This window comes from Vreelandella alkaliphila (genome assembly GCF_016107625.1).
Classification (GTDB): domain Bacteria; phylum Pseudomonadota; class Gammaproteobacteria; order Pseudomonadales; family Halomonadaceae; genus Vreelandella; species Vreelandella alkaliphila.
Genome location: NZ_JABASV010000005.1, coordinates 1 through 57,671, shown reverse-complemented (window position 1 = coordinate 57,671; position 57,671 = coordinate 1). Strand labels below are relative to the sequence as shown.

Annotated in this window: 52 protein-coding genes (1 of these 52 running past the window's edge); 20 read left to right on the top strand and 32 right to left on the bottom strand. The window is 51.9% G+C overall.

The annotated features are described in order from the left end of the window. Together JFC11_RS09040 and JFC11_RS09035 are read right to left on the bottom strand one after the other, a co-directional pair. Positions 1 to 422 carry the 5' portion of a hypothetical protein gene (locus tag JFC11_RS09040; protein ID WP_038478911.1) on the bottom strand. 226 nt of this gene lie to the left of the window's left edge, so only the first 422 of its 648 coding nucleotides appear in the window; it begins with the start codon at positions 420 to 422; its stop codon lies beyond the left edge, outside the window. A 361-nt stretch (positions 423 to 783) separates the two neighbouring features. Next, positions 784 to 2,058, bottom strand: coding sequence for an O-acetylhomoserine aminocarboxypropyltransferase/cysteine synthase family protein (locus JFC11_RS09035; protein WP_198349326.1), 1,275 nt, complete (start codon positions 2,056 to 2,058; stop codon positions 784 to 786). A gap of 248 nt (positions 2,059 to 2,306) precedes the next feature. Here JFC11_RS09035 and JFC11_RS09030 point away from each other — a divergent pair, with 248 nt between their 5' ends. The 4 genes from JFC11_RS09030 (at position 2,307) to JFC11_RS09015 (ending at position 5,836) form a co-directional block, all read left to right on the top strand. Next, on the top strand, positions 2,307 to 3,068 hold the full coding sequence (locus JFC11_RS09030; protein WP_038478917.1) for a M48 family metalloprotease: 762 nt from the start codon (positions 2,307 to 2,309) through the stop codon (positions 3,066 to 3,068). 389 nt (positions 3,069 to 3,457) lie between these two features. Then, positions 3,458 to 3,634 carry a hypothetical protein gene (locus JFC11_RS09025; protein WP_167541169.1) on the top strand — a complete coding sequence of 59 codons (177 nt, stop codon included), beginning with the start codon at positions 3,458 to 3,460 and terminating at the stop codon, positions 3,632 to 3,634. A 270-nt stretch (positions 3,635 to 3,904) separates the two neighbouring features. Further along, positions 3,905 to 4,699, top strand: coding sequence for an IclR family transcriptional regulator domain-containing protein (locus JFC11_RS09020; protein ID WP_038478921.1), 795 nt, complete (start codon positions 3,905 to 3,907; stop codon positions 4,697 to 4,699). 333 nt (positions 4,700 to 5,032) lie between these two features. Further along, on the top strand, positions 5,033 to 5,836 hold the full coding sequence (locus tag JFC11_RS09015) for an SDR family NAD(P)-dependent oxidoreductase (protein ID WP_038478924.1): 804 nt from the start codon (positions 5,033 to 5,035) through the stop codon (positions 5,834 to 5,836). 130 nt (positions 5,837 to 5,966) lie between these two features. Here JFC11_RS09015 and JFC11_RS09010 read toward each other — a convergent pair whose 3' ends face one another. The 14 genes from JFC11_RS09010 to JFC11_RS08945 all read right to left on the bottom strand — a co-directional run bounded on the left by JFC11_RS09010 (position 5,967) and on the right by JFC11_RS08945 (position 19,856). Further along, on the bottom strand, positions 5,967 to 7,748 hold the full coding sequence (locus tag JFC11_RS09010) for an ABC transporter substrate-binding protein (protein WP_198349325.1): 1,782 nt from the start codon (positions 7,746 to 7,748) through the stop codon (positions 5,967 to 5,969). A gap of 89 nt (positions 7,749 to 7,837) precedes the next feature. Then, positions 7,838 to 8,575 (bottom strand): sulfite exporter TauE/SafE family protein, encoded by a 738-nt coding sequence (locus JFC11_RS09005; protein WP_198349323.1) that lies wholly within the window; start codon positions 8,573 to 8,575, stop codon positions 7,838 to 7,840. A gap of 153 nt (positions 8,576 to 8,728) precedes the next feature. Further along, positions 8,729 to 9,319 (bottom strand): malonic semialdehyde reductase, encoded by a 591-nt coding sequence (locus JFC11_RS09000; protein WP_198349321.1) that lies wholly within the window; start codon positions 9,317 to 9,319, stop codon positions 8,729 to 8,731. Between the two features lie 56 nt (positions 9,320 to 9,375). After that, complete coding sequence (locus tag JFC11_RS08995) at positions 9,376 to 10,239, bottom strand: intradiol ring-cleavage dioxygenase (protein WP_038478936.1); 864 nt, start codon at positions 10,237 to 10,239, stop codon at positions 9,376 to 9,378. 1 nt (position 10,240) lies between these two features. Then, positions 10,241 to 11,161 (bottom strand): NAD(P)-dependent oxidoreductase, encoded by a 921-nt coding sequence (locus JFC11_RS08990; protein WP_038478939.1) that lies wholly within the window; start codon positions 11,159 to 11,161, stop codon positions 10,241 to 10,243. Further along, on the bottom strand, positions 11,162 to 12,544 hold the full coding sequence (locus JFC11_RS08985; protein ID WP_198349320.1) for an amidohydrolase family protein: 1,383 nt from the start codon (positions 12,542 to 12,544) through the stop codon (positions 11,162 to 11,164). It abuts the gene before it with no gap. Further along, complete coding sequence (locus JFC11_RS08980) at positions 12,541 to 13,620, bottom strand: maleylacetate reductase (RefSeq protein ID WP_198349318.1); 1,080 nt, start codon at positions 13,618 to 13,620, stop codon at positions 12,541 to 12,543. The genes JFC11_RS08985 and JFC11_RS08980 overlap by 4 nt, the downstream gene beginning before the upstream one ends. A gap of 72 nt (positions 13,621 to 13,692) precedes the next feature. After that, positions 13,693 to 15,234 carry a sugar ABC transporter ATP-binding protein gene (locus JFC11_RS08975; RefSeq protein ID WP_038478945.1) on the bottom strand — a complete coding sequence of 514 codons (1,542 nt, stop codon included), beginning with the start codon at positions 15,232 to 15,234 and terminating at the stop codon, positions 13,693 to 13,695. After that, on the bottom strand, positions 15,231 to 16,190 hold the full coding sequence (locus tag JFC11_RS08970; RefSeq protein ID WP_038478948.1) for an ABC transporter permease: 960 nt from the start codon (positions 16,188 to 16,190) through the stop codon (positions 15,231 to 15,233). The genes JFC11_RS08975 and JFC11_RS08970 overlap by 4 nt, the downstream gene beginning before the upstream one ends. Before the next feature lie 16 nt (positions 16,191 to 16,206). After that, positions 16,207 to 17,217 (bottom strand): ABC transporter permease, encoded by a 1,011-nt coding sequence (locus JFC11_RS08965; protein WP_038478951.1) that lies wholly within the window; start codon positions 17,215 to 17,217, stop codon positions 16,207 to 16,209. 157 nt (positions 17,218 to 17,374) lie between these two features. Then, positions 17,375 to 18,313 (bottom strand): sugar ABC transporter substrate-binding protein, encoded by a 939-nt coding sequence (locus JFC11_RS08960; protein WP_038478954.1) that lies wholly within the window; start codon positions 18,311 to 18,313, stop codon positions 17,375 to 17,377. A gap of 314 nt (positions 18,314 to 18,627) precedes the next feature. Next, the gene (locus JFC11_RS08955) at positions 18,628 to 18,804 is read right to left on the bottom strand and encodes a hypothetical protein (protein WP_009723019.1); all 177 of its coding nucleotides are present in this window, start codon (positions 18,802 to 18,804) and stop codon (positions 18,628 to 18,630) included. 102 nt (positions 18,805 to 18,906) lie between these two features. After that, entirely contained in the window at positions 18,907 to 19,317 is a 411-nt protein-coding gene (gene uraH, locus JFC11_RS08950) for a hydroxyisourate hydrolase (protein ID WP_038478956.1), read from the bottom strand. A 47-nt stretch (positions 19,318 to 19,364) separates the two neighbouring features. Then, on the bottom strand, positions 19,365 to 19,856 hold the full coding sequence (locus JFC11_RS08945) for a GlcG/HbpS family heme-binding protein (RefSeq protein WP_038478958.1): 492 nt from the start codon (positions 19,854 to 19,856) through the stop codon (positions 19,365 to 19,367). Between the two features lie 135 nt (positions 19,857 to 19,991). Between JFC11_RS08945 and JFC11_RS08940 the strand changes: the two genes are divergently transcribed. The 3 genes from JFC11_RS08940 (at position 19,992) to JFC11_RS08930 (ending at position 23,378) form a co-directional block, all read left to right on the top strand. Continuing rightward, entirely contained in the window at positions 19,992 to 20,663 is a 672-nt protein-coding gene (locus JFC11_RS08940) for a heavy metal response regulator transcription factor (RefSeq protein WP_198349316.1), read from the top strand. After that, complete coding sequence (locus JFC11_RS08935; protein ID WP_038478965.1) at positions 20,663 to 22,036, top strand: heavy metal sensor histidine kinase; 1,374 nt, start codon at positions 20,663 to 20,665, stop codon at positions 22,034 to 22,036. The genes JFC11_RS08940 and JFC11_RS08935 overlap by 1 nt, the downstream gene beginning before the upstream one ends. A gap of 184 nt (positions 22,037 to 22,220) precedes the next feature. After that, positions 22,221 to 23,378 carry a linear amide C-N hydrolase gene (locus JFC11_RS08930; RefSeq protein ID WP_231657904.1) on the top strand — a complete coding sequence of 386 codons (1,158 nt, stop codon included), beginning with the start codon at positions 22,221 to 22,223 and terminating at the stop codon, positions 23,376 to 23,378. Positions 23,379 to 23,534: 156 nt separating this feature from the next. Here the strand turns inward: JFC11_RS08930 and JFC11_RS08925 are convergent, their stop codons facing one another. The 3 genes from JFC11_RS08925 to ccoG all read right to left on the bottom strand — a co-directional run bounded on the left by JFC11_RS08925 (position 23,535) and on the right by ccoG (position 27,911). After that, entirely contained in the window at positions 23,535 to 24,350 is an 816-nt protein-coding gene (locus JFC11_RS08925) for an alpha/beta fold hydrolase (protein WP_198349314.1), read from the bottom strand. 47 nt (positions 24,351 to 24,397) lie between these two features. Further along, positions 24,398 to 26,137 carry a sensor domain-containing protein gene (locus JFC11_RS08920; protein ID WP_198349312.1) on the bottom strand — a complete coding sequence of 580 codons (1,740 nt, stop codon included), beginning with the start codon at positions 26,135 to 26,137 and terminating at the stop codon, positions 24,398 to 24,400. A 313-nt stretch (positions 26,138 to 26,450) separates the two neighbouring features. Beyond that, entirely contained in the window at positions 26,451 to 27,911 is a 1,461-nt protein-coding gene (ccoG, locus tag JFC11_RS08915; RefSeq protein WP_198349310.1) for a cytochrome c oxidase accessory protein CcoG, read from the bottom strand. A 309-nt stretch (positions 27,912 to 28,220) separates the two neighbouring features. Here ccoG and mapR point away from each other — a divergent pair, with 309 nt between their 5' ends. From mapR to gltS, 6 genes are all read left to right on the top strand, one after another. Beyond that, entirely contained in the window at positions 28,221 to 29,630 is a 1,410-nt protein-coding gene (mapR, locus tag JFC11_RS08910; RefSeq protein WP_089040994.1) for a GntR family transcriptional regulator MpaR, read from the top strand. Between the two features lie 112 nt (positions 29,631 to 29,742). After that, positions 29,743 to 29,865 carry a DUF2474 family protein gene (locus JFC11_RS08905; protein WP_084183612.1) on the top strand — a complete coding sequence of 41 codons (123 nt, stop codon included), beginning with the start codon at positions 29,743 to 29,745 and terminating at the stop codon, positions 29,863 to 29,865. A 102-nt stretch (positions 29,866 to 29,967) separates the two neighbouring features. Further along, entirely contained in the window at positions 29,968 to 30,819 is an 852-nt protein-coding gene (locus JFC11_RS08900; protein ID WP_198349308.1) for a sensor domain-containing protein, read from the top strand. A gap of 210 nt (positions 30,820 to 31,029) precedes the next feature. Further along, a complete protein-coding gene (locus JFC11_RS08895; RefSeq protein ID WP_198349306.1) occupies positions 31,030 to 31,740 on the top strand; it encodes an IclR family transcriptional regulator in 711 nt (236 codons plus the stop codon). Positions 31,741 to 31,766: 26 nt separating this feature from the next. Then, entirely contained in the window at positions 31,767 to 32,687 is a 921-nt protein-coding gene (hutG, locus tag JFC11_RS08890; RefSeq protein ID WP_198349501.1) for a formimidoylglutamase, read from the top strand. Positions 32,688 to 32,765: 78 nt separating this feature from the next. Next, positions 32,766 to 33,971, top strand: a complete 1,206-nt coding sequence (gltS, locus tag JFC11_RS08885) for a sodium/glutamate symporter (protein WP_198349304.1) — start codon at positions 32,766 to 32,768, stop codon at positions 33,969 to 33,971. Between the two features lie 33 nt (positions 33,972 to 34,004). On the opposite strand, the gene JFC11_RS19085 is transcribed toward gltS, so the two are convergent. Then, the gene (locus JFC11_RS19085) at positions 34,005 to 34,136 is read right to left on the bottom strand and encodes a hypothetical protein (RefSeq protein WP_269438877.1); all 132 of its coding nucleotides are present in this window, start codon (positions 34,134 to 34,136) and stop codon (positions 34,005 to 34,007) included. 34 nt (positions 34,137 to 34,170) lie between these two features. After that, the gene (locus tag JFC11_RS08880; RefSeq protein ID WP_198349302.1) at positions 34,171 to 35,487 is read right to left on the bottom strand and encodes an MFS transporter; all 1,317 of its coding nucleotides are present in this window, start codon (positions 35,485 to 35,487) and stop codon (positions 34,171 to 34,173) included. Positions 35,488 to 35,852: 365 nt separating this feature from the next. Here JFC11_RS08880 and JFC11_RS08875 point away from each other — a divergent pair, with 365 nt between their 5' ends. Together JFC11_RS08875 and JFC11_RS08870 are read left to right on the top strand one after the other, a co-directional pair. Further along, complete coding sequence (locus JFC11_RS08875) at positions 35,853 to 37,007, top strand: M20 metallopeptidase family protein (RefSeq protein WP_095603604.1); 1,155 nt, start codon at positions 35,853 to 35,855, stop codon at positions 37,005 to 37,007. A 60-nt stretch (positions 37,008 to 37,067) separates the two neighbouring features. Further along, on the top strand, positions 37,068 to 38,573 hold the full coding sequence (locus JFC11_RS08870) for an AbgT family transporter (RefSeq protein ID WP_095603603.1): 1,506 nt from the start codon (positions 37,068 to 37,070) through the stop codon (positions 38,571 to 38,573). Between the two features lie 12 nt (positions 38,574 to 38,585). Here the strand turns inward: JFC11_RS08870 and JFC11_RS08865 are convergent, their stop codons facing one another. After that, a complete protein-coding gene (locus JFC11_RS08865) occupies positions 38,586 to 39,482 on the bottom strand; it encodes a LysR family transcriptional regulator (protein ID WP_038478990.1) in 897 nt (298 codons plus the stop codon). A gap of 330 nt (positions 39,483 to 39,812) precedes the next feature. On the opposite strand from JFC11_RS08865, the gene JFC11_RS08860 reads away from it, so the two are divergent. After that, entirely contained in the window at positions 39,813 to 40,223 is a 411-nt protein-coding gene (locus JFC11_RS08860) for a GNAT family N-acetyltransferase (protein ID WP_038486363.1), read from the top strand. Between the two features lie 135 nt (positions 40,224 to 40,358). Here JFC11_RS08860 and JFC11_RS08855 read toward each other — a convergent pair whose 3' ends face one another. From JFC11_RS08855 to JFC11_RS08825, 7 genes are all read right to left on the bottom strand, one after another. Continuing rightward, complete coding sequence (locus JFC11_RS08855; RefSeq protein ID WP_038478993.1) at positions 40,359 to 40,565, bottom strand: cold-shock protein; 207 nt, start codon at positions 40,563 to 40,565, stop codon at positions 40,359 to 40,361. Between the two features lie 352 nt (positions 40,566 to 40,917). Continuing rightward, positions 40,918 to 41,445, bottom strand: a complete 528-nt coding sequence (locus JFC11_RS08850; RefSeq protein ID WP_198349300.1) for a hypothetical protein — start codon at positions 41,443 to 41,445, stop codon at positions 40,918 to 40,920. Between the two features lie 23 nt (positions 41,446 to 41,468). Then, positions 41,469 to 42,308, bottom strand: a complete 840-nt coding sequence (locus JFC11_RS08845) for a hypothetical protein (RefSeq protein WP_198349299.1) — start codon at positions 42,306 to 42,308, stop codon at positions 41,469 to 41,471. Next, positions 42,309 to 43,241 (bottom strand): hypothetical protein, encoded by a 933-nt coding sequence (locus JFC11_RS08840; RefSeq protein ID WP_198349297.1) that lies wholly within the window; start codon positions 43,239 to 43,241, stop codon positions 42,309 to 42,311. Next, entirely contained in the window at positions 43,238 to 46,123 is a 2,886-nt protein-coding gene (locus JFC11_RS08835) for a DUF1761 domain-containing protein (protein WP_198349296.1), read from the bottom strand. Before JFC11_RS08835 ends, JFC11_RS08840 begins: the two co-directional genes overlap by 4 nt. Next, positions 46,123 to 46,449 carry a hypothetical protein gene (locus tag JFC11_RS08830; protein ID WP_198349294.1) on the bottom strand — a complete coding sequence of 109 codons (327 nt, stop codon included), beginning with the start codon at positions 46,447 to 46,449 and terminating at the stop codon, positions 46,123 to 46,125. Before JFC11_RS08830 ends, JFC11_RS08835 begins: the two co-directional genes overlap by 1 nt. Before the next feature lie 269 nt (positions 46,450 to 46,718). Continuing rightward, positions 46,719 to 49,823 carry a bifunctional diguanylate cyclase/phosphodiesterase gene (locus tag JFC11_RS08825; RefSeq protein WP_198349292.1) on the bottom strand — a complete coding sequence of 1,035 codons (3,105 nt, stop codon included), beginning with the start codon at positions 49,821 to 49,823 and terminating at the stop codon, positions 46,719 to 46,721. Between the two features lie 479 nt (positions 49,824 to 50,302). Between JFC11_RS08825 and JFC11_RS08820 the strand changes: the two genes are divergently transcribed. Beyond that, positions 50,303 to 50,449, top strand: a complete 147-nt coding sequence (locus JFC11_RS08820) for a PAS domain S-box protein (protein WP_231657893.1) — start codon at positions 50,303 to 50,305, stop codon at positions 50,447 to 50,449. Between the two features lie 158 nt (positions 50,450 to 50,607). Here JFC11_RS08820 and JFC11_RS08815 read toward each other — a convergent pair whose 3' ends face one another. Further along, entirely contained in the window at positions 50,608 to 51,495 is an 888-nt protein-coding gene (locus JFC11_RS08815; RefSeq protein WP_038478998.1) for a LysR family transcriptional regulator, read from the bottom strand. A gap of 124 nt (positions 51,496 to 51,619) precedes the next feature. Here JFC11_RS08815 and amaB point away from each other — a divergent pair, with 124 nt between their 5' ends. The 3 genes from amaB (at position 51,620) to amaA (ending at position 55,987) form a co-directional block, all read left to right on the top strand. Then, positions 51,620 to 53,113 (top strand): L-piperidine-6-carboxylate dehydrogenase, encoded by a 1,494-nt coding sequence (amaB, locus tag JFC11_RS08810; RefSeq protein ID WP_198349290.1) that lies wholly within the window; start codon positions 51,620 to 51,622, stop codon positions 53,111 to 53,113. A 68-nt stretch (positions 53,114 to 53,181) separates the two neighbouring features. After that, on the top strand, positions 53,182 to 54,639 hold the full coding sequence (gene nhaC, locus JFC11_RS08805) for a Na+/H+ antiporter NhaC (RefSeq protein WP_038479004.1): 1,458 nt from the start codon (positions 53,182 to 53,184) through the stop codon (positions 54,637 to 54,639). Between the two features lie 55 nt (positions 54,640 to 54,694). Further along, positions 54,695 to 55,987: an L-pipecolate oxidase gene (amaA, locus tag JFC11_RS08800; RefSeq protein ID WP_198349289.1), complete on the top strand. Its 1,293-nt coding sequence runs from the start codon at positions 54,695 to 54,697 to the stop codon at positions 55,985 to 55,987. 63 nt (positions 55,988 to 56,050) lie between these two features. Here amaA and hglS read toward each other — a convergent pair whose 3' ends face one another. Then, a complete protein-coding gene (gene hglS / locus JFC11_RS08795; protein WP_120386185.1) occupies positions 56,051 to 57,412 on the bottom strand; it encodes a 2-oxoadipate dioxygenase/decarboxylase HglS in 1,362 nt (453 codons plus the stop codon). Next, a partial coding sequence (locus JFC11_RS08790; protein WP_198349288.1) for a (Fe-S)-binding protein occupies positions 57,409 to 57,671 on the bottom strand: 263 nt, incomplete at its 5' end. The genes JFC11_RS08790 and hglS, both read right to left, overlap by 4 nt.

Below are 57,671 nucleotides of genomic sequence, written 5' to 3'. Positions count from 1 at the left end.
TTGTTAAACATTGCCCCCATGCTTTGTATCAGAGGACTATCAAGCATCATGCTAGCGGTCATCTGACCATCGCCGTCATCTTGTTGATAAGCGCGCTCAAGCGACGTACCACCAACGCCAAACATGGCGGCAGCTCCCCCTCCTGCGCCGCCTGAGGTCGCTTCATGTGCCGTCCAACCCTCCGGTGCGTCAGGGAAGGTTTGGGCAATCAGGCCTGACATCATCTTGCGCATATCTTCAATAGCAAATTCCAACTCGGTAATTGCCGCGCCGTACTCTTGCTCTTGATAGAGTTCAAGACCTAGTTCGATCTGTTCAACAACCTCATCCGCTAATACGCTTTGTGCGGCAGGAAAAAGTAGTACGCTAGCCACTACCGCCGCCTTTAGACGATGAGTCGACAAGATGTGATTCAACTCCATGACAGTTTCCTCTTTGATAGGTCTTGTTAGTTATTGTGATCCCACTCTATGGGAAAGCGCCTGCATCGCTGCTATCGCTTATGGAATTAGCTTTATGGTGCTAGCTTTAGTTTTGATAGCATTAGCAATACCGTCAAATTTAAAGTGATATCTAACGTTGAGACATGCCTAACATCAGCCCCTACCCGTTTGTTTGAACCGGATCGAAGCCTCTAACGTCATGCACTTAGCCGAAGGGGCGCGCAAAAAAAGTAGCGATTAAAAGCTGCGTTACTCAACGTAATAACGCTAGGCGATCAAGTAGTTAACTATTTATCACCTAGCGTTAGAAAACGCGGACAGCATCCGAATTAGAGGCGCGTTACTCTTGAGAAGCCGCTAGCGCTTGATCAATATCTGCTAGCAGGTCGTCGATATGCTCAATGCCAATCGACAAGCGCACCATATCCGGTGTAACACCTGCGGCCTTTAACTCCTGCTCATTTAACTGGCGGTGGGTAGTAGATGCTGGAATCGAAGAGCAGCTCTTGGCATCGCCGATATTAACCAAACGCAAAATCAGCGACAGGGCATCGTAGAAGCGCTCACCTGCGGCCTGGCCGCCCTCAATGCCAAAGCTAAGAATTCCCGAGGCATGGCCATTCATATAATGCTTGGCCAGCGCATGGTCAGGGTGATTTTCCAAACCTGCATAGTGCACCCAGGTGACCAACGGATGGTTTTCCAAATGCTTGGCAACGGCTAACGCATTGGCACAAATGCGTTCAATACGCAGTGACAGCGTTTCCAGCCCCTGAAGCAGGTTCCAGGCCGCTTGAGCCGAAAGCGCTGCGCCCATGTTGCGTAGCGGTACCACGCGAGCACGGGCAATAAAGGCGGCGTCGCCCACATCGCGGGTATAGCTAACGCCGTGATAGGAGATGTCTGGCTCGTTAAGCAGCGGGAAACGGCTGGCATTTTCCGCCCAGGGGAATGTGCCTGAATCAACAATCACGCCGCCCACCGTAGTCCCGTGGCCACCGATATATTTCGTGGCCGAGTGAACGACAATATCCGCTCCGTGCTCAATGGGCCGACACAAGAACGGCGTTGCAGTGGTGTTATCAACAATCACCGGTACCCCATGGCGATGTGCCGCGTCAGCTAGCTTTTGCAGGTCCACCACGCCACCGGATGGATTACCGATGCTCTCGCAAAACACCGCTTTGGTACGCTCATCAATTAACGCTTCGATGCCGTCGATATCATCTTTATCGGCAAACCTGACTTGAATACCTTGGCGTGGCAAGGTGTGGGCAAACAAGTTGTAAGTGCCGCCATACAGCTCGCTAATCGAAACGATATTATCGCCTGCTTCAGCGATGGTTTGGATCGCATAAGTAATCGCAGCCATCCCAGACGCCACCGCCAATCCTGCAATGCCGCCTTCTAGCGCAGCCACCCGCTGCTCCAGCACCGAGCAGGTTGGGTTCATAATACGCGAGTAAATATTCCCTTCCACTTTCAGATCAAATAGATCCGCCGCGTGCTGGGCGCTATCAAATGAAAACGACGTGGTCTGGTGGATCGGCACGGCAACTGCGTTTTGTGAATCAGGCGCATAGCCATGGTGGAGGGCAATGGTTTCAGGCTTCATAAGAACGGCTCGCTAGTTGATGAAGGATCACCCTTGATCCTAAACAAGCGCCACTCTGAAGGCCAACGTCGTTTAGTCGAGAGTTAATAAACCTGATGTGCTACATGTTGCACTTGTTCATGAAGATAGCCCTCAATCCGCTGTTTGAAGTATAGAGCCACATAGCGGCATACAGTATAGTTAGCGCGCTTTTATAAGCGCCATGTTGAATTCACAACGTCTATTATTTATCGACAAAGGAACTGGCGATGCAAACAACGCCCTTAGTACGCTCTACATTCTGCACCTTAGGTTTAGCTGCCGTACTCACTCTCAGCGGCTGTCAATCAGGTGCAGACATGGGCGGTATGCTCTCCGCTGGCACCGGCCTAGTAGGCGCTGTCACCATGAGTGACGAACAGATGCAACAACTAGGTGATCAAACGATTGCCCAGCTTGATGCCGAAAACCAGCTTGTCGCCAGTGACAGTCAATATGCCGAGCGGCTGGCAAGCCTGACCCAGGGTTGGGAAAATATCGACGGAAACGATCTTGAGTTCAATGTCTATCAGTTGGATGACATCAACGCTTTTGCGGTACCCAACGGCTCTATCCGGCTGCATACCGGCCTAATGGACGCAATGACAGACGATGAAGTACGTTACGTTATCGCTCATGAGATTGGCCACGTGGCGCTGGGACACTCCAAGCGTGCTTTCCAAGTTGCTTACGCAGCATCGGCTGCACGTGAAGCCGCCGCTGCCAGCGGAAGTGCTACTGCTGCGGCACTGTCCAGCTCTGAACTTGGTGAGCTGGGCGAAAAGCTGGTGAATGCTCAGTTTTCCCAACGCCAGGAAAATGAAGCTGATGACTACGCTGTTGAGTTGATGCAGCAGTACAACCTGAATGCAGAAGCCTCTTTGACTGCGCTACGCAAATTGGAAGCAGCATACGGCAACAACAGCAGCTTCTTCTCCAGCCACCCCGCTCCGGGTGAACGAGCCGAGCGCCTTGAAGCTACGCTAAACTAAGCGCAGCGTACTGCTCCACCACGTATTACTTCACCGTTCACTACTTCATTGCCTTGCCAAGTAAGCGCCTCTCGGTCTTGCTTGGCAAACGCATTGCCCTGTTCGCAACCATTTGCCCCTACCACCCGCTACCTAACGCAAAGCTGTTGTTTGACCTCACGGGAGTCGCGTGACGTTTCACTCGTCACACCTCGTTTTTATGCGTTAGTGACCAATCCTAGTCCCCGACGCCGCCCCTCAACAACCATTCTAAATAATAGAATGGTTCGAGTACTTTTAATCAATTTAATAATTATGTTAGCCTGCTTACAATATCTCTCGTCGTCCATATAGCGATGAACAGTCATCGCAAATGTAGAGACGTTTTATTTAACGTGAGGTTAAAAGTTATGAAGTTAATCAATACAGTAGCAGCAGCCGCCCTAATTTTATTCTCAGGTGTAGCACTTGCCGAGCGCGGCTCTGGTGAAGCCAATCAGATCGCCTACCCTGATTCATCAGCACAACACCAAACCGACGCGAGCACGTTCAGTGCTTCTGAGTTACCGATTAGAAATTCGAAGTAATCAGCAACCTTCCTAAGTCAGGAATTTGCTAATGGGTGGGCCTTTTGGTCCACCCTTTTTCATAGATGGAAAGAGCGGTATATGAGCGCTGATGCCCCCTCCATAGACGAAAATACTCGCTAGCGATCTCTTAAGACTTGCCTCTAGGCCTTTATGAAGCTTCCACAAGTCAACTCCGATTTACCGCTGAGCAACGCCTCTTGTTGTTCGCCATTCGAACAAAATGTTATTTTCTCGCCTCGTACCTACATTGACGCAGCCGAGACACTCATGAGTAATGCCCTACCAGAAGATGCTTTAAAACCGACGGATCGTGATTTTGTTGCCGCGCTGGCCAGCGGGCTGGAAGTCGTGATGGCGTTTGATGAGACGCACACGCGGATGACACTCAGCGAAGTCGCCGAGCGTACAGGAATGAACCGCGCGAAAGCACGGCGATTTTTACTGACGCTCCACGCCCTTGGCTATGTGCGCAAACAGCAACGCTACTTCGAGCTAACCCCCAAAGTGCTGCAGCTAGGCTACTCCTATTTAGCGTCTAATAATTACCGAGGCGTCATTCAGCAGTATCTGGAGGATATTACCCGCCAGTGTGGTGAATCTTCATCGCTTGGGGTACTCGATGGCGACGACGTTATCTATCTGGCCCGCTCAGCTGCACCGCACCGCTTGATGGCGATCACGCTTTCCGTCGGCACTCGCCTACCGGCGGCATACACATCCATGGGTCGAGTGCTACTTGCCCAACTGCCGGATAGCGAGTTGGATAGCTACCTAAGTCAGCTCACCTTGACGCGCTATACCGACAAAACCATTACCGATAGCGCATCACTAAAAGCGGCGATTCAGCAAGCACGGGAACAGGGTTATGCGATTACCGATCAAGAGCTGGATTCCGGCCTGCGCTCGATTGCTGTACCCGTGTTTGATACCCATGGAAAACTGATCGGCGCGATGAATATCAGTACCAATGCCGCCCGTGTGGATATGCCTACGCTGTTGGAAACGTATCGACCGTTATTGTTGGAAAAAGCACAGCTCATTCGCCAGTCGGTAAGTGTGTAACCCCTTTAAATTATTGAGTTTGTTCAAGCTATGCTCAAACGACGAGTCCTCTACTCCTACGGGAGTCTGGGCGGACTTGTCTATTGGCTACCGCCTAATAGCGCTTGCGTTCCTGTAGAAACGTCCAATCTGGTCATATTAGCGACAGGCCAACCTGTCATTGCCCGTATGACCTGCCGAGAATATGCCAACACAAGGAAACAAAATCTGTCATTCGCAGTGATGAGTAAACGACGGATGTCCTTGTTAACGCAGACTCCCTACGCTTAACAACAAAGGCTATTTACTGTGGTGGCGTGGAGTGGCCCACAACAAAACTTACAAGGTAACCTCATGGACAACACTCGACTCAAAGGTAAAAACTGCCTCATTACAGGCGCAGCTCGCGGCATGGGCGCTGCCGTAGCCGAACACTATGCTGCCCAAGGGGCAAAGGTTTGCGTAGCAGATATCAATATTGAAGGGTGCGAAGAAGTCGCGGCACGTATCAAAGCAAACGGCGGCGATGCTATTGCAGTCAAACTTAACGTTACCGACCGCGCTGAAGTACAGGCCGCCGTAAAAGCCACCGTTGCTGCCTTTGGCAGCCTGAATGTCATGGTCAACAACGCGGGCATCAACAAGCCATTGATGTTCCTTGATATCACTGAGGAAAACTGGCATCAGATAATGGATGTTAACGCGCTGGGCTGCTTACTTGGCATGCAGGAAGCCGCCAAGCAGATGATTGACCAGGGCAAAGAAAACGGTCCTTATAAAATTATTAACGTTGGCTCAATTCTGTCTCGCCAAGCCTTTGACGACGTTGTGCCCTACTCATGCAGCAAACATGCTGTGCTGGCCATGATTAACGGCGGTGCCAAGGCACTGGTCGACCACAATATTACGGTCAATGGTTATGGCCCTGGCGTCGTGCGCACTGAACTGTGGGAGCAGCTTGATAAAGACTTGGTCAGTATCGGAAAATTCGATAAGCAGGGCCAGTCGATGGACGAACTTGCTGAGAAAATGATCCTAATGAAGCGCTACTCCTACCCGGAAGATGTGGTCGGCACCGCCTCTTTCCTGGCCAGCGCTGAATCTGATTACATGACCGGTCAGTTGCTGATGATTGATGGTGGCATGATCATGCAGTAAGTCAGTCTCCGCCCCATGCCTGCGATTCAGACATGGGGCTAGTTACCTCACAACGGGCTCCCCCCTTCGGGAGTGCTTTTTTATCTTTGTGGTTTTCGTCCGTGTGATCCGTGAGTGTCCGTGGTCGGCCTCAATAATGCCCCTTTTCGCGCATCACCTTATCGGCACGCTCTTGAGCAATAGAGAGTGCTTTCTTGATAGAGCGCCGTCCATCCAGTACTTCAAATATCTCGTTTCCCGCAATGCTGATGACCTCCGTTACCCCAGGCACGGGCGGGCGTGGCCATGCCTGTAAAATATCCTTCTTTGCCATATCATCGACAATCTTAATCAGCGGCGATAATGCCGACACTTCAGGGTCCTGACTAACACTGAAACGAGGCGTTACCAAGCTACCGTTCATGATATAAAGCTTGGACATATTGGCTGATGTCAGGTGTCTTAGCGCTGTCCATACCGCCTCAACACGCTCTGGTGCTAAGTTCGAGGGAATAGCGAGGGCATAACCACCAATCGGCGTAATGGCGCGACCATGATTTCCAACCGGATGGGGCAGATAGCCAGTATTGCCATATGCAGGAGAGTGTCGATCTAACTCAAACAACGGGGCGAGTAACGTATAACAGTAGGCCATACAGGCCTCGCCCGATGCGTACGACTGAGCACGTTCGTACCAGGACATACTAAGAATGTTCGGCGGTGAATATTTCAAAATATCCAGCATATATTCACAGGCCCTATAAGCAGCATCTGACTGAAACATTGGGCGCAATTGCTCGCCCGCGGCTTGCTGAAAGTCATAACCGCCCTTGCCGTTGGGGAGGTTAAGCAGCGGCTGACCGAACTTTGCCATTAAAAAACTAAACGTATGACCAAGGGGCGTGCCTCTTGCCGCATTCCAGGCAATGCCATAACGCCCTTTGGCTGGGTCATGTAACTGCCTAGCGACTTTAACCAGTGCTTCTGTGGTGGTGGGCGGCGTTAACTGCGCTGTCTCGAAAACATCCTGACGATAACAAAGTAATTCCGGTGTGGTTTGAACAGGGATACCGTACTGGCTACCCGTATACCCTGAGCTCTGAATCGCCATGGGGTGGAAATCAGAAAGATCGTAATTATCGCGTTTAATTAGCGTATCGAGAGGCATGAGAATCCCTCTTGCCGCTAATTCACCAAACCAGGGCAGGTCACAGGCCACGACGTCATAGCGCGACTTCGCCAAACGGGCATTATCGAGGATCTCATCTAGCAGATTATCGATTGACCGTGCTTTGTTGCGAATTTCTAGGCCAAAGATTGACTCTAACTGACGCTTAAGATTGTGCATGGCCATAAACGTGGGGTCAGCGTGGGCTAACACGCGTAACCCGCCCTTCAGTTCAAGCCGTGCAGACAGGACTGCTGGTGTTGATATCACCCGCTCTGAAGACGACGCCCCTAAGAAGATCTTACTGGCCGTTTCCGATGAGGGGTCGATTCCGAACAATGGGCCGAGGAGCCCTTTAATTCGCTCAGCGTAGCTTTCCCACTCCTGAATCATTTGAGAAGAAGGATGCAGCGAAACTGTTTTACCCGACTTGGTTCGTGGGCGTGAGATAAGAAGACCTCGCTGCATAATGCTGTTAATACCGCGCTTTGCCGTCCCATAAGTCAACCCAGACGCATCGGCCAGCGACGTTGGGGTGGTTAATCGACCTGCAAGATGGTTGCGCATGACGTGCAACAACATACGCATTTCGCGATAGCCGAGCGCCATGGAGAGCGTGCCTTCAGTTTCATCTTCAAATTTTTCAATGAAGTCGATAAAGCGAGCGAACTCTGTATTAGAAATTTTCGAGGAGGGCATTTGCGACAGCTTATCGTAAGGCCCCTCTGGATTAGCCTCATTTATCTCAGCAAGACCGTCTCTCATGACAACCCCCAAGCATGGTAAAGCCATAAGACTAACAAAGTAGTGATAAGTGCTTTTAACGATCAGCCGTTGTTTAAAGCATTCAAACGTCAGTTGATACCATTCATGATTAACCGGATGCCCAGTAAGATCAGTAGACAAAGAATGACACGGAAAAACACTTCACCATCAATACGTTTCTGAATCATCAACCCTAACCTGACCCCCAACCAAGCCACTGGCATCAGTAATAGCGCTATCGTCAGGTTATCGATATTTACCAAGCCAAGCAGAGTATAGGGAACCAGTTTTACCAGATTGGTAATCGCCAGAAAGACAACGGCTGTGCCTAGAAATTGCTGTTTCGTCAGCTGGCATTGCAACAAGTAAAAATTCAGCGGCGGGCCGCCCGCATGGGCAATAAAGCTGGTAAACCCTGCTATCCCACCACACAGTCGTCCAACCCAGCTAGGCATCAACTTGCCACGTAGCGGCTTGAATAGCCCCCATAGACCAAACAGCACTGAGAAAATCCCCAGCACGAGTTTCAGGAGCGCTTCATCAAACCAGCCATAGGTTAAATAACCTACTCCAACACCTAATATCGCAGGTGGAAACATCAGCCACAATAAACGATCAACCCGCTGTCGCCACCACGCTTTTAGGCTAAAGATATCCATCACTATTAGCAGCGGTAGCATCACTGCCACCGCAAATGTTGGGCTCGCTTTTAGCGAGATTAACGGCACGGCAACCACCCCCACACCACCGGCAAAGCCTGACTTGGAAATACCTGTCAGCAGCACGGCGACCACCATCAAAATAACAAAAACCCAATCAACACCCATGACACACCTCATCAGTCTTCGAGCAGCAAACGGCTATTCGCAGATGAAAAAAGGGGCCATGACATGCACAGCCCCTTTTGCTCGGGTAATTTACCCCTACAAACTGCCCAGATGCTTTATCTGTCGGGTTTAAAGTACCTGCTATCGTACTTGTTATAGCACCTGGCACACTTCATCGAAGGAGAAGCGATCACCACGGGGGAACAATGCGCTGGCATCGCCATAGCCTAAGTTACATAGGAAGTTGCTCTTCACTTTGCCGTCCGGGAAGAACTCTTCATCCACAGCCGCGTTGTTGAAGCCGGACATCGGGCCAGCATCCAGGCCGAGTGCGCGAGCAGCCATGATCAGATAGCCACCCTGAATCGAGCTGTTGCGGAAGGCGGTGGAGTGAATGAAGTCCGATTTGCCTTCGAACAGTGATTTAGCATCTTTGTTGTGGGCAAACATGCGCGGCAAATGCTCATAAAACTCGGTATCAAAACCAATCACAGCCACCACTGGGGCTTTCATGGTCTTCTCCTGGTTGCCCGGCAGCAGCGCTGGCTTCAAGCGCTCCTTGGCTTCGTCAGTGGTCAGGAAAATAATCCGCGACGGCTGACAGTTCATCGACGTAGGGCCAAAGTGCATCAAGTTATACAGTTCACGCAGGGTGTCTTCACTTACCTCACGGTCCTGCCAAACGTTGTGAGTACGTGCTTCAGTAAACAGTGTTGCGATAGCTTTTTGATCAATCGTTGTCATGTCATTTCCTCTTTCGGTTTAACCAGCTCAGTTCGAGCCGGGCGTTCAGGGTAAGCTCAGGCCGTCTTTAAGCCGAAGTTGTAATGAAAGTAGCGGTAAGGGGTTTCCATCTGCCGACCATCGGGCCCCTGACCCGCTGGCTGCTGCGCAAACTCTTTGACCAGTGAATCTTTCACGCCAAAGACCGCATCCGAATCGAGGTAGGGATCATTCTCAGCGAAGATTTGCGTGACCAAGGTTTCGTACCCCGGCGCCATCAACATGAAATGCACATGGGCCGGGCGATAAGGATGACGCCCCGTGATTTCGAGCATTTTGCCGACCGGCCCATCGGTCGGAATCGGATAGGGTGAAGGCGTGACCGTCCAGAAGGCATAACGCCCCTGGTCGTCGGTGTGAAAGCGCGCGCGTAACGAGGCGCTTTCAAGCTCAGGCTTCTGGACGTCATAAAAGCCTTCACTATCCGACTGCCAGACATCAATGGTGACATTCGCCAGCGGCTTGCCCTGGTCATCGTGGACATAGCCCTCGACAAATAAGGGCTCCCCTTCAACGCCCCAGTTAATGGCGTCGCCTTGGCTCGCCTGGGGAGGATCTGCCACGTAGAAAGGCCCCAGCACGGTGCTTTCGGTAATTTTGGGGTCGCTTGATGCGTGGTTAATGGCATCCACCAGCATCGTCACGCCGAGGGTGTCAGACAGCAGAATGAATTCCTGGCGTTCGTCATCGCACATTTGTCCTGCACGGGTGAGAAACTCAATTGCCTGGGTCCACTCTTTCTCGGTGGGCTTCACCTCGCGCAAATACGCATGCAGATGTTTTACCAAGCCATTGAGCAAGGTTTTGAGCCGTTCGTCCTCACAGCTTGAAAATTCATTAATCACTGCCTGGGTAATATTGTCGGTGGTCAGGTTACGCATCTTACTGCCCTCCCTGCTGTGCAGGCGTTGGCTCACCCAGCCCGGAAAGGCGTTCGGTGTGATGTACGGTAGCGATATAGTCATCATCGCCATGCCCGGTGGCGATCAGCGCGGTATAGGCTTCACGCATTTGCGCGGCCAGCGGCGTCGACACCCCGGAGCCATGGGCACAGTTCAGGATCAGGTCAAGATCCTTGGCCATCTGGGCGGCGGAAAACGTCGAGGTGAAATCGCGCTGTGAAAGCGGCGGCACCTTGTACTTCACCATGGGGGAGCCCACTGCGCTGTCAGAAATCAGCTCCAACATGGCGTCCCATTCAATGTTGCCTTTACGCGCCAGCGTCAAGGCTTCGCTCAGCATGCCGGCACTCACCGCAATCATCAGGTTGATAGCCAGCTTGGCGACCCGAGCCTGCTCTTCATCGCCTAGCCAATACTGCGCCTTGGTAAAGGCGTCAAACACCGGTTTCGCCGTTTCCAATGCATCGCGTGGGCCAGACACCATCGCCGACAGCGTGCCAGCCTCTGCTGCCACCGGGTTGCCTGACACCGGGCTGCGCAGATAGGCAATGCCTTGGGCTTTGGCTGCTTCAGCTACCCGCGCTGAGGCTTCCACACTGACCGTGCTGGTTTCGATCAGGATGCTACCGGGTGCCATATGGCGGACCAGATCGCTGGGTTCAAGGCACAGGCTGATCAAGGCGCGGTCATCAGGAATCGAGACAAACACCAGATCACAGTCCGCCACGGCGCTGGTAAGCGATTGATGCGGGGTAATGCCTATGTCTTCGGCGAGCGCCAGACGCTGCGCTGAAAGATCAAAGCCTTGAACGGCCGTCCCTGCCTGAATAATCCGGGCGGCCATCGGCAAGCCCAGCTTGCCCAGGCCAACCCAAGCGACCTTGGAGGATGAATGGGACATTTAATGTGCCTCCTGTGTGGATTGAGCTTCACGCTCCAGCAGCTCGGCGTGAATGCGATGGCCTGAAGCGGCAAGCTCGGCAATACCCGGTTGGATATTCATCAACAGACGACCGCCACGTTTTTTGAACTGCCCGGCCACCATGACACTGTCGACGTTGGCAAGGCTTGTTTGCATAACGACCGTAGAAACGGGATCGTTAACTGGCTGCATATTGAGCTGGTTGCTATCCAACAGCACCAAGTCAGCCTGTTTGCCTGGGGTCAGGCTGCCAATGCGGTCATCAAGCCCCAGGGCTTTTGCTCCATCCAGGGTGATCCAGCCCAGCGCTTCCCGAGTGGTAATGGTCGAAGTATCGGGGATCTTGCCCAGCTCTCGGCGAGAGGCATCGTTATCCAGGGCGCGCTGCATCCCTAGAGCGGCTCGGGCTACGCTGAACATATCGCCGGAAAGCACGGACTCAAGATCTACCCCCAATGAGACTACGCCGCCGTGCTGGCGCACCAGTCCAGTCACCGGAAAGCCATGCCCCTGGGTCATCTCGTTTTCCGGTGCTACTGAAAAGGTCACGCCGCTGGCGCAGAACCTAGCCATCTGGCCATCATCCAGGCTCTGGCCATGCACAATGTTGATATCCGACCCCAGCAGACCACGAGCTTCCACTTCGTCCCAGGCGCCGGGCGACACGGCTTCGCCACCGCCCTGATGCATGGATGCCACCAAGCCAAACTCTTTGGCCAGGGAAAAGTCCTGCAGAGTGACATCCAGGGTGGAGTAATGCGGCCCCAGAATCGCCATCCCCAAAGTGACCAGGCCATCAGGATTAGACAGCTCCCCGCCAAGCAGACGCTCTATTTCATGGCGCGGGTGGGGAATTTCACTAAAGTGCGGTTGACCGGGCTTGGGGTCCGGCTTGGGCGAGCCGTGCATGAACAGCGCCCGAATACCGGATTCCTTCAACCCGCGCACAGCGGCATCGGTATGCTCAGGGGTCGGATTGTTATGGCACCAGTCACCCAGAGTGGTGGTGCCGCAATTAAGCTGGTTGATGGCGCCCATGCGGGTCGCAATGTAGATATCGTCCGGCGTGAACAGGGCCGCCAGCCCGCGGTGCACGTGACGAAAATATTCCAGCAGCGTCCAGTTGGCAGCTACGCCGCGCAGACCGGTCTGCCAGGTGTGCATGTGGGCATTCACCAGGCCGGGAATCAGGATACCGCCGCCACAGTCAATGACCTCGGCGTCCTGGGTTCTGGGGTCAGCCGTCAGATCATGACCCACGGCAGCAATGCGCTCGCCCTCAATCAGCACCTGGCCGTCGCTGAGTTCGCCTAACTGCGGGTCCATGGTGACAATGCTGGCGTTGATCAACAGGGTTTTCATTGCTCACCCCCGTTATCTGCCTGTGGCCGACGCCCGGATTGGGCATCGGTCAACAAACGACGAATGCCATTCGCTTCCACGTCGCGTGGATTCCAGTACGGGTTACGGGTAGCAATCTCAGTGGCACGTTCAACGTCTTCCACGCTAAACCCGAGTTCAGAGAGCGCGCTTGGCGCCCCGACGGCACGTCCCAGGTCATACAAACCAGTGGCGGCATCGTCGCAGCCCAACGCACGGCAGATACGCGCCATGGCCTGCGGCGCGGCCGGGGCGTTGTAGGCCACCGCATAAGGCAACACGATGGTGTGCGTTTCTGCATGGGGAAGATTGAAAGAGCCGCCCAGGGTATGGCACAGCTTGTGGTGTAGCGACATGCCTACCGAGCCCAAACAGGCGCCACACAGCCAAGCGCCGTAAAGTGCATCGGCACGTGCGTCGACGTTGGACAGATCATTGGCGATAACCGGCAGGCTTCGCGCCAGAGCAGCAATGCCTTCTTCGGCCATCAGTGCAATCACTGGGTTGCCATCGCGGGCATAAAGCGCTTCCACCGCATGGGCGATGGCGTTAATACCACTGGTGCCCGACATACCAGCTGGCAGCGTCAGGGTCAGGTCAACGTCGTAAATCACCGTTTCCGGCAGCACGTCTAGGGTACGCTGGGTGGTTTTCTCACCGTCACGGGTTTCACCCAGGATCGGCGTCATTTCCGACCCGGCATAGGTGGTGGGAATAGCAATCTGGGCTAACCTTGTGCGCAGCGCTATCGCCTTGCCCAAGCCAATGGTAGAGCCACCGCCAATGGCGATGGTGCAATCCACGTCCAGTTCCTTGACGACCCGCATGGCATCATCCGTGATATCTACCGGGGTGTGCATGGCAGCCTGGGCATAGACACCGACGCCTTTATCACCCAACTGCTGCAAGACATCCTGGGCCTGCTGGTGCTGCTGGGGCGTGGCCAGAACCAAGGCACGTGAACAGCCGAGATGAGCAAGCTCTTCACTTAGACGTGACAGGGTTCCTCGGCCAAACACCACGCGGGATGGTAAGCCATTATAAACAAAGGGTTGCATGGAACATTCCTTATACGTTTGAAGTGGTCTGTATGTGCTCTTTGCAGTGCACATCAGTCGCAACACAGCGAGCTAGCTCGCCTGTGCCTGCCTGCCCATGCCGGTAATCGCCTGAACCAGTTCGTCCTCACTGACGTTATCGCCATCAAATTCAGCGGTCACACGGCCGTCGTACATAGCGATAATGCGGTTACTCAACCCCAGCACTTCCGGCATCTCGGAAGAGATCACCAGCACCGCATAGCCGGATTTAGCCAAGTCTTTCACCAGGGTGTGAATTTCCGACTTGGAACCTACATCAATGCCTCGGGTGGGCTCATCAAGAATCAATAGCTTCGGATGGGTATGCAGCCATTTGCCGATAACAATCTTCTGCTGGTTACCGCCACTTAAATTGCCTACCTTCTGGCGCCAACTGGGGGTTTTGATTTTCATTGCTTGGTGATATTTGTCGTAAACTTCGCGCTCTTTAGAACTGGTCATAAAGCCCATTGACGACACGCTAGACAGGCTTGCCAGGGTCATGTTGTCTCGGCAGTTCATGCCCAGAATCAGCCCTTGGTCTTTGCGGTCTTCCGGGACTAACGCAACGCCACTGGCGACTGCATCATGGGCGCTGCGAAAGTTGACAACCTCACCATCCAGTATCACTTCCCCAGCGGAAGGTGTTCGCAAACCAAAGATGGTTTCTGCCACTTCAGAGCGCCCTGCTCCAACGAGACCATACATGCCAACAATCTCGCCCTTGCGCACGTTAAAGCTGACGTTCTCAAACACCCGCTTCACTGAGAGGTTACGCACTTCCAGCAGGTTGTTGCCAAAATCACTGGGCTTACTGGCATGATCAAGCTCCAAACTGCGACCGATCATCATGCGGGTGATTTCGTCTTCGTTGGTATCTGCGGTATTGACCGTGCCGGTGTATTCGCCATCGCGTAGTACTGAAATGCGGTGGGAAAGATGGAAAATCTCATCCATGCGGTGAGAGATATAGACGATCCCCACGCCCTGCTCACATAGCGAGTTGATCACGTCGTAAAGCACTGGTTTTTCATGGTCGGTGAGCGACGCCGTCGGCTCATCAAACACCACGACGCGTGGGGTAAACGCCAGCGCTCGACCAATCTCCACCATCTGTTTTTTAGCAATCGATAGCGACCCAACCAAGTCATCGTGCTGAAAACCGCACTTGAGCGTCTCAAGAATCTTATTGGTATCCTCGCGCAGCTTACGCCAGTCAACACGGTTGAACGGCTTTCTTGGCAGGCTGCCCAGAAAGATGTTTTCGGCCACCGTCATTTCCGGTACCAGCGACTGCTCCTGATGGATCAGAACGACCCCTGCACGCTTAGCATGCTTAGGGTTTTCAAAGGCCATCTCCTCACCACCAAGAGTAATCTTGCCTTCATTGGCTTGATGCTTACCGGCCAGCACCTTCATCAAGGTTGATTTACCCGCGCCATTCTCCCCAAGCAAGGCGTGTACCTCGCCGGGACGGACATCGAAATCAACATTGTTGAGTGCCACAACACCAGGAAAGCGCTTGGTGATGCCTTTAAGCTCAAGTATTGGCGCAGCATCGATCGGCTGGCGTGATTGGTTGGGAGCATTCATATCCGCACCTCCTTGGCCGAGGGCGCATTAAGTTTCTTATCAATGATCAGTACTGAAATAAGGATCGCACCGAGGATCACCAGCACGTAGAAGGCAGGCACCTGCATCAGGTTCATGCCATTACGCAGAATACCAATCGCCAGTACGCCGCCCAGGGTTCCTACTATGCTGCCGTAGCCACCGGTCAGCTTGGTGCCGCCCAGCACAACCGCGGTAATCACCCAAAGCTCATAGTCACGCCCCAGGTTTGGCGTTGCTGCGCCCATCTGGCTGGCCAGCAATACACCTGCCAAGGCAGCAAAGAAGCCCACAATAATAAAATTGATCATCATGTGGCGTCCCAGGCGGATGCCCGCATCGATGGAGGCTTCAGGGTTGCCGCCAACGGCAAAAGTATTGCGGCCATGGCCGGTACGGGTCAGCACCAAGTGCATAATTAACGCGCAGGCTAGGAAAATAATCGCCAAGACAGGAAACGGCCCAATCGTGCTGGTACCAAAGTCTGCAAACGCAAAGTTCATGGCAAAGAAGGACTGCTCATCGGTGTACAGAAAGATCAGGCCACGCACACCAAGCATGGCACCTAGCGTGACGATGAAAGCGTTGACACCGGTTTTCCACACCACAAAACCATTCAGGGCGCCCAGCAAAATTCCTGAACCCAAGGCCGCTAGAATCGCCAGTGTCATGCTCACTTCCTGCAAACCCACCGCTAACGATGCAGCAAGCCCCAATATTGCTCCCACCGACAGATCGATGTTGCCGTTGATCATCACGAAGGTCATGCCTAGCGCAACTAGGCCAATCGTTGAGGTCTGCACCAGAATATTGGTGATGTTGCCAAACGACAGGAAGTACTCCGACATAAAGCTGAAGAAAATAAAGAGCGCGATAACAAACACCCAGATAGGCTGGATACTCGTCCTGCCACGGAAGAATCCTTTAATAAACGACATACTGTTTTCCTCCGTGCTATGAGTGGGTCGTGAACAAGCGCTTACGCTTGTTAGCGAGATCCAGCCATACGGCTAGGATGATAATCACCCAGGTCACAATCCACTGGATGTAATAGGGGTAGCCCATCAGCAGCAGGCCATTCTGGATAAAGCCCAGGATCAACACGCCAATCACGGTTTTCCAAATACTGCCCGCACCGCCGAGCAAACTGGTTCCGCCAAGAATGATGCCGGCCAGTACCAGCAGCTCGTAGCCCTGGCCTACGTTGTTTTGCGAGCCCATTACCCGTGAGCCAAGTACCAGGGCGGCACAGGCCACACAAAAAGCTGAAATTAGATAGGTGCTGAACACACACCAGTTTTTACGAATACCGGAATAAACCGCCGCCATCGGGTTGCCACCGACCGCAAAGATGCGCCGACCGTACCCGGTGTAGGACATCACTACCTGCATTACGATGGCCAGTAGCCCAAACATCAGAATGGGAACCGCAATACCACCGACATAGCCGCGTCCAAAGAAGGCAAACCAGGTGCCTTGCTGATCGGCGATATCAACGTTCTGACCGCCGCTGTAAATCAGCACGAAGCCTTGAATAGCCGACAACATCGCCAGGGTCACAATCAGTGAATTGAGACGCAGAAAACCAATCAAAAACCCGTTCACAGCACCGATCATCAAGGTCAGCACGAACATCAACAAAATAGCGTTGGTGGGGCCAATCTTGTCGTGTAGGTCAACCACCAGAACAGTGGAAAATGACAGCATCGAGCCAACGGAAAGATCCAAGTTGCCACCGATAATCACCACGGTGACACCGACGGCGATGATGCCAATGATTGACGCCTGACGTACCACGGTCATGATGTTGGACTGAGAGAGGAACTGCTCAGAAAAGAACGAAAAAACAAACATACTGAGCAGGAAAAAAATGAGTATTCCTTGTGCCGATAGAAAACTCAGCATACCAGCCTTGCTGAGCTTTCCCGTCAGCAACCTAGGTTTTGATTGCTCTGCGGAAGCCATGCTATTCACCTATATAAAATCACCCCGGAAGACACCGATTAGCACGACGTTTGTTCTCACGCTAACCATGCCTCCGACGCAGAAAACCTGCCTTTAGGGTCACGCCGTGTCAGTGTTAGTGGGCAACACCTGCGGCACCAAACCGTTCGCTCTACCTTTAGAAAACCGGGCGGTCGAACTCTTCAAGGTTTTCAGCAGTGATTTTTGGCGTTTCGAAGAAATTCATTTTCGGGATATCTTCGCCAGCCAATACATCCAGAGCCGTTTTTAGGGCAGCCTCCGCATCATCAACAGGTGACTGATAGATGGAACCGTAGTATTCACCCCGCTCAATAGCGTCGTAGCCGACAGCGAAGTTAGTAGCACCAATGAAAATAATCTCATCAGCACGTCCAGCGCCATTGGCAGCATTTAAAGCGCCGACGCCCATGTTGTCATCGCCGGAATAAACACCATCAATACGGTCATATTTGGTCAGGAAGTCTTCCATCACCCGCTGGGCTCGCTCACGGTTCCAGTTACCCGGCTGAGTTTCCATTAGCTCAACGCCTGGACAAGCTTCTGCAAGACGCTCCTCAAAACCACCGGCACGCTCCATCGCGGTGGTATAGCCCGGCTGACCAGAAATCTGCACGATTTGACCTTCACCGCCCAAGGCATCACACATCATCTCGGCAGATGAAATACCCTGCTGAACATTGTCCGGCCCAGAAAAGGCAGCGATGAACTCAAGACCCGCTTCAGCAATTTTAGAGTTAGTAACCACCACCGGAATGCCGGCGTTATGCGCTTGGCGAATCGCAGGAATGACCGCTTGGCCGTTGGTTGGCCAAATAATGATGGCATCAACACGCTGCTGAATAAGATCCTGCATCTGGCCAATCTGACGTGCGACATCGCCACCGGCATCCAGCACGACAATATCTACGTTGCCAGCGCGCTCTGCAGCGGCTTCAAAGGCGCTTTCATAGGTTGTTTGGTAACTATCGACACCGACGTTGTTTTGGGTAATGCCAATGCGGTAGGTAGTTTCGGCTTGAGCCGTCGTGATCGACATCATAATGACCGACACGGCAATAGCGGTTTTCTTGAACATTGCGTTACTCCTGACGTTTTTTAGTAATTGTTTTTTAGCCTGCAGGCTATGCAAGCCTGGGTTTGGAGCTTACTGCTGAGCTTTGTTCCAGCACAACGTGACCGAAGTATAGAAATGACCAAACTGGTTATTTTGTTTTGTTACTTGAACACGACGATATGCAGGTCATTCATCAGCAAGGTCTTAGCAGAAAGAAAAGGAAGGAAAGGAAGGAAAGGAGAAAGATTACTGAACAGAACGACAACGGCCTCTATCACAGAGGCCGCTGGGCATACACCTACTCTAAACGTTTAATAAAACCACGCCATAGCGGCTTAACGATTTCGGTCAGGCAGATCAGCCAAGGCATTGTGCCCAATAGCACCGCTGTGCTGCTGGGACGTTGATTCTGGGTAAGCGATTTGATTATCTTCACCCGAACCGCGCTCCGCTAATGCAACACCAGAAACCAGTGCAAGAGCGATGGCAGCGACGATATTAATTACTTTCATTATTCATTCTCACTCGTTTTAATTGGTTAACTAATAAATTGAGTTATTAATAAATAGAGCGGTTAATAACTAGAACAACTCATCAATGATTGCTCAGTGACCTTAATTCCCACGGTACGTTGAGTAGCCGTAGGGGCTAAGCAGTAGCGGTATGTGGTAGTGCTGATCGGCCTCTTCCACTACGAAAGGTACTGGCACATTGGGGAAAAACGTAGCGGTGTCATGCGCTTCAAACCATTCACCGGTTTCAAACGTGACACGGTAAGTGCCTGGCAAGAACGCTTCATCAGTGGGGTAAAGGGCTGATACACGGCCTGCATCGTCGGTAGTTGCCGTTGCCATCAATTCCCAGCCCGTATCGGTATGACGCTCAAGTTCCACATCAACGCCAGGAGATGGCTGGCCGTTCTGAATATTGAGGACATGAACACTCAGCGGGTTATCAGCCGCCAGTGCTGTGGCAGCAACACTGCTAAGAGCAATACCAGCAAAAAAAGCAGACAATAGTTTCATAACAACATCCTTTTAGTGTGATGGGAGTAAAGCGGTGTTTGTGGGATTTACTGGGGTATCACGCTGTCGATAGCCGTTAGGGCACAGCCTTCGTCAATAGCAGAACCACCCGCCCCAGCAACACCAAGGGCACCAATCAGTTCACCTTCGATTCGGAGCGGCACACCTCCCCCCAACAGCAGCAATTCATCCAACGTGTTTAGGTTTGCCGACTCAGGGTCTTGGCGAGCATGTTCAGATAACGCGCGACTAGTACTGCCCGTCGACAATGATGTAAATGCTTTGCGTTGGGCGGCCAACGTGTTGTGGGGGCCGATGTTGTCATCGCGTTGCAAAGCAACCAGATTGCCACCACGATCTACTGCAGCGACCACCGCAGTGCGGCCATCGGCATGACACGCTTCCAAGGTGGCATTCACTAAGCGATTAGCCAGATCTAGCGACAGTGTCTGCTGCTGGAGCGGCCCGGTATCGGCAAGTACGCTACCGGCCAACAAGACAGCGCCAAGCAGAGGCAGGCGAGCACGTCGTGATGTCATGAAAGTCTCCTTATCAAGTGATGGCATCATCCTGACAGCTCGACCTCGTCAAACACCTGACGGCAGCATTACAGATTTGTAATGTGAAAAAGCGTCCGATCCGGCTACTCTGTGTCGATTTCGCGGGGTGACTGTATGCGTATCCTGATAGTAGAAGACGAGCAAAAAACCGCTGATTACCTGAGCAGAGGGCTTGGTGAATCGGGCTATGCTGTTGAGGTAGTTCGCGATGGATATGATGCACAGCACTACATTGAAGAGTACGAATTCGACTTGATCATTCTTGATGTCATGCTGCCCGGCCTTGACGGCTGGCAGTTACTACAAATGGTCCGCCAGCGAAGCCAAGTACCGGTGCTTTTTCTGACCGCGCGCGATGCCGTAGAGTATCGCGTCAAGGGGCTGGAACTGGGCGCAGACGATTACTTAGTAAAGCCCTTCTCGTTTGTCGAACTATTAGCCCGAGTACGTACGCTGTTACGCCGCAGCCCGCCTCGCGAGAGAGAGCATTTTCGCGTAGCCGATTTAGCAATGGATGTTTTGCGCCGCCGAGTCACCCGCCAAGGCGAACGACTTGCACTCACCAACAAAGAATTTGCGCTTTTAGAGCTGTTTCTCGACCGGGAAGGCGAAGTGCTATCACGTACCTATATTGCTTCTCGGGTTTGGCAGATGAACTTTGACAGCGACACCAACGTCGTTGAAGTAGCTGTACGGCGACTTCGCGCTAAAGTCGACGACCCCTTTCCCACTAAACTAATCCACACCGAGCGTGGCATGGGCTATGTGCTTGAGGATCGTTCCTAATGCCAGCATTAAACTCTCTAGCAACGCGCCTATCGTTACTTTTTGCCCTTGTCAGCACACTACTGCTGGGAAGTATCGGCACCTATCTCTACCATTCGTTAACCCGTGAAATAGCATGGCGTGATGACCAAATGCTGCATGGACGCCTGGAACGTATGGAGGCGCTGCTTGACGATAGCGAAAGCATCGCGATGCTTCACCAGCGCCCTCAGCTCTATGCCAACATGCTAGGCAATCGCGACAGCCTGCTGTGGGTACTTGATAGTGAAGGAAAAGTTCTCATTGAGGTTAATCCCAGCAATGTGCCCGTGCCAGAACTGCCAATGACGCCATCCGTTCGCTTTAGTGATATGCCTGAATCGATCCAGGCGAGACTGGCGTGGCACACTCTTGAGCAAGATGGCCAGCCATTAACTCTGGTCGCAGGCAAGCTGCTAAATGAGCGAAATCAGATGCTCGCTGCCTATCGGCTCAAACTATGGGTGGCATTAGTGACTGGAGCATTACTGGCTTTTTTGCTTGGCTGGGGCGTCAGCCGACAGGGGCTTCAACCGCTGCGCCGCCTGGCTGAGCAGACCAACCGCATTGACATTCGCCAATTGGATCGACGCTTGAACGTGGCTGGGGAAACGGAAGAGATCAACCGTCTTAGCCAAGGCCTGAACCGTATGCTGGGTCGATTAGAGGAAGGATTCTCCCAACTCTCTCGCCACTCAGCCGACATGGCTCATGAGTTGCGCACCCCCTTAACCAATTTATTAGGGCAAACACAACATACGTTGCGCCGGGAAAGAAGTAATTTGGAATATCGCCAGGTACTTGAATCGAATATCGAAGAGTATGAGCGCCTATCAAGAATGATCGACAGCCTGCTATTCCTAGCCCGTACTGAAAGCCCATCAAGTGATATTCCCAAGGAGCGCGTCGATATCAGGGAGCTAGTCACCCAGCTATGTGATTACTTCGAGGGCATGGCGGAAGACGACAACCGCACATTGATAAATCACACTAGTGGTAGCGTACTTGCCAACTGCGATCTATTGCGCACGGCATTAGCCAATCTAATCGCTAATGCCCTACGCCATGGACGTTCAGGAACACCTATCCGCATTTATACCAAAAACGTTGAAAACCAAATTGAGTTACACATTCATAATCATGGGCCTGTCATCTCACCAGACGATCTGCCAAGAGTGTTTGAACGGTTCTATCGCTGCGATCCAGCGCGAAGCGGAGTGGCAGGCTCAGGCGGCTTAGGCCTAGCCATTGTTCGCTCAATTGCTCAGTGGCATAAAGGTGACGTGCGGGTCGAAAGCGATGCCGAAAAAGGCACTACCTTTACGCTCTTACTCAGCATTAACGACACGCACTGATACGGTTACGACTCTCTTACTTAACACACTAACTTATTTTTTGTTATCACCTAGCATTATCTAAAAAACAAATAACAACTATCAGCCTCACAAAAACTAACGTTTTCTTAAGTTAATTTTTAATAAATTACGCTATAGTTTACTGTAACGTATGTTAATTCTTAATGATTTTGTGAGGAAATATATGATGCTACGCCTTTCTAAACCTCGTTTAGCGCCGCTATGTATCGCCGTTGCCAGTATCGCCATAGCACCCACCGTATCCGCTTGCACTTCCCTTCTCTATAGCGACGCAAATGATCACTATTATGCGGGCCGCACCATGGAGTTGCCCATGGAGTTACCTTACAAGGTATCTTACTTTCCTGAAGGCACTACCTTTGGTTCGCAAGCTGACAAACATCATGCACTAGACTTTACTGGTCAAAACGCATTTGTAGCGATTAGCGTACCTGACCCAGTCTCAGGAGACGTAAAAGTAGCGGAAGGGCTTAATGACAAAGGCCTAACATTCAGCGTGCTGGCATTCGCGAGTACCGAAGGTCCCGTAGATATGGTCGACAACACACAAGCAGTGCTAGCCGCTATCGACTTAGGCGCCTGGACGCTTTCTCAGTTTGATACAGTCGACGAAGTCAAACAGGCATTAGAAGAACAACCTGTATTAGTCACTTCATTACTACCCCATGGGTTACTAAAAACACCGTTCCATTACACCCTGCATGACGCTACGGGTAATTCAATTGTGATCGAGTTTGCTAACGGCGAACAAAATATTATTGATAACCCGCTAGGTGTTATGACGAATGGGCCAGAATTTTCCTGGCATATGACTAACCTGAACAACTACACATTTTTAAGCAACATTGATCAATCAAAATTGGAGCTTAATGGGGTAACACTCGCCCAACCTGATTCAGGCATCGCCACTGCTGGGCTCCCCGCCTCAAACACATCGGTTGGCCGCTTTGTACGCGCCGTTTACTATTCTCAGTTTGCCGAAAAAGCGGAAGATGCTGATAATGCAATCACCACGCTGGCGCACGTCATGAATAATTTTGACCGTCCGCGCGGCATTACTATCGACAACCGTTTCCATGATTCTATTGAAAACATTGCGGCCCCAGGCGTTAACAATAATCGCGTCTACACGTCTGAGTACACCTCCTGGACGTCATTGATTGACCTCCAGCAGCGGCACTTCCACATACGCTCTTACGACAGCCTTAACTATATTCATTTCGATTTAGATGAGCTAACTGATATTGATGAAATACGGCACGTCGAACTTAAAGATGTTGTCCATGGCCCACAAGATGCCACCGCATCCTTACGCCAATAAGCAATTCTCTGAAGAACTTGATTCGATAAAATACTTTTATAAACAACACACTAGGTAATAAAACATACTAAGCCGTTATGCGAACCGTCCAGGGCAAGAGCTAGCACCTCTTGCCCTACAAGCTCTAACTAACCTACGACACGGTCTACTCACACGTTAACGCCTACCCTCTAACCAGGCGTTAATTTCCCGAGCGACAAGCTCTGGATGCGTCATGTGGATACAGTGCCCCTCGCTTGCCATAACACGCAGTGTGCTATGAGGCATTTGCACATGGATATAACGCCCTACTTCCGGGCTAGCAAGGGAGTCTACTTCGCTTTGAAGCAATAGCGCCGCGTGTTTCGCTTGAGGTAGTAAATGTCTGTAATCCGAAAAGAAGGTAGCTCGCGCAAAGGTTTTCGCCACTAACGGGTCGGTTGAACAGAAACTGCTGGAGAGCTCTCCAATTAACGCATGAGACGTCCCAGACCCCATAATCAGTGGTGCCAGATAATTAGCCCATCCGATATAATTTCGATCCATTAAGCCAATAAGTTCTTCCAGATCACTACGCTCAAAGCCACCGTAATAGTTGGGTGGCATATTGAGAAAGCAAGGCGAGGGACAAATCATAATATGACTAGCGAATCGCTCGGGGCTGGCAATGGCCGCTAAGAGGCCAATGTTGCAACTAACAGAATGCCCAACAAAATGCACTTCGCTCAAATTGAGAGCATCACAAATATCGGTAACATCACGAGCATAACCTTCCAGCGTATTATAGCGTGACTCGCTGAAGGCAGAAATTGTTGATTGACCTGATCCTACATAGTCAAACAAGACCAGCGTGTAGTGCTCTTCAAGCTGGGGGATAAGGTACTGCCACATATGTTGGTCACAGCCAAAACCGTGAGCGAGCATCAGGGTTTTATTGCCTGACCCAACAACGGTTACATTATTTCGAGCTATGACTCGCTCTTTTGTTAACACGTTTGCTTTGCTCCCTTAGCTTAACGGTTTTATATACCAAAAATTAACTATCGATGACGTTTGAATTGCTTCTTAAAAGCGTGCTGATGCCACTCTTCAACCCAGGGTTTGAAGGCATGAGCAGGCATTGGACGGGCAATAAAATATCCTTGCCCACATTCGCAGCCAAGCTCAATAAGCTGTTGGCTATGTTGAAGCGTTTCAACACCTTCAGCGACCAAATCACATTCGAATGCGCCGGCAAAACCAATAACACCTTTAAGAATCGCTAAATCTCCAGCGCTAGACAGCATATTTTGAACGAAACTACGATCAATTTTTAGTGTATCAACTGATAGGTCTCTAAGATGGCTTAAAGAGGAGTACCCGGTACCAAAGTCATCTAACGAGATACGGATTCCCATCATTCGGCAAGCATTGAGCACCGAGTAAACATGGCTAACATCCTCAATAGTGCTTGTTTCCAAAACCTCAAGCTCAAGTCGCTGTTTTGGCAAACCAGGAAAGTCAGCAAGTATGTGGCTTAAATCGCAGAGAAACTGGGAATGCTGTAAGTGATACCCATCGATATTGACACTGACATGTAAATCCAGTCCTTGCTGAAGCCACTCCTGAAGCTGGCAAAGTGCGCTAGTGATAACCCATCTCCCCAGCTCCACGCCAGTCGACGTATTATTCAGCACAGGCAAAAAAGTGGCGGGTTCTTTTAATCCGTCGCTGGGATGGTTCCAGCGTATGAGCGCTTCAGCTCCAATCACCCTCCCCGTGAGCATATTAATTTTGGGCTGGAAATAAAGCTCAAACTGATTAGCGCCCATCGCAGCTCTAATAGCATTTAACTCTGATTGTTTGCCTTTTTGGACTTGTTCATTACCCACATTAAATAAACAAATCTGATTTTTTCCTGACAGCTTTGCTTGATACATCGCCTGATCGGCTTGACGAATCAATTGGTCAGGCTCTACCTCTTTCGATTGCGGATAGAGGGTAACGCCTATACTGGCAGAGAGCTTTAACAGCACCGAATCTATATCAAAGGGTTCTGAAAGTTTATTAATAAGTCGAGAAAGTGACTCTTCAACTAAACCGGCACTAAAGCGTCCATTCAAAAAAACAACAAACTCATCGCCACCAAAACGAGCAATCAAATCGTCGCTTCTTAAATTAGTAGCCAAGCGCTTGGCTACTAATTGAAGAATTCTATCGCCCATATGGTGACCATAGAGATCATTCACCTCTTTAAAGCCATCAAGATCAACAAACGCAAGCGCGAACGCCATATCATTTTTCTGTAAATCAATGATTTTCTGATCAAGGTGCTTGGTCAAAGCCGCGCGGTTAGGTAAACCGGTCAATTGATCGGTATCTGATAAAGTGCGTAGCAAAGAGATCTTCTGCTCAAGAAGCTTTTTAGTCTCCGTCAACTCCTGAAATAACTGGTCAGATCGGCTAGAACTACTGACACTCCAGAAAATACGCTCATTGGCACTATCATCGCAAAGCACATTCACCACGATTGGTAGGGTACTTGTAGAACGAGTCACCATTGAAAGCCGTATTTCGTCGCACTGCTTTTCCCGAACTAAAATAGGCACTATATAAGTGTCATACATAATCTGTGACGCTTTGCTCAATAAAATGAACAGATCGGCGCCTAATAAATCACGCGTTGAATAACCGTGATACTGCTCAAGATAGCGATTACTATAGAGAATCCGACGCTTATAGTCAGTAACCATGCACCCTATTGGGAAATCATCAAGCGAAAATAAGTTGGATGTCACCATGCTCTACCTTGAAATATACCGCAATGATTCATGCGTAAGCGTTTTTTACATTTACATATGATCTCTGATAATTAGAAAATTTGCTATTTTTATAACGTAACCAATTGATGTCATATAAAAAAACATCAATATAAAGAACTCTGCAAGTGGTACCGCCCGCTATATCCTACGCTTGTAAGTTGCGCAGTAAAAAAGTGAAGCGCACTAACGAAAATATGAAGAAAACACTAACAACAACCGATGCTGCCCACTAGATTTTTCTAGAAGGCAGCATAGCTAGTCAACGTCATCATCTTGACCAAGAAAAAGACGGTTATCTCGACGGCCCCAGGAAACGCGTTTCACTCACACGCGTTACCGATGGTTCTTCCAGCGATGTAAAGCGCAGCTCAATGGAGTGGCTGGGTTGAGTCAAAACACCCTCATCGGCGCTGAGAGCAACCCGTAAGCGGCGAGTCTCGTTAGCCTCTACGTCAATGGTTTCCATGCCTTGTAAGCGCAGCCCTGGCAAGCCGGATGCCGTTAACACATAGCGGTGAGGATCGGTATCTTGATTGCGCAGCGTTACGTTGTAGTAGTTGACGATGCGTCCACTTTCAGTACCTTCAAACAACGCTTGGCGATCTCGCGCAACATCTACATCGATGGGCACACGGGTGTTTAAGAAGCCAACGAGCAGCACCACCATAGAGAGCAGCGCCACAGCATAGGCGATCAGTTGAGGGCGCCAGAAACGGGTGTCTTTACCCTCCAACGCGCGCTCCGTGGTATACCGCACAAGGCCAAGCGGTTTATTAATCCGTGCCATGACGCTGTCACAGGCATCAATACACGCGGCGCAGCCAATGCATTCGTACTGCAGTCCATCACGAATATCGATACCTGTTGGGCACACCTGAACACACAGCTCACAATCGATGCAGTCACCAACACTGGATGCCTCAGCACCCTTTTGATGATGATTACGACGAGGTTCACCACGCGCAGCATCATAAGAAACAATCAGTGTATTGGCGTCGAACATTGCCGACTGAAAACGCGAGTAAGGACACATATGGAGGCATACTTGGTGGCGTAGCCAACCCGCATTCAGGTACGTAAAAACCGTGAAGAAGCCGATCCAAAATAGCGCCCAGGGATGCGCATTCAAGCTGACAAAATCTACCACCAACGCTCTAATCGGCGTGAAGTAACCGACAAAGGCGATCCCCGTTGCCAGCGCGATTAGCAACCAAGCCGTATGCTTAGCGATTTTGCGCCAAAGCGTGTCAAAGGTACGTGATGCGTTATCACGACGTATGCGACGGTGCCGTGGCCCTTCCAAGCGATGCTCAAACCAGATAAACAGAAAGGTCCAAACGCTTTGCGGGCAGCTATAGCCACACCACACGCGCCCCGCCGCTACCGTGATCAAAAACAGGCCAAACGCGCACAACACCAAGATCCAGGTGAGCAAGATAAAGTCTTGTGGATAAAACGTCGCCGCAAAAATATGGAACTCTTGCGCAGCAAGATCAAACCACACCAGCGGCCGCCCCCCCCAATTAATCCATGGCAAGCCAAAATACAGCGCCATTAACAACCAGTTTGAGCAGCGCCGGATGCGCTGAAAAAAACCACCAATTTCTCGCACATAAATATGTCCAAGCTGGGGTGGCTTATTATTGGACGGGTTGCTACTAAAAGGCTGGTGGCGGGAATCATTAGATGCAGGCGAGTGGTGTTCAACCGCTGCCTCAGTGGTTAGGTTTTGCAATGGAATGCGTTGCGTCATACCGATATCCAGAAAAGAGGGAATGGAGGTCATACGGTCGAGGGGCGTCGCCGATTATTAACCACCACTATCCCCACTACGCTGACTAACAAACAGGCGCAGTTTTAGAGAAATATTGCGTATCAGTTGAGCCTAAACAGCTTATAAAGCTACCTTCTGATATGCTTTTTATTAATGGATTTGAGCCTGTTTTAAATTTCCCACATCCGTCACAGTGGCATTTCCCTCTAGCAGAGAGTTTCACCTGTGCCACCTAAAACTGTGATGGAGTATCCTGGTGCTATCCTCAACGCACCGACGGTTTATCCCATGAAACGTTACGAACAATTTGCCGATGAGATAGCCACGCTGATTCGTCAGGGCGTGCTTGGTCCTGGGGAGCGAATTCCGTCGGTTCGCCAGGCCAGTCGTCACCATGGGATCAGCCCATCCACGGTGTTTCAGGCGTACTACTTACTCGAAAACCGCGGTCTCATCACGGCACGAGCACGCTCAGGCTATTTTGTTCGTGAACATGCTCGGCGCTTGCTGGGCGAGCCACGTGTGACGTTGCAGCCCACCGACCCCGCGGAAGTAGAAGTCAGTGAGCTAGTGTTCTCGGTGCTCGACTCACTGCAGGATGATCGAACGGTGCCTTTTGGGTCAGCTTTCCCAAGCCCTGAGCTTTTCCCACTTTCGCGGCTGAGCACCAGCATGACACGTGGTCTGCGCGAGCTTTCTCCTCAGCAGGTAGTGGCCGACATGACCACCGGGCATGTCGACCTGTGCCGACAAATCGCTCTCCGCTATATGCTGGGAGGCATTCAGCTTCCAATGGAAGAGCTGGTGATTACTAATGGCGCGATGGAAGCGCTCAACTTAGCCCTGCAATGCGTGACCCAACCTGGCGATTTGGTGGCGGTTGAGTCCCCGGCGTTTTATGCCAGCCTGCAAGTATTGGAGCGACTAAAACTGCGTGCAGTGGAGATTCCAGTGCATCCACGCGAGGGTATCGACCTTGATGTGCTAGCAGAGCGATTGGCGTCGCTACCTATCAAAGCCTGCTGGTTTATGAGCCATCTGCAAAACCCGCTCGGCGCCAGCCTAAGCAATGAACGAAAGCAGACCCTTTATCAACTATTAAAGCAGCACCAAGTCCCCATGCTAGAGGATGATGTGTATGCCGAGCTGTACTTTGGCAGCACACCGCCTACCCCAGTGAAAGCGTTTGATGATGAGGGGCTAGTCATTCACTGCAGCTCTTTCTCGAAATGTTTGGCGCCTGGCTATCGCGTTGGCTGGGTAGCGGGAGGGCGCTACGCCGAAGCTATTTCACGACTGAAGTTAATGACGACTATTTCGCCTTCCATTCCCGCACAGGCAGCCATTGCCGACTATTTACAGCACGGCGGCTATGACCGTCACTTACGTAAGCTCCGCCACGCTCTAGAAGCCCAACAAGGTAGTATGCTGGCGTCTGCAGATCGCTACTTTCCCACCCAAACACGTATCACTCGGCCTGATGGCGGCTACTTTTTATGGGTAGAGTTTCCTGAAAAAGTTGATTCACTACGCTTATTCAACATGGCGCTCGACCATGGTGTTAGCTTGGCGCCAGGCCCCATTTTTTCCGCAACTCAGCAGTTCCGGCATTGCGTACGCTTAAGCTATGGCCACCCGTGGACAGCACGCAGCGAGCGGGGCATGGAAACCCTAGGACAGCTATTAACTCTGTTTTAAATCCCTGCCGCTCTGTAGCTCACCCCTCTTCCTAACTGATATGGTTTTTTGGTTAAAAACTAAGCCTGCCATGAAGAACATCTACTAATAAAGTAATCTAGCAAATAGCCAGATAGAACCACTCGCTAGGCGCTTAGGCTGGTTAATGATCATTTGGTTTTCGAGTGTTGGTGTTCTATTACTGCTTTCACTGGGAATTAAGCTCATGATGGGGCTAGTGGGCTTAACCAGCTAAAAGACTTACGTTGTCTGGTCAACGTATTAGACATTGGGTCATAGGTTATGATCGCTCTTTGGCAACTTGCCTGCCATTGAACAATGTTAACCGGATTAGCCTATGCCAATTGACCTGCAAGCGCTCTATCCCAAACTAGTGCATCTGATGCTGGACACGGTCTTCGTGGTCGATAAAGACCATCAGATCCTGTTTGTGAGTGATGCCTGCGAGTCACTGCTTGGTTACCGTGCTGATGAACTGACCGGCACTTTAATCACCCATTACATGCATCCTGACGATCTCGCGCTCACGCAAGCTTCCATTGTGCGGGTCATGAGCGGTCAACAACACATCGATTTCCGCAACCGCTACCTCCGCAAGGATGGCAGCACTGTGCACATTCTATGGTCTGCTCGCTGGTATGAAGACGAAGAAGTTCGCATCGGCGTTGCTCGAGACGTAACAGCCCTAATACAAGCCGAAGAAGAATTACGCTTCCTTGCCCATCACGATCCACTAACAAAGCTGACGAATAGATCACTCTTCTATGATCGGCTCGTTTCAGGCTTGGGCGCGGCTCATCGCCACCAGAGCGGCCTTGCGCTGCTGTTTCTGGATATTAATGACTTCAAGCTGATTAACGATACCTATGGACATGCCATAGGAGATGAAGTGCTCTGTACAGTGGCTCGGCGACTGGAAAGCTGTCTACGTCAAACAGACACGGCCGCGCGCATGGGCGGTGATGAATTTACTATTCTACTGACGGGCATCCAATCAATGGAGGCCGTTACACACAAGGTAAATCAGATTCTCGCCATCATGGCCGAGCCGCTGGGCGCAGAATTTGGAGCGATCAACATGCCGTCTTGCAGTATTGGTACAGCCTGTTATCCCGCCGATGGGGACGATGCGGATACGCTGCTCTGGCATGCTGATAGCGCGATGTACAGAGTGAAAATGCATCGGTAAAGCACAACCATTGCGTTAGGCGTTTTAAAAAATCCGACGTTGCTGATGCCGCTGGAACATCGCGTTACCCCTTGCTATTTCACGCCGACAATACCCCGCCTTCCCATATCAAGACTAAAGTCTAAGAATTTTAATTATCAAAAATTGATAACTTTTTTTTCTTTTATCTATTTTGCTGCGTATCGTTTATCAAAATTTGAGGTAATTGCGATGGGGCCATCCGACCGGATGCTAGCGCTACTGTGCTGCCTAGCAAATCAAGGGGAAGCAATGACGGTGAAGTCGCTGGCCGAGCTGACCGCTCAGCCAGTCTCGACCGCATATCGCCACCTGCGCCAACTTTTGGCCTGGGGCCTAGTCAGCGAACGCGAGGGCGGCACCTATGCGCCGGGCCCTCAGGCGGTGCGTCTGCACCAAGGTTTCGAACACCACAACGAGCTGCTTCGCTGGGCTCGCCCAGTGCTGACCGAATTGACTGAGACCACTCAGGAGAGCTCGGCGCTACTGGTGGCGGTGCGTGACCACGCCCTTTGCGTAGAGATGATCGATAGTCCACAGCCGCTGCGCTGCTGCTACCACCGGGGCCAGGTGCAACCGCTACTCAAGGGCGCCAGCGCTCGGGCGCTGCTGGCCTGGATGAGCGATGAAGAGCGCCAGATGGCGCTGATGCTTCGCTCGGAGGCGGAGCGGGACGATGCCCTGATCGATCTCGAGACCATTCGCCTACGGGGCGTGGCGGTCAGCGTGGGCGAAATCGATCAAGGAGTATGGGGCGCCAGTGCCCCAGTGTTCAACGGCCGCGGTCGTCTCAAGGCGGTGATCAGTGTGATGGCCCCCAGCGCTCGGGCTCAAGACCGAGCCAAGACTCTGAGCGAGGCCACGCGCCTCAGTGCACAACGATTGGGAGAACTCCTGCAGTGACACAAGCAGATAATGAGGCGGCGCTGATGGCGCCCTGGCAAGGCCGGGTCGATAGCACAGAGGCAGGTGACGCACGGCGCTGGCATCAGGTGATGCGTCCGGCCTTTCGGGCCGAGGCGCCGGGGCGCGCTTTGTTAGGGTTCTGCTCTGATGCTGGCGTAGCCCGCAACCAAGGGCGGACGGGGGCCAGTGAAGGGCCCCTGGTGTTGCGTCGCCAGCTAGCCAACCAGGCGTATCACCTGACGACACCGCTGTATGATGCCGGCGATGTGGTCTGCCAGGGCGACAACTTAGAGGACGCTCAGCAAGCCTTCGCCGGGCGGGTGTCCGAGCTGCTCGAACAGGGCCACCGGGTCATCGGCTTAGGCGGCGGCCACGAGATCGCCTTCGCTAGCTTCTCGGGACTGCTGGCTCACGCCCAACGTCAGGCGACGATGCCACGCCTAGGCATCCTCAATCTGGATGCCCATCTCGATCTGCGCCAGGCCGAGCGCGCCAGCTCCGGCACGCCCTTTCGGCAGTGCGCCGAGCTGTGCCAAGAGGCGGGCATCGACTTCCACTACACCTGCCTTGGAGTGAATCGTGGCGGCAATACGCCAGCGCTTTTCGCCCGCGCCGAGTCGTTGGGAGTGGAGTGGGTGCTCGACGAGCAGTGTCGCTCGCTGGACAGCCCCGCGATGAAAGCCGCTCTGGAGCGGCTGCTGACACAGGTCGACTGGCTCTACCTCACCATCTGCTTAGACGCCTTACCAGCCTGGATTGCCCCGGGCGTCAGCGCCCCTTCCGCCCGGGGCATCGAGCTGTCCCTGGTTGAGGATGTCATTGATCATCTAGCCGCACGCGTTGCGCTGCCAGTAGTGGACGTAGCCGAGTTCAATCCAAGCCTGGATATAGACGCGCGAACGGCCCGTGTTGCGGCCCGTCTGGTCGAGCGCCTGGCGCGCTAACCAACGATTAACCGGTCGTCAACGGCCACCCCTACCCGACCGCCCTGAGCGGCACACAACAACTCATGGAGCATCAACATGCACTTTACTCTGGATGCCGTGTCCACCACGGCACTGGCGCTGATATTGCTTGCATTTGGCGCCGGGCTTAAGCGCCGGCTCAACTGGCTGGAACACTTCTGCGTCCCTACCCCAGTGATCGGCGGTTTCGGCTTCGCCCTGCTGGCCTGGCTGCTGCGCGATCTTGGCTTGGTTACCTTCGAGCTTGACACGGCGATGCAGAGTCCATTGATGATCGCCTTCTTCACCACCGTGGGCCTGGGTGGAAGCCTGGCGCTGCTCAAGAAGGGCGGTAAGGCGCTGGGCATCTATCTAGTGGCCTGCTGGCTGCTGGCGCTGATGCAGAACGGCGTGGGCATTGGCATGGCCAGCCTGCTTGGCCTCGACCCGCTGATCGGCCTGATGGCCGGAGCCACCTCCTTAGAGGGCGGCTTTGGCGCAGCAGCGGCCTTTGGCCCTGAGGCGGAAGCCCTGGGTGCCCAGGGTGCCACTACTGCCGCCATTGCCTCTGCCACCTTCGGCATGATTGTCGGCGGTGTGATCGGCGCGCCCATCGCCCGCTGGATCATCGACCGTCGGCAGATTCCGGTTGTCGCCGAGGACGTGCATGATCTGGAGAAACTGCAAGCCGAGGAGCGCCCCACCCAAGCGCCCATCGACAGCCGTACCCTGCTGCGCGTGCTGGCCGTCGTAGTACCGATCATGGTACTGGGAGTGTGGTTCAAAGAGGCCCTGTCAACTCACCTAGGGGTCATCCTGCCGAGTTATGTGGGCGCCATGTTTGTCGCCATCCTGCTACGCAATCTTAATGATCGCTTCCACTGGGTCAGCATGCCAGACAACGCCCTCGCCACCCTGGGCGACGTAGCCTTGGGCGTGTTCCTGACCATGGCAATGATGAATCTCAAGATCTGGCAGCTCCAGGAGATGGGCGGCTCACTGCTATTAATCCTGCTGGTGCAGACCTTGGCCATCGTCTTCCTGGCCGTGGTGGTGCTGTTCCATCTGCTGGGCCGCAACTACGACGCCGCAGTGCTTACCGCGGGCTTTATTGGCCACGGTCTAGGCGCTACTCCCAATGCGGTGGCGAATATGAGCGCGGTGTGCGAGCACTATCGTGTGGTGTCGCATAAGGCCTTCATTATCGTCCCGCTGTGCGGCGCCGTGCTGATCGATATTGTCGCCATCCCCGCCATTACCTGGTGTCTGAACGCCTTCGCCTGATCAATGTTCGTCCGACAACGCTAGCCTCTGGATTCAGCTGGCGTTGTCGTTTTTGTCGCCGATGCCGCGAAGGTACTCATTACCTCTAGCCACACCTCTGCTACCGGTGAAGGCAAACCCTCGCGGCAAATTGCGCTCCCCAGGCACCTGCTCCAACTCCTCCATGGATTTCGACCGTATAACGCCAAACAGCAGCGCATTAGGACACGTTATCCTCTTTAGTAACGGGCTCTTCGATGGGCTCGCCATTCTCATCCAGCAATTGGTGATCATATGCTGCTTGAAGCCCCGTCTCTTCAGCAGCGGACTGCTCCTCTTGCAGTGGTTCTTCTTCAACTGACTCTTCCACCAAGTCTGCCCAGTAATCAATGTGGCCAGGATAAGCTGGCGATATAATCGCCACCACAATACCAACGACAGAAAATAGCGAAAATGCATAGGCATAACCAAAGCCGTCCACCAGCATACCAACAACCGGCGATCCTACTGCCTGCCCAAGCGCACAGGCCATAAAAGGCAAGACTGGCCCCATGGAAAGCCGCCCCGGCAATAGCCGAATCCCCGTCATCAGATACAGTCCCGTTAAGCTCATGTAAGCAAGTCCAAACACCATGGCGGAAAATATCGCCAATGCTAACTGGCCTGGACTGGCAGCAAGCAACACCAAGCTTGAAGACAGCATCATTAACATTAATGCCTGCGTAATAGGAGGGTTATTACGGTCAGCCAAATCACTCACTACGGCACCTCCAAGCCCAGCAAGTCCTACGGCAAACCAAAGCCAACCAGTTTGATTAGGAGGCAACCCACCAAGGGTAACGGCCAAATCAGGCGCAAAAAGCCAGAACGGCGAAGACACAAACCCCATAGCGAAAGCAAAGAGCGATAGCCGGGTAAGGCGCGACCACTGTAGCCGCGTGATTGGCGGTGGCGGCGCCGCATTCGCTGGCACAACCCGAGAGACCGAAGGAATAAAGTACCAGGCAGCAATGACCCCTAAGCCTGCCATAACGGCAAAGCTAGTGTAGGTAAAGCGCCACGCATCGGCCAGGAAAACGACCGTCGGCACTGCTACGATAATGCCAATACTGGTGCCAGCATTCATGATAGAGCTAACGCGGCCATGCATTGTTCGGCTCACCAGCGCCTGCATAGCAGCCGTCAGAGCGGGCATCATCAAACCGGTACAAATCCCGCAGACAAACACACCTACGCCGAGCGATAAGGCGCCAGACGACTGGCTGATAAAGACAAGGCCAGCCACACCAAATCCACCTGACAACACCGCCAAATTACGCGCACCGAACCGATCGGCTGCAAGCGGTGCGAACAACGTCGCCAAGACAAAACTAATAAACGGCAGCGCCCCAATAATGCCAACCAAGTACGCTGTCAGTTCTAGCTCGGCGCTAATGGAAGGCACAAACAAACCAAACGCAAAGCGCGCAAGTCCATAGCTAATTGCTACCAGCGCTGCACCAAATAGGGCGAACCCCATGTTCGACAAGGTTTTCATACCGAGCACTCCACGGCCGTGTGTGTCTTGTGCATCAAGCTGATCTATCAACTGCGCCACCAATAGCTTACTTCGCTGGGTGATTGCAATCTCCGGCTGTGTGGCTGCCGCAAAGAGGTATGATTTAGTCGATACGCAGAGTGCTTAAGTTAAAAATAAGCATTAAAAGAAGGTGACACTGAAAGTTTCACCGCTAGCTGCCAAGGGCGTTGATAACATCGCTAAGAAGTCACTTCGGTTGTATCAACCCATCACCGTTGCTTTGAAAGCAACAAATTCGTCATTAAAACGACTCTTTTCTACCCGCCAAGTCGCTTAGCTTACAAAAAGCCGAATAAAGGCACCGACATCAGTAGGGATAGGAAATGTTTTCAGATAAACAAGTTAGTGAAGCCACTGCTTTGCGGCATCGGCTACACCAGCAGCCCGAGCTTAAATTCCAGGAAAATAACACCGCCGCGCTGGTCGCGGAGCGGCTAAGAGCGCTTGGCTATCGCGTTACCGAAGGTATTGCCACTACAGGCGTTATGGCTGAGCTAGCGACCGGTCGCGAAGGGCCAGTGATTGCCTTTCGCGCCGATATGGATGCGTTACCCATCAAGGAAGCCAACACATTTGAGCATCGCTCCCAACGGCAAGGTTTGATGCATGCCTGTGGTCACGATGGGCATACCGCCACGCTTTTGTTGGCTGCCGAGGCCATCATGGCGCTGCGTGACGAGCTATGTGGACACATTAAACTGCTATTTCAGCCTGGCGAGGAAGGTGGCAATGGTGCCGACATCATGGTCAAGGCAGGGGTATTGGAAAACCCCAAGGTGGACGCGATATTTGGCTACCACAACCGCCCTGGTTTCCCAACAGGCCAACTGTTTGTTAAACCCGGGCCGGCTATGGGCGGTAACGACACTTATAAAATCACTATCGAAGGTATTTCCGGCCATGCCGCCATGCCGCACTTGGCGGTAGATCCTATTTATGTCGGGGCATCGCTGGTACAGCAGTTGCAAGGGTTAGTGGGCCGCCACAAATCGCCGCTGGAAGCAGGCGTGATCACTGTAGCTGCTTTCCATGCGGGCGATGCCGCCAATGTGATTCCTGGCCAAGCCGAGCTGCTAGTGAATATCCGCAGCGACCGCCCCTCTTCACGCGAAGCGCTTGCAGGCAAGCTTGAGCAGGTAACCGCTGGCGTATGCGCAGCCCACAGTGCGCAGTTTCATCTGGAACACCTACACCAGGTGCCCCCCCTGGTTAACGACCCTGCGTGGTCAGAACGTGTGTTAGCGGTTGCCTACAAACACGCAGTAAGCCACGACATTCAGCAGCTGGACTATATGCCCACTATGGGTGCCGAAGATTTCGCGTTCTACCTGCAGGAAGTACCGGGGTGTTTCTTCTTTGTCGGTAATGGCGATAGCGCCTATCTGCACAACGAGCACTACGACTTTAACGATGCTGTTCTGCCGGTCGCAGGCGGGATGTTTGTGGCGCTGGCAAAAGAGCTGTTAGCACGAGCGTAATTCTCTGCAGGCCTCTTATTACGATTAAAAAAATAACGTTAAGTAAAAAGGATTTATACGATGCAAGGTGTTCTTTCATCTATTGAGCGTGTGGGTAATAAGCTCCCACACCCGTTTATTCTCTTTGTCATTTTGGCTGGCGTAGTTGTGGTCGTCTCAGCCCTGCTTGCCGCACTCGGCGTTTCAGCGGTTAACCCGCAAACCGACGCAGTGGTGCAGGTACGCAGTCTACTATCGGCTGATGGCATTGAGTTTATGCTGACCAGCGTGGTCAGTAACTTCGTTAACTTCCCTCCCCTCGGCCTTATTTTGGTGGTGATGTTTGGCATTGGTTTGGCCGATAAAGTGGGCTTAATGTCGACCTTGATGCAGGTGAGCGTGGCGAAAGCACCACCCGCTCTGCTCACTTTCTGCGTTTTTATGGCAGGTATTTGCGGCAGTATTGCCTCCGATGCCAACTACCTGATCCTGATCCCGCTAGCCGCCATGGTGTACTACTCGGTGGGCCGTCACCCAATCGCCGGTGCAGCTGCCGCCTACGCAGCGGCAGGCGCCGGGTTTGATGCCAGCCTGTTCATTACCGTCGGGGATGCGCTGTTTGCTGGCATAACCACGGAGGCCGCACGCTTGGTAGACCCAGACGCCTACGTCTCACCTGTTGATAACTACTACTTTGTGGCCTGCTCAGTGTTTGTGCTGGCAATTGTTGGCACGTTAGTCATCGATAAGATCGTAGAGCCGAGGCTGCAACGCACCCTACCGATAAGCAAAGACTTTAAAACTGACATTATAAAACCGGCATTAACCGACGCAGAAAAGCGCGGCCTAAAGCGGGTAGGTATTGCCACACTGATTTACCTAGCGCTGATCTTAATTGCCGTGGTGCCCGAGGCATCACCACTGCGCAATGAAGAGGGCGGCTTGATCCCCTCGCCCTTTTTGCGCTCACTCGTGCCACTGATGTTTGGCTACTTCGTCACTATTGGCTTGGTATACGGCATCACCACCGACAAGATCACCAGCAGCCGTGATGTACCACAACGCATGGCGGAGTCTGCCAGTGACTTAGCACCTACCCTAGTACTGTTCTTTGCCATTTCGCAGTTTATTGCTTATTTCCGCTGGTCAGAATTGGGGCAATTTATTGCTATTGAAGGCTCCAATATTCTGCAAAGCACCGGATTTACCGGGCTACCGCTAGTAGGCGCGTTTATTGCGATGAGCGCAGTGCTGAACGTCTTTATGACCAGCGGCTCCGCTCAGTGGGCATTAATGGCCCCGGTATTCGTGCCGATGCTGATGATGATCGACTTCGATCCAGCTTTTGTATTGGCAATGTTCCGCATAGGCGATTCCAGCACGAACATCATCTCCCCTATGAGCCCATATTTTTCGGTAGCACTGGTGTATATGCAGCGCTATAAGCCAGATATGGGGCTAGGCACGTTGATAGCCACCATGCTGCCGTTAGCCATAGGCTTTTTGCTCGCCTGGTCAGCGTTTTTGATGTTCTGGCTGGCCATGGGCTGGCCAATTGGCCCAGGCGTATACATGATGGCTAACTGATACTTCAGTACGTCACTGCATCGCCATCATTAACTTCCACAAATAGTCGGCAGCGGGCGAAAGCCTTCTGCCGACTCTACGCACCAAATTGCCTTGGCTACTAGCGGCCATAGGGTGGTCAATGGGAATCGCCTTCAGCAAACCAGCGTTTACTTCGCTGCGTGCAGCAGCAGCCGTCATAAACGACACGCCAATCCCCGCACATGCCAACCTTCGAGACACCGAATGCAGGTTGCAACGATAGGCAGGCGTAGCCAACTGCCCGGCAGCACCAAATAGCGCATTCACGAACTGCTGCGAGCCCGAGGCATCCGGTAAAAAAATCAATTTGTGCTGTAATAACTCCGTGACCGACACGCTATCTTGGCGGGCAAGCCGGTGGGATGGTGCTACCAGCGCGCACAACGGCCCCCGCTCAAAAGAGTGCACTACTAACCGTGGGTCTGAAATGGGGCCGTAGGTAATAGCAATATCCACCTCGTCGCTGGCCACCATCTCATGGGGTTCTCGGGGGTAATAAATCCCTGTTTTAATCTCGATCAGCACGTCGGGATAATGCTCGGAAACACGGCGCATCACGTGGTTGATAAAGCTATCCACAAAGCCATCACCTACCGAGACTACCACCTTCCCCGACTGTAAATTGCGTAACCGAGACAGCGTATCTCCCAGCTCTGAATTCAACCGCCGCTGAGCAAGAAATCCTTCCACTACCAATTGGCCTGCTTCGGTCAACGTCACATGCCGACCTTGACGCTCCAACAACGCCATGCCCAATTCTCTCTCCAACCCACGTACTTGGCGGCTTACCACAGAGGGATTGATATGCAGATGCTCCGCCGCCGCACGAATGCCACCGCAACTGCTTACCTCAAATAAGTAAAACGCACGTTTATCCAGTAGGGTCATGATGATCTCGTGTGAATAACCTCGTGCCGATGAGCTCGCACACCAGCTTTTTCAAACCAATAGCAACAAAATGCCCCTATCTAAGGCAGCTTGCTCCCATCTTTTTTATGCTACTTTCGAAATATAAATAATGTGATTTTATAGTGGCAGACCATGCGTGCCTATCTAAGCCAGAACGTGTGCCCTAAAACCTTATTGAGTCAAAAAATCACCCACACGCTCACATAAAGACATGGAACATGGACACAAAGAGTAGAATGAAAATTACTCTGAATGCGATAGGAGCATGCATCGTTGCAAATAGCTGAGATAACACCCTCTGAGGTGCCAATGGAGCTACTTCTTTTAGCGGATCCCTGCGAAGAAGCCATCAAAAGCTACCTATATCAATCAAGATGCTTCATCGCCTGTGCCAAGGGTTCGGTAGTTGGAGTTTGTGTTATCAAGCCGATTTCTGAGGGAGCACTGGAATTGATGAACATTGCCGTTTCACCATCGGTTCAACAGAACGGTGTTGGTACACAACTTCTCAGGCATGTTATCGAAAAAGTAAAGGCATCTGGTGCGCAACGCTTAGAGGTAGGAACGGGTACATTCGGCTATCAACTGACCTTCTACCAACGGCAGGGCTTTAGGGTTAATTGTATTGATAAAGATTTTTTCTTGAAGAACTACCCTGAGCCTATCATTGAAAATGGAATTCAGCACAAAGATATGCTTAGACTAAGCCTGGAATTTTAGCCCCCTCATAAGATAACGGTTAATAACTCAGCATATTCTTTTTAGACTACTCTATAAACAAACGCGAAAACCCCGCACACGGCGGGGTTTTTAAGCTTACCGACTTAGCCGGTAGCTAATATCTCGGTAGGGAGTTTATTCCACAACCTTGATATTAGAAGCTTGAAGGCCTTTTTGGCCCTGAGTTACGTCAAAAGAAACCTTCTGACCGTCTTGCAGGGATTTAAAGCCTTCTGCTTGAATTTCGGAGAAGTGTGCGAACAGATCGTCGCCGCTAACTTCAGGAGAAATAAAGCCGAAGCCTTTAGTGTCGTTAAACCACTTTACGGTACCAGTTGCCATGATCGAAATCCTCGATTTAGCGAAATTAATGCCGAGGAAATACCCGAGTTACAGAGGGTAGAACAAGAGACTTTCACCAGGCTCAACGCTAAAATGCTTCGATACTGCTGACAACGTTCGACTTGCTAACCAACTGCAATCAGTCTGCGCTTCTATATTACTTACGTCAACAGCTAATACCAAAAAGAGCTAAATAAGGTAACAACAGCCTCTATATTGAGGTGTTTATCCTGAACATAAAATAAAGCTTAATCATATATTGAGGATTTAAAACATGCATTACAGCAACTTACAAACTTATTGGCTGGCATATAGCCAGCCATTCTTTTAAAACAATTTTAAAAAATTTTCTTCAAACGCTTAAATCGCACATCAGCATGGCTTTTCCCACTTCTTCGTCAGTAATCAACTGCGCCTGATAGGGGCCGCTGTCATGGTTCACCAAGGAATAATCAACGCTTGAAAGCCTTTCCTGCACTTCGTCAATAGGCGCTGAAAACTCAACCAAAAGCACGCTAATGCCATTTGAGTTTCCAAGATAAAAAACGAAGCTTTCAACTGGCAGGCCGTAGTACTCACCGTTTTTTGCTGCTAAACGGTAGCCGCTATAATCTCGGTTGCGCTCGAAGAAATCTATTTCTCCAAGAACTTCTTTATAAACAGTCGGCAGAACAATCTCGTTAACCTCCGGGTAGAGCGAGCCATCTGGGTAAGTCACCAGATTACGGCGTAGTTCGCTCCACTCCTCAGATTGGGCACAACCGTCTTCCCACGACGCAAGCAAGGGCGTCCAATCTACTGTTGAGCCTGACGCAGCAGTTCCATAGAAAAGCGCGCAGCCGAAAACTGCGGCAATCACTGGCTTATAGGTACGTTTCATCTAGTTCCCTTTTTAATTTATATTTAATCGAAAAGACTGGTAGGTACGGCGTCGGGTGCGCCTTGCTCAAGCCAAAGGCTGTGCCTTTCTGTGTAGTAGTTTTCATAGCTGTGCCAAGTACTATTAAATTTGTTACCTATATCGTAAGTAATAGCACCAGCTGCTTCAGCTAAAGCTAAAACAGTGTTCTTCGAAACCTCACAGTTACTTCCCACTAAACTTGAGTATTGTTGAGTCAAATTTTCGTCAACCGACGTAACTTCTGGATCTTTACCCGATACAAACCACGCTTTGCCATGTTCTCCGTAGACGCTTCCACCAAAACGTACAAACAGATCAGCGAAGTGCAGATACTTTGTTGCATCATTACAAGAAGCCGTGTGAATATTAATTCCCGCACTTCTGGCTAAGCGCTCCATCAGCTCTTCGTTGCCGCTATCAATCACCGTAAAGTAACTAATGAACTCCATAGGATCGACAGGCTCAGCACGAAAGCTATTGAGCAGGATTTGCTGCGTCCTTTCATCACCTCTTAGGACAGCATCGTAAAAGCCCATATACAGCGTCGAGAAAGGCATTTCGATTCGAAATGGCGGCTCACCTTGGCTGACTTGCATTGGGCGACACTCACTATCGAGTAAGCGCAGATTGTCACCGATCACGTCCCTCGCCCTGGGCGTCAGGTTTAAAAATGTTGCCACAGTTAACTGCAAAGGCTCAGACGTGCCTGCCTGCCGTTCATCGATATAGTCAGCAAATGAATAGAGCCGCTCATCGTCTTGGCAAGCAACCTGGGCGAATGCACTGGTGGGCAGTGAAAACAGCGATATTACCCCGGCGGTAAATAGGGCCTTAAAATACATTTACTGGCACTCCTGTGGCTTTATAGTGACGCGGCGACTGACATTAAAATAGGGGTTGATGGGGTCTTCAATGGTGGTTGATTCAGCCAATTGATAGCCATCTCCCTCTTGCTGAACGGCTGGCCGCCAACTGCCTCGGCTTGAAATACCTTCTTCTCGGTAAAAGGCTTCAACCATTTCCCAGGCAATGTTTTTATCAACCACAATGTTGGCATTAGGCTCGGCTTGTTCACCTTGGCACTCGTTGGTATTTTCAACGTAAATACCTTGGCTAAACACATTGTCGTATATCAACCAAAACGCGTTTTCTTCCATCACGTTGCCTAAGCTGCCGACAAACATGCGCGCGACTTGTTGAATAGTGTCAACGTTCTGGCCTAATAACCGATAGTGGTCGCCATCTAATAGATAAAACGCCCAGAACCAACGCGCATCAATCGCCGCTGCTTTGGTACCGCGCAAAAATTCCATGTGCGCGCTTAACTCTGGTGTTTGCCTTAACTTAGAAAGCAAGATGTCGAGATGCTCTTCAAAGGGCAGTACCGGATGGCCAATTAGCTCCCCATCAAAGTAATAAACAGGGTTACATTCCATGCTAGCAATCACCATATTGCGTGCTAACAGCGTTTGAACGTTCTCACCGGCAAATAGAAATGTGCGTAATGTCACCAGGAGAGGATCCATATCGTCGCCATTGGCTAATGCCTGCAAGGTCCCCCGGGGGTCTTCCTGTAAGCGAATATCATCGCCGTATTGGCAACCAAATTGGGCACTTTCCTGAGCAATGTAATATTGCCAGGCTTGCTTTTGCTCTTGTGTTAATGCTGATTGTGCGAAGGATTCGACCACCAAATCGTTAGCATGCGCAGCAGAGAATGTTGTTACCCCTACCGCGATGGCTCCCGCCCATTTCAGCGCTTTTTTCATGATCATTCGTGGTTCCTTGTCACTATCACGTCTAGCGGTTGGCCTGCCGTGCTGGCTGGCAGTTGTCTCGCCCCAAAAACGCCATAGCGTAAGTCGTGAGTTTGTGAAAAGGTGAATACGCCTGTATTGGTGTGGCTGTGATGAACCACTAGCCAGTCTCCCTTGGTCAGAACGCCCTGAATACCTTCTAACGCTGCTTCCGATAGCGTTAAGGCTTGAGGACGATAGCCGACACCCCTGGCGCGCTCACGCAGGCGCTGAACGTCTGCCAAGCTCATACGACGAAGCTGGCTATCCCCTTCTGCTTGGGGCTCGCCATACTCAGGCCCGAAATAAGCAAGGCCATACTGACGTTCATGCCGCGCAAAACAGCTAAGTACCTGTGGCGTACTGGCAGCAGCGGTAAACCGATGGGCCCCTAGCACATCAGCAATTTGGTCGGCCTCACGACGTACTGCATGACAATTAACTTCGCCCAAGAGCGTAGGTTGGAAATGCACCCATAACGCGATGCCATCTTCATTTCGCTGGATAACACGAGCAAAATCAGTTGCAAGAGAAATACTAACGGGGCGTTTCGCAATCGCGTCGCTACCACAGTCGCCATGCCTGGCGGCTCGCCACTGAAGACTATTTACTCGACTAATATCCATCGCTCTTGAGAAATTGGTAAGGCAGGTACCTTCGCCAGTGATCACCGGAGAACGATGGATCGCCCAGTTGCCGTCACTGAGCTGCTGGACATCAATAAGTGCCGCGTGATGGGGCATGTTTTCATGCAGTGTGGCTAGTTGGCTTTCTAGCGGCGTTGAGACGTCTAGATGCATCACACCTAACGGCCCCTCGTTCTCTGGCAACGCCACATGAGTGCTGTTTTCTTCGGCGGCAGAGGGAGAATAGGGAGAGAGAGAATAAGGAGAAGCCGATAACTCAACTAGCCTTTCTACCGCAGCTTGTTCAACAGAGCCAGATGTTGTTGCTTCACTTTCCTGGTTATCACTTTCAAAACGCTCTATCGCGTTGGAATGCCCGCTTACCAATGGAGGCGCAATGTAGGAAGCGAAGCGCCCTAACGAATAGATCACCGGCTGAGTGTGAATTACCCAGGTGGCAAATAACGCGCCCCCCGTGGTCATTGAGCGCTGAAATTCTTCGTTAAAATAACGGTACGTTGGGGTTTGCGTCACTGCCGCACTACTCAACATAGGCACCGTTACAACAATCACCAACCCACCCACTTTGATCGCGTGGGGTAACCAGCGATATCTGGAAACCATGAGAACAGGAATACTTGCGGCCAAACCAATCGCATTCACTAACGCAAAAAACAGTGAAAAACCCATCGCAATCGGTGGCACAATAAGTGCTCGAACGTACTGTTTACCCTCTTCTTCTCTAGACTGACCATTCGCGAGCAGTTGAGCGTCATCATATAACCGCTGACGCTCCGCCTCGGCATACGCTAAATAGTGCGGTAACAGCACCTGGTCTCTGAACTGCTCTGGCGTCAGGTCTAACGTGATGACCATCTGCTCATCACGCGGTTGTAACGCCTCGTGTAGTTGATCCTGAATTGGCTGAGAGGCAATAAAGGCGTCGGCATTCAAATCAAGTGGTAGCGATGCACCTAAATGTTGTTGCATGGACTGATCTGCTTGCTCGCCTATCTCGTGAGACTGCTCTGCAATAATCGCCTCAAGAAATCCCTCCCGGTCATTCGCGCGCCAATCACTGGGTAGCTCAATACCCTGTGCCAGCATTGCTTGCCTTACCTGAGCAGCAACGTCATCACTCGCCACAAAGTGTTCGTAAGAAGCAGGCGCACCTAAAACGGTGGCTAGCTTCCCATTCAAATGCTCGTAAGAGAGGTCTTCACAGCGCTGAACGGTTCGCTGCTCAGTAACGAAACGATTGCCACGACGGACATTTTGGGTCACTACTTCGGGGGCATAGCACCAATCTGTGGGGGCAATATAGTGCCCTAAATTGTCGACTACTTCTTTACGATAAATCTCTTCGACTCGAACAACACATTCATTTCTAAAATGGCCACTTTCACATCGTTGTCGGGCATTAAAATAGGTTGCCAAACTGCGCTGTAGTGTCAGCACCTGGCGAGTGAAAGCCTCTTCGCTTCCTTCTACTTGGTTATTTCGCCATTGACTTAACAGGTCTTCTTGCACATCTAGCCACGCTTGCTCAGCGTAGCTGGAGATCTCTTGCTGGGCCGCCCAATAATTATCCGAAATCGTTTTATACGCGTCCCATGCACCACGAGTAGACTCTTGTAGCGTTTCATAGCCTTGGTAGCTTTCAGGTAGCTCCTTACTCGCTTCATTTGTCGCCACTTGATGGATAATACGCTCTGCCTCTGCCTTGAGATCATCAACAAAGGCGGGAGAGACAAACGTCATCAGCCCTAATACAGAAAGAAAGCTACGCGTATGAGGTGAATCGAGATCTTCTTCATCAAACGCAATACCTTCCAACTGCAGTGAGTTAGTGGCAAGACCCCGTTTCATCAGCAGAAGATGCTGAGCATCCATGCGCTGCTCGGCAGAAGTGCGATCAATCAATACATCAACTAAGATGCGCTGGCCAAAAAACATAACAGGGAAGCCAATGGCAATCGCCAGCGTCACCTGCTTTATAAACAACTTGGTTGGCTTATTTTTTAATGTGATCAGGCGTAGTAGCAGCAAGCTAAGTCCGATACCCGACAGTATCCGCCCCTCTAGCTCTAACGCTCTAATGTCGCCGTTCGATAAGCGGGCAACCGATGCATCTACCAAGCGGCTGTTAAACGCCAATTCATAAACTAAATAGGCAATATTGAGTGTGAAGAGCAGCCAAAGCCAAGCCCTCCCATTTTTTAAGTAATGACGCATTATTCTCTTTGTTCGCTTGGTATCGTGATAATGACGGGGGCTGTTCGAGGCGCTGTTACCACTGTCGTTCCGCTACCTGTTTTTAATTGGCCGCGCTCTGGCAGCGTTACAACGATAGCGCTGCCTTCAAGCGATACCAGGGCGCCCGTTTGATTCAAATAAGCGCCCTGTTGAATAAAAAAGGCCTGTTCTTCATCAACGCCACGGGCAGCATCATCAGGCAGAACGGTGCCTTCGATGACTAAGGGAGTGCGGGGTACTGCGCTTTGCGAGGAGGGACAATCAGCTTCATCACGACATAACAGCTGTGCAGCGAAATCATCCAAGCTATCTGCATAAACTGGCTGGCTATAATAGCTTTGAACGCAGGAAAAACTGGCTAATATGCCGAAAATGACGGCTGTATTTCGGCATGAAAACACGCTCACTCCCGCTATCGAGTTTTTTGAAATATTAATTATTATTTATAATCACAGACCCGCCCTGTATAAGTCAACGCTACTTTTCAGTTAAATTAACATTTTATTTCCTTTTGCTAATTCATTCTGATGGACGTTTATATCCTGTCGTAGCGCTGTCTTCTGGCCGCTAGCTATCAGGTAAGGTTGAGTTCTTTGAGCATTTTTGAGGGATGTTCGTACCACGTCTGCAACGCCTTTGCCGGCATGGGACGGGCGATACCGAATCCTTGCAACAAATGGCAGCCCATTTCTGTCAGTCGTTTGACGTGAGCGTTACTCTCAACCCCTTCCGCGACGACTTTTTTATTGAATCGTTTAGCCAGATACACAACGCTCTCAACAATGGCCAAATCATGATCGCGCTCCAACATGTTGATAACGAAGCTGCGATCTACTTTAACCACATCCACAGGCAGATCACGTAGATAGGTCAGCGACGAATACCCCGTACCAAAATCATCCAAGGCAACGTTCACCCCTAGCGAGCGACAGGCACGCATGACCTGTGTCGCGGCTTGCAAATCGTCCAGCGCAGCAGACTCCAGTACCTCAAGGCATAGCAGTGCTGGCGACACATCTGGGTGTGCGGCCAACGCACCCTGCAGCGTATCGAAGAAATCGGCTCGAGTGAGTGACTGGGGGCTTAGGTTAATGCATACCTCCAGCATGATGTCGCTGGCATGCCACTCCTCCATCTGCTTCAGCGCTGTTTCGAGCACCCATGCATCAAAGCTCAGTTCTAGTTCGCTACCAGAAATCGCGGGTAGAAACTGACCGGGGGCCAGCAGCCCGCGCTCGGGGTGCTGCCAGCGGATCAGCGCCTCCACACCGGTGACCTGCTGAAAGACTGGGTCAAACTGCGGCTGGTAAAAGAGCACAAACTCATCTGCATCAAGTGCACGTGCAATTTGTCCGCGCCGGATCTGAAGGTCCTTAAGCTCTTGTTCGCGCTCAGGATCGAATAGGACGAAACGATTACCACCGGCCATTTTGGCGCGATACATCGCTTGGTCGGCGTGACGTAACAGGGTGTCAGGATCATTGTGATCAGCAGGAAAGAGAGTAACGCCTAGGCTGCCAGTCAGTCTCAGCGGCGCCTTATCTGTACCCCCTAGTTCAGGCATCGTCAATGGTTTCGTAACCTGTTGAAGTATAAGATTTAAACGCTCAATACCACCCTCAAATCGGTGCAGCAGAAAAGCAAACTCATCCCCCCCAATACGAGCGATAAGATCACCTGACCCTAGCGCATCGACTAATTGTCCAGCCAAAACCACCAGGATTCGATCAGCCCCCGCTCGACCAAATCTCAAATTGAGTTCCTGAAACCCGTCTAAGTCGAGTACCGCTATTGCCAGGGTTTCATCTGGCTTGCTGCTATCAAGTGCCTCATGCATAAGCTCAATCATGTGGCGGCGATTAGGCAGCGCGGTCAGGCGATCCACATACCCCGCTCGAAACAGCTCATCCGCATGCTGCTTGATGCGCGTCAGGTCGGAAAAAACGGCAACATGATGGGTAGTGTCACCAGTTTCATTGCGTACCACTGAAATTGACAGCATCTCTGGCAATGGATCGCCGTTTTTGCGTCGATTAATCACCTCACCCTGCCAATATCCCTTCTCGTTCAGCGATGCCCACAGTGACCGATAGAAGCTAGGCGTTTGGCGCCCTGACGATAAGACCCGAGGGTTCTTGCCAAGCACTTCGTCACGGGTATAGCCGGTAATTCGTTCAAATGCTTCATTAACCTCAATAATGCGGTTATCGCTATCCGAGATCATGATCGCTTCACGACTGCTAGAAAACACCTTGGAGGATAGCTCCAGGCGCTTCCAGGCTTCGTCGTTCTGACGGCGCAAGCGTAAGCCGTGAATCAGTTGACCAAGTGGCCGGAGCAAAGGCTCAAGCAACGTAAGCGTTTCATTGCTATACCCCTTAGCACAGTTGGCAAGTCCCAGCATAGCAACCATCTCGCCTTCCACCGAGACAGGCAGACACAACAGCGTATCGAGGGAAGGATGCCCTTTAGGCAGTCCGCCACGCCTTGGATCATGGGAAGGCCGATTGCTAATCAGCGGCTTGCCAGTACGCAGAACATGACCATAGAGTGAGTCTAACTGAGAGAACACTAAACCGTGCGCTTGTGCCTTACGGTAAAGTGTCCGTGAAGCGTCGTCCCAACTAATATCAGTAATGGCGTGGGTCTTAAGAAACGGCTCTCCGCTCTCATCCTTAAACACCTCACCAATAAACCCGTATTCACTCTCTGTTAGCGACAGCAGCGCCTCTAGCGCACCTGAAAACGTATCAGAAATATTATCTCCAGCAATAATGCTCGCTTGCAGGCGAGTGATTAGATCGTCGATACGGTGACGCCACTCAAGTTCGTGTTTGTTCCGCTGAAGGAGCGTAATGTCCTGCAGGGTACCGGCAATATGACGGGCAGGCACCGTATCGTCGATAGAGGCACCCGTTAACTGTACCCAGGTAATCGCCGTTTCGCCGGGGGCTTTCAAACGTAGGCAGGCGTCAAAAGGAGTGCCCTGATGAATGATTCTCCCCAACCCGCTTTCCAGTGTGTCGCGATCTTCAGGCAAATAGTGACTTGCGAGCTCAAAGCGGCTACTAGGTGTTAACGGCGAAGCGCCATGCAAGCGTAGAAACGCCTCATTACTCCATATCGTATTGGAGCTTACATCGAGCTCCCAAACACCCAGCCCCGCGTGATTAATAAGTCGCTCAAGACGCTGAAGCCGCTGCAATTCCAGATGACTCATGACCTGGTGGGCTAAGGTCTGCAAATGACGCTTATTCTCGTCACCTATGGCCCTTAGGCGGTGATCTATCAGGCACAGCGTGCCAATAGAAAACCCGTCGGGCGTCACTAGCGGCGCTCCCAGGTAGTAGCGAATATAAGGCGGGCCGGTGACTAAGGGATTATTCTGGAAACGGGCATCCACAGTGGCATCCACCACCTCCAAAAGCTCGTTTTCCAAAATAGTATAAGCGCAGAACGAGACGTCACGGGGGATATTGGCAATTTCGGGGCCCACTTGGCTCTTGAACCACTGACACTCTTCTTCAACCAAGCCGATCAGCACAATTGGAACGTCAAAAAACTTGGCGGCAGAACGAGTAATAGCATCTAAAACAGCGTCAGGAGCCTGGTTATGACGGATATAGCGCCACATCGCACGCAAACGGTCTGCTTCATTCGGTGGCAATGGTGCAACCATTAACACTCCTCAATGAAACAGAGCTGAAGGTTTGCTAAGGGGCAAAATAATGACGGCCTGAACTCATGACGCATGGGAGACTTCCTTACATTTTTTTTGGCGTCTTTTAGTATCGGCAAGCAATGCAATAGCTTTAGTCGGATATCGCGAGAATTAGCATAAAGGAGGAGCAATTTTACGTTGCTATCACTTATGTTTAGTTACATGGTACGAGTTGAATAGCTACGCGTCAGAATTAAACATAAATACAGTCATACGGCCCTTGAGCCTCATGCATGAAAAGGGCGCGTTATGCACCATGAATTTCCGCTACTAGAAGGCCCAGCAGGAAATCCACGAGCTGACCGCCGCCGGAGCGCCACTCACCACAACGCTGGTCGCGCTAATTGAATAGGCAAAATTGATGCTGCCTGACGCGCTGGTTTACATTATGCGCTTCGATCCGGCGCACACTTTCTGAGTGGCACCGCTCCCTGTTTGTGAATCACCCTGGTGGCGTTTATGAATTTGACCTTAACGGACACTTTCAACGCTGCAATAAAGCACTTGAAAGTATCACAGGATACCCAGCATCTCATTTAATAGGGGCACATTTTAACCCGTTTATTGCGCACTCCTTTCAATAACCTACCCAGCAACAGCAAGAAGACCTCACTCGCCGCCACTGTGACCTACTCCAAGGGTACCTATTCGCACGCCCCATGCCCTTAGAAGAACTAAAGCGCCTGCCCGACTATTTACCCGTCGCCCTAACAACTAACAACTAACAACTAACAACTAACAACTAATCCAAACGAGCTCGTATCCACTCAATAAAAACGCGCAGCTTATAAACGTCGACCATATGCTCTGGGTAGGCCATGTAGTAAGCATCCTGGCTTTTAAGCGAGAACTGCCAAGGAATGATTAACTTCCCCTCATCAAGCTCTTCCTGAGCAAGGAATTTTGGCACTAGGGCGACGCCACAGCCCGCGCGGGCAGATCTTAACGCCATATAGAACGTATCGAATCTTGGCCCATGGTAGCTGTGCTCCGTATATAGATCTTGTGCTTCAAACCAGTCATGCCACCCCTCGGGCCGAGTAGAAACCTGTAACAACACCATGTCTGTTAAGTCTAATGGGTCGCGAACGGTTGTCTGCTCCATGGCGGAAGGCGCGCAGACAGGCACCACCTCTTCATCCAGCAACTTTATACACTCAGCCCGCGGCCATACACCATGGCCAAAAAAGAACGCCGCCTCTATGCGCTCTTTTTGCATATCAAACGGTTCGGTACGGTTAGAAATATTGAGATTAATATTGGGATGTTTAAAGCGGAACCCGTTGAGTCTGGGGATAAGCCAACGCGCCCCAAAGGTGGGTAACGTGGCGATATTCAGTACATCTGCCTCTACGCCATAAGACTGCATATAACGCGTAGACATTTCGACTTGGGCTAGTATTTTACGCGCTTCGCCAAGATAGACCGCCCCCTCTGGCGTCAGGTGCAGGCGCTTTCTCACCCGCCTGAATAACGGATGTTGCAGCGTTACTTCCAATTGTGACACCTGCTTGCTCACCGCACTTTGCGTCAGGCTCAGCTCATCCGCGGCCCGCGTAAAACTGAGGTGCCTCGCCGCTGCCTCAAAGCAATTCAAGCTGGTCAAAGAAGGTAAGTTTCGACGACGCATGGCAATCCCACTTGGTGAAATTAAGGAATGATGTTTTTCACAAACATCGTTTGATGAGCTACCGCAAGCTTGGCAATACTGGCTCTGTAACCAATTTACTCACAACTTAATATTTGGTGAAGCAATGATTCATTCCCTGATGGAAAAAATGGGCGTCGCAAAAGAACAGTATCAAGGCGGCTACCTGATTGTTACCACGCCGATTGATGGTAGCGAAATTGGTCGTCTTACAACGGCTTCTAGCAGCGATATTGAAACTGCTATTGCGAACTCAGAAAAAGCCTTTCAAGCCTGGAAAAGCGTGCCTGCCCCCCGTCGTGGTGAATTGGTGCGCCTGTTTGGGGATCAACTGCGCCAGCACAAGGAATCACTAGGCGAGCTGGTCACCTGGGAGTGTGGCAAGATTCTCCAGGAAGGGCTTGGCGAAGTTCAGGAAATGATCGACATTTGCGACCTTGCCGTTGGTCAATCTCGCCAGCTTTTTGGACTGACCATCGCTTCCGAGCGCCCTGGTCACCACATGCGTGAAAGCTGGCACCCGTTAGGCCCGATTGGCCTAATTACGGCATTTAACTTTCCCGTTGCCCCTTGGGCATGGAATTCAGCCTTAGCGCTGGTATGCGGCAATAGCTTGCTGTGGAAACCTTCAGAAAAAACACCGTTAACAGCGCTGGCATGCCAAGCACTGTTAGAGCGCGCCATTGAAGAGTTCGGCGATGAGGCACCCAAGCACCTGAGCCAGGTGATAGTTGGTGAGCGTGCCGCTGGCGAGCAGTTGGTCAATGACGCTCGCGTTGCGCTGATCAGCGCTACCGGCAGCACCCGCATGGGTCGCGAAGTTGGCCCACAAGTGGCAGCGCGCTTCGGTCGCAGCATTCTTGAACTGGGTGGCAACAACGCCATGATCTTAGCGCCGAGCGCAGATCTTGATATGGCGACTCGCGCCATTCTCTTCTCTGCGGTAGGTACGGCTGGGCAACGCTGCACGACACTGCGCCGCTTAGTCGTTCATGAATCCATTAAAGACGAAATCTTAGCGCGTCTTAAGAAGTCCTATAGCGCGGTGTCTATCGGCAACCCGCTTGAAGGTAACTTGGTTGGTCCGCTAATTGACCATCAAGCCTTTGATGCGATGCAAAGCGTGCTGGCTAAAGCGCGTGAACAAGGTGCGAAGGTGTTCGGTGGCAACCGTGTAGAGATCGCCAACAGCAACGAAGGCTACTACGTCGAGCCTGCCATTGTTGAAGTGACCGAGCAAAACGATCTGGTCAAGCACGAAACTTTTGCGCCCATTCTTTATGTTCTCACCTACAAAGAGCTGGATGAGGCTATTGCTACCAATAATGACGTCCCCCAGGGCCTGTCATCGTGTATTTTCACCACCGATGTTCGCGAAGCCGAAACCTTCATCTCTGCGGTTGGTAGTGACTGCGGCATCGCCAACGTCAACATCGGCCCTAGCGGTGCTGAAATTGGCGGTGCGTTTGGGGGCGAGAAGGAAACCGGCGGCGGTCGCGAGTCCGGCTCCGACGTTTGGAAGAGCTATATGCGTCGCCAAACTAACACCGTGAACTACTCTCGTGAACTCCCACTGGCCCAAGGCATTAAGTTCGACTAACCCTTCCCCTCTATAAGGGCCCTTCCCTGCAGGGCCCTTACTAAAAACATAAAAAATGAAGGTGATGTATGCGTGACGATGTCCAAATCGGCCCGACGCCAGGCCTCGCGATGGCGCTATTACCGCTGCTGGCCACTACCGCCATTCTAATTCTGCAATTTTTTATCTTCTCTGACTTTACCCCGCATATTCCTTTAGCCTTCGGGATAATGATTTGTGCCCTGTGCGGACGCATCCGTGGCGTACCCTGGCAAAAAATGGAAGCATCAATGCTTGAGGTGGTTAAGCTGGGGATGCCCGCTATTTTTATTCTATTAGCGGTCGGTATGGTGATTGGCACCTGGATTCTTTCCGGCACCGTTCCCACGCTGATGTATTACGGTTTTCAGCTGGTTTCACCCTCTTACTTCCTTGTCGCGACCTGCGTCATTAGTGCGTTGGTATCTCTTGCCACAGGCACGTCCTGGGGCACAGTAGGAACGCTCGGGCTTGCCCTAATGGGCATCGGCGAAGGGCTGGGCATTCCCATGTATCTAACGGGCGGGGCGCTGGTATCCGGTGCGTTCTTTGGCGATAAAATGTCGCCCTTATCAGAGACTACCAACCTAACCCCTGCCGTATGTGAAACCGATTTATGGAGCCATATACGCAGCATGATGGCCACCACGGTGCCTGCTATGATTGTCGCGCTGGTGCTTTATTTATGGCTCGGCACTAGCTATGGCGGCCAGCTTGAACGAAGTACCGATATTGCAACGTTTCGTCAGGCTCTTGATGACACCTTTACGCTCTCCTGGGTAACGCTGATTCCGCCTTTTGTTGTGATCGGTTTAGCGCTTGCCAAATTCCCACCTTTCCCGACTATTTTCACCGGCGCTGCGATAGGCGGCTTAGTGGCTATCGGCGTTCAGGGCGAAACCGTTCATGCCGTGTTTGATGCCATGCAAAATGGCTTTAGCAGCGATACTGGCAATCCGGCGATTGATGCTCTACTCAGCAGTGGCGGTGTGCTCTCCATGACCTGGGTGGTAACGCTAACGTTCTTCGCGCTGGGTTTTGCTGGCATGTTAGAAGCCTATGGCACCGTTGACGCGATTATTAAGCAGCTCATGCGGCTCATTAAAGGTCGCTTCAGCTTAGTGGCAACAAGCTCCGGCACAACGCTGGCGGTAAGCACTATTATTGGCGATGTTTATACAACGCTGGTGCTGCCCGGTCGCTTGCTGAAAGGCCAGTATCAAGCCATGGGCTATAAGACCTCGACGTTGTCACGCACCATTGAAGACAATGGCACGCTCTCCTCGCCGTTGATTCCCTGGAACATGGGCGGTGGATTTGTGTCCTCGACGATTGGCGTACCCACGTTAGCATATGCGCCCTTTGCATTTGCTTGCTGGCTATCCCCTTTATTCGGCCTGCTGTGGGCGCTAACTGGCCGCTTTATTCCTCGTGAATCCCCCGAGATCGCGGCTGAAAACTCGCCCCATACACCTCAAAACAACTACTCCTCCCAACCTACTTCATAGCCATACAGGGTCGGCCTATGGCCGACCTGCGCTTCTTTTCAGGAGGTACTATAAGATGCAAACGACCCTCTCCGAGCGCTGCCTTTGGCTGCAAACGAGCGCGGAAGCCCCAGTACACTATCCTGCGTTAGCGAACCAGGAAGAGGCCGAGGTCTGTGTTGTTGGTGGCGGTATTACGGGTCTGTCCACCGCGTTACATTTGGCCGAAAAAGGCATCAAGGTAATTTTGCTGGAGGCGGGAGATATCCCCACGGGTGGTTCAGGCCGCAACGTTGGCCTGGTTAATGCCGGACTTTGGATTCCACCCGATGACATCGTGGCCGCGCTAGGTGAAGAAAAAGGCGAACGCGTTAATACTATTCTGGGCGGCGCCCCAGCAAAAGTATTCGACATTATTGAGCGCTATGCCATTGAGTGCGATGCAACGCGTACAGGCACCCTGCACCTTGGCCATAACACCAAAGGCTGCCAAGAGCTCGCACGCCGCCGGGACCAGTTACAAAACCGTGGGGCGCCGGTGACGTTAATCGAAGGAGAGGCATGCGAGCGGATGACGGGAACCTCTCAGATACATACCGCGCTGCTTGATAAGCGCGCGGGCACTATCAACCCCTGCGCCTATACGCGAGGCCTCGCACGTGCGTCAGCGGATCTTGGGGCCACTCTCTACTGCCAAAGTCCCGTAACAGGCATCAAGCGACAGGAAGACCGCTGGCGGGTATTAACTCAAGATGGCAGCGTGACCGCGAGCAAAGTCGTCATGGCGACCAATGCGTATACCGAAGACGACTGGAATCAAGTTCGACAACACTTCTTTACCGGCCACTATTATCAACTGGCGTCAGAACCCCTGACGGGCGAAGCCGCCGATGCGATACTGCCAGAGAAGCAAGGCGCTTGGGACACTCGGACGGTACTTAGCAGTATTCGGCGAGATAAGGCAGGCCGCTTGCTGTTGGGCAGCCTAGGGAAAGGTGAAGGCAAACCGCTGGCTTACTTAACCCGCTGGGCCGATACCATAAAAGATCATTACTTCCCTGGGCTCGGCAACGTTCGCTGGGAATATACCTGGACCGGCAAGGTCGCGTTCACACCGGACCACACCTTGCGTATTTTTGAACCGGCTCCTGGGATATTGTCAGCTACTGGCTATAACGGACGCGGCATTACTACCGGCACGGTGGTCGGCCAAGGTTTTGCCCATTACATTGCAAACGATGATGACAGCCTGCTGCCGCTTCCGCTATCACAGCCCAAACCCATCAAAGCCCGCCCTCTGTGGAGCTGTGCCTATGAAGGCGGTTTCTCGCTATATCATGCGGGTCAGTGTCTACGGGTGCTGATCTAGGGGCATTACTACGTAACAAAACGGCAGCACATTCCTGTGCTGCCGTTCTTTATAAACGAAAGATTAGCTTTTTAAACTTGCCAGCACCTTCGCTTTAGAGGCATTTTCGCGCTCTGCATAGAGCGATAGCTCATCCGTCACCTGGGTACCCAATGCCTCTTCAAAGGCATCGCGATTGGCATTCCCAGCATAGGCTTCGCTCTCTGCACCACCCAGGTTCGACTGGAAAATACCCGCCGCACTCACTGGTAGAAAGTCTTCATAGGTAATCGGCTGTGCTTCCACCAGCCCCTGGGCGATTAACGCCTCAATATCGGCATTGCCAACGTCTTTGGCGGCCTGACCTTTCTCGGTCAGGTGATAGTGAAAATACGCTAACCCCTCACGGCGCATGGCTTCGTCGTTATCAGGGAGCTTGGCAAAGACGTTTTGCATAACCGTTTGATGTGCGTCGTTATCCAACCCTGCGGTTTGCTTACGGCCTTCAGTAAGCAACTGGTCATAAAGCGCACGGCCTTTCGGTGTTAGCGCCACTCCACGCTGCTCAATTTCACCAAAGCGAGCGGTGTGAGTACCTTGCGCGTCACCGGCAAAGCGGATTGATTCTTCCAACGCTTTAAAGCTGGTTTGGCGCAGCAAAATGGGGCATTCACGACGCGGCGGCCCTTCAATGACGGCTTTGGGATTCATGCCCATCTCCGGCATGCGGCGCTGTACTTCGTCGATATCCAGGGTGCGTGGCGTCAGGTGATTAATATGCGGCCCACGGAAGCACACCACATCGGCAATCAAACGGTGCTCATCATGTAGCGCCTGGTAAGTCTCCAGATCGACCGTCGCATCCTGGTGCCAACGGAAGGTTTCCAGAGCTTCTTTGACGAACTGGTCGGCTTCTTCGCTGGTTAACCCACCCTGGGTTTCATGACGCTCAATAAGCTCGCGCGCCCCTGGGGTAAAGATATCGCGCTTTGCCAGAATCTCTTCTGAACGCTGGCGCAGCGCTTCGCTTTCAATAAGCTCTAAACGCAGCAGCGAGGTAAAAACACGGAAAGGGTTCATCGCCAGCGCATCATCGTCGATAGGCCGGAAGGCGGTTGAGTGAACCGGTACGCCCGCTTCTGAAAGGTCGTAATAGCCCACCGGATACATACCCATCACAGCAAACAGGCGGCGCAGCATGGCAAGCTCTGTAGCGGTTCCCACGCGAATAGCCCCGTGGCGTTCTACGCTCAAACGGGCCAATTCACCCTGCGCTTCCAGGCGGCGATGCAGTTCGGGCTGTTGACTAAGTGTTTCTTGGTTAACGCGCTCGACAAGTTCAAGCAGCGTTCCGTACTGCGGCACTTCGGCTTGATACATGGCCGACATTGCCTTAGAGAAACGGTCACGCACTTCATTGGTTGAAAGAAGGCTCGGTTGAGTCATTTCGTTGCTCTCTCTTGCATATTGTTGGGATAAGGATGAGATACCGACCTCAATTGCGCCAATAGCGCCTGAAGCGGGTGTAGCAAAGTTTGCCCAGAATAGCGTTTCACCTGGCTGCGGCAGGAGTAGCCGGTGGCTAGCAGCTTGCCTGTGTTTTGCTCGGCTTCCACCTGGGGCTGCCAGGATTGGGCATAAATGGTTTTGGAGGTTGCGACATTACGGGTTTCATGGCCGTAGGTGCCGGACATACCGCAGCAGC

Excerpts from the sequence above, each read along its gene's own strand:
- JFC11_RS09035 (WP_198349326.1), bottom strand. The coding sequence starts at position 2,058 with ATGAAGCCTGAAACCATTGCCCTCCACCATGGCTATGCGCCTGATTCA.
- JFC11_RS09030 (WP_038478917.1), top strand. The coding sequence starts at position 2,307 with ATGCAAACAACGCCCTTAGTACGCTCTACATTCTGCACCTTAGGTTTA.
- JFC11_RS09025 (WP_167541169.1), top strand. The coding sequence starts at position 3,458 with ATGAAGTTAATCAATACAGTAGCAGCAGCCGCCCTAATTTTATTCTCA.
- JFC11_RS09020 (WP_038478921.1), top strand. The coding sequence starts at position 3,905 with ATGAGTAATGCCCTACCAGAAGATGCTTTAAAACCGACGGATCGTGAT.
- JFC11_RS09015 (WP_038478924.1), top strand. The coding sequence starts at position 5,033 with ATGGACAACACTCGACTCAAAGGTAAAAACTGCCTCATTACAGGCGCA.
- JFC11_RS09010 (WP_198349325.1), bottom strand. The coding sequence starts at position 7,748 with ATGAGAGACGGTCTTGCTGAGATAAATGAGGCTAATCCAGAGGGGCCT.
- JFC11_RS09005 (WP_198349323.1), bottom strand. The coding sequence starts at position 8,575 with ATGGGTGTTGATTGGGTTTTTGTTATTTTGATGGTGGTCGCCGTGCTG.
- JFC11_RS09000 (WP_198349321.1), bottom strand. The coding sequence starts at position 9,319 with ATGACAACGATTGATCAAAAAGCTATCGCAACACTGTTTACTGAAGCA.
- JFC11_RS08995 (WP_038478936.1), bottom strand. The coding sequence starts at position 10,239 with ATGCGTAACCTGACCACCGACAATATTACCCAGGCAGTGATTAATGAA.
- JFC11_RS08990 (WP_038478939.1), bottom strand. The coding sequence starts at position 11,161 with ATGTCCCATTCATCCTCCAAGGTCGCTTGGGTTGGCCTGGGCAAGCTG.
- JFC11_RS08985 (WP_198349320.1), bottom strand. The coding sequence starts at position 12,544 with ATGAAAACCCTGTTGATCAACGCCAGCATTGTCACCATGGACCCGCAG.
- JFC11_RS08980 (WP_198349318.1), bottom strand. The coding sequence starts at position 13,620 with ATGCAACCCTTTGTTTATAATGGCTTACCATCCCGCGTGGTGTTTGGC.
- JFC11_RS08975 (WP_038478945.1), bottom strand. The coding sequence starts at position 15,234 with ATGAATGCTCCCAACCAATCACGCCAGCCGATCGATGCTGCGCCAATA.
- JFC11_RS08970 (WP_038478948.1), bottom strand. The coding sequence starts at position 16,190 with ATGTCGTTTATTAAAGGATTCTTCCGTGGCAGGACGAGTATCCAGCCT.
- JFC11_RS08965 (WP_038478951.1), bottom strand. The coding sequence starts at position 17,217 with ATGGCTTCCGCAGAGCAATCAAAACCTAGGTTGCTGACGGGAAAGCTC.
- JFC11_RS08960 (WP_038478954.1), bottom strand. The coding sequence starts at position 18,313 with ATGTTCAAGAAAACCGCTATTGCCGTGTCGGTCATTATGATGTCGATC.
- JFC11_RS08955 (WP_009723019.1), bottom strand. The coding sequence starts at position 18,804 with ATGAAAGTAATTAATATCGTCGCTGCCATCGCTCTTGCACTGGTTTCT.
- uraH (WP_038478956.1), bottom strand. The coding sequence starts at position 19,317 with ATGAAACTATTGTCTGCTTTTTTTGCTGGTATTGCTCTTAGCAGTGTT.
- JFC11_RS08945 (WP_038478958.1), bottom strand. The coding sequence starts at position 19,856 with ATGACATCACGACGTGCTCGCCTGCCTCTGCTTGGCGCTGTCTTGTTG.
- JFC11_RS08940 (WP_198349316.1), top strand. The coding sequence starts at position 19,992 with ATGCGTATCCTGATAGTAGAAGACGAGCAAAAAACCGCTGATTACCTG.
- JFC11_RS08935 (WP_038478965.1), top strand. The coding sequence starts at position 20,663 with ATGCCAGCATTAAACTCTCTAGCAACGCGCCTATCGTTACTTTTTGCC.
- JFC11_RS08930 (WP_231657904.1), top strand. The coding sequence starts at position 22,221 with ATGATGCTACGCCTTTCTAAACCTCGTTTAGCGCCGCTATGTATCGCC.
- JFC11_RS08920 (WP_198349312.1), bottom strand. The coding sequence starts at position 26,137 with ATGGTGACATCCAACTTATTTTCGCTTGATGATTTCCCAATAGGGTGC.
- ccoG (WP_198349310.1), bottom strand. The coding sequence starts at position 27,911 with ATGACGCAACGCATTCCATTGCAAAACCTAACCACTGAGGCAGCGGTT.
- mapR (WP_089040994.1), top strand. The coding sequence starts at position 28,221 with ATGAAACGTTACGAACAATTTGCCGATGAGATAGCCACGCTGATTCGT.
- JFC11_RS08900 (WP_198349308.1), top strand. The coding sequence starts at position 29,968 with ATGCCAATTGACCTGCAAGCGCTCTATCCCAAACTAGTGCATCTGATG.
- JFC11_RS08895 (WP_198349306.1), top strand. The coding sequence starts at position 31,030 with ATGGGGCCATCCGACCGGATGCTAGCGCTACTGTGCTGCCTAGCAAAT.
- hutG (WP_198349501.1), top strand. The coding sequence starts at position 31,767 with ATGGCGCCCTGGCAAGGCCGGGTCGATAGCACAGAGGCAGGTGACGCA.
- gltS (WP_198349304.1), top strand. The coding sequence starts at position 32,766 with ATGCACTTTACTCTGGATGCCGTGTCCACCACGGCACTGGCGCTGATA.
- JFC11_RS19085 (WP_269438877.1), bottom strand. The coding sequence starts at position 34,136 with ATGGAGGAGTTGGAGCAGGTGCCTGGGGAGCGCAATTTGCCGCGAGGG.
- JFC11_RS08880 (WP_198349302.1), bottom strand. The coding sequence starts at position 35,487 with ATGAAAACCTTGTCGAACATGGGGTTCGCCCTATTTGGTGCAGCGCTG.
- JFC11_RS08875 (WP_095603604.1), top strand. The coding sequence starts at position 35,853 with ATGTTTTCAGATAAACAAGTTAGTGAAGCCACTGCTTTGCGGCATCGG.
- JFC11_RS08870 (WP_095603603.1), top strand. The coding sequence starts at position 37,068 with ATGCAAGGTGTTCTTTCATCTATTGAGCGTGTGGGTAATAAGCTCCCA.
- JFC11_RS08865 (WP_038478990.1), bottom strand. The coding sequence starts at position 39,482 with ATGACCCTACTGGATAAACGTGCGTTTTACTTATTTGAGGTAAGCAGT.
- JFC11_RS08860 (WP_038486363.1), top strand. The coding sequence starts at position 39,813 with ATGGAGCTACTTCTTTTAGCGGATCCCTGCGAAGAAGCCATCAAAAGC.
- JFC11_RS08855 (WP_038478993.1), bottom strand. The coding sequence starts at position 40,565 with ATGGCAACTGGTACCGTAAAGTGGTTTAACGACACTAAAGGCTTCGGC.
- JFC11_RS08850 (WP_198349300.1), bottom strand. The coding sequence starts at position 41,445 with ATGAAACGTACCTATAAGCCAGTGATTGCCGCAGTTTTCGGCTGCGCG.
- JFC11_RS08845 (WP_198349299.1), bottom strand. The coding sequence starts at position 42,308 with ATGTATTTTAAGGCCCTATTTACCGCCGGGGTAATATCGCTGTTTTCA.
- JFC11_RS08840 (WP_198349297.1), bottom strand. The coding sequence starts at position 43,241 with ATGATCATGAAAAAAGCGCTGAAATGGGCGGGAGCCATCGCGGTAGGG.
- JFC11_RS08835 (WP_198349296.1), bottom strand. The coding sequence starts at position 46,123 with ATGCGTCATTACTTAAAAAATGGGAGGGCTTGGCTTTGGCTGCTCTTC.
- JFC11_RS08825 (WP_198349292.1), bottom strand. The coding sequence starts at position 49,823 with ATGGTTGCACCATTGCCACCGAATGAAGCAGACCGTTTGCGTGCGATG.
- JFC11_RS08815 (WP_038478998.1), bottom strand. The coding sequence starts at position 51,495 with ATGCGTCGTCGAAACTTACCTTCTTTGACCAGCTTGAATTGCTTTGAG.
- amaB (WP_198349290.1), top strand. The coding sequence starts at position 51,620 with ATGATTCATTCCCTGATGGAAAAAATGGGCGTCGCAAAAGAACAGTAT.
- nhaC (WP_038479004.1), top strand. The coding sequence starts at position 53,182 with ATGCGTGACGATGTCCAAATCGGCCCGACGCCAGGCCTCGCGATGGCG.
- amaA (WP_198349289.1), top strand. The coding sequence starts at position 54,695 with ATGCAAACGACCCTCTCCGAGCGCTGCCTTTGGCTGCAAACGAGCGCG.
- hglS (WP_120386185.1), bottom strand. The coding sequence starts at position 57,412 with ATGACTCAACCGAGCCTTCTTTCAACCAATGAAGTGCGTGACCGTTTC.